Raw genomic sequence first — 56,301 nt, 5'->3', positions numbered from 1 at the left:
TCGGCTACGGAGGTATGTCCGAGGTCCACCACGGGCACGACGTGCGGCTGGGCCGGGAAGTCGCGATCAAGGTCCTGCGCGCGGACCTGGCCCGAGATCCGCAGTTCCTGGAGCGATTCCGGCGCGAGGCGCAGAACGCCGCCGCGCTGAACCACCCCGCGATCGTCGCCGTGTACGACACCGGCGAGGCCAGCACCGACGTCGGGCCGCTGCCGTACATCGTCATGGAGTACGTCGAAGGCCGGACGCTGCGCGACATCGTTAAGACCGAGGGCCCGCTGTCGCAGAAGCGCGCGATGGAGGTCATGGCCGACGTCTGCGCCGCGCTCGACTTCTCGCACCGGCACGGCATCGTGCACCGCGACGTGAAGCCGGCGAACGTGATGATCACGAAGAACGGCGCCGTCAAGGTGATGGACTTCGGCATCGCGCGCGCCATGCACGACGGCCAGTCGGCGATGACGCAGACCGCGGCCGTCATCGGCACCGCCCAGTACCTCTCGCCGGAGCAGGCGCGCGGCGAGTCCGTGGACGCCCGGTCGGACGTCTACGCGGCGGGCTGCGTGCTGTACGAACTGGTCACCGGCGAGCCGCCGTTCACCGGCGATTCCCCGGTCGCGGTGGCGTACCAGCACGTCCGGGAGGACCCGCACCCGCCGTCCTCGGTGAACCCGGCGGTGTCGCCGGAGCTGGACGCGGTGGTGCTGAAGGCGCTGTCGAAGGGCCCGGCGAACCGGTACCAGTCGGCCGCCGAGATGCGGTCGGACCTGGTCCGGACGCTGTCCGGGCAGCGGCCGTCGGCCCCGATGGTGATGTCGGACGACGAGCGCACCCAGGTGATGAACGCCGACCGCCGCCAGCCGCCGGCCTACGACGAGTACGCCGACGACCCGGAAGAGGACCCGCGGGCCAAGCGCCGCCGCCGGATCATCTTCGGGGTGATCGCCGCGCTGCTCGTGGCGGGCGTGGTGCTGCTGATCTTCTGGCTGAGCGGATCGTTCCGCGCCAAGAGCGAGAACGCGCAGGTCCCGCCGGTGGTCAACCAGCCGGTGGTGCAGGCGAAGTCGCAGCTGCAGCAGGCGGGCTTCTCGTCGTTCGGGCCGACCAAGAACGTGGTGTGCGGCCCCGAGGCGAACAACCCCGGCGGCCAGAGCTGCACCGAGGACCAGATCGACAAGGTCATCGCGATCGACCCGCAGGTCGGCGCGTCGGTGCCGACCTCGACCACGATCACCCTCACCATCGGGGTGAAGCCGGGCAGCACGACGGTGCCGGATCTGCAGGGCAAGTCGCCGGACGAGGCGAAGTCGGCGCTCGAGCAGGCCAAGCTGAAGCTGGGCAACACGACGTCGAAGAACGTCGACAACCCGAGCGACGTCGGCAAGGTCGTGTCGCAGAACCCGACCGCGAACTCCTCGGCCACCGAGGGCACGCCGGTGGACATCGTCGTCGGGGCGGGTGTCAATCAGAAGAAGGTGCCGAACACGGTCGGCCAGGACTACTCGACGGCGAAGCAGACGCTGGAGAACGCCGGTTTCCAGGTCCAGCGCACCGACCAGGCCTCGGACAAGCCGAAGGACCAGGTCATCGACCAGCAGCCGAACGGCGGCAACCTGCCCCCGAACAGCCCGGTGCGGCTGACCGTGTCGTCCGGGCCGAAGCAGATCCAGATGCCGGACCTGACCGGGATGACCCAGGACCAGGCGACGCAGCAGCTGCAGAGCCTGGGCTGGTCGGGCAGCATCCAGCCGCAGACGACGCACAGCGGCAGCGGCCAGCCGAACACCGTGGTGAAGCAGAACCCGCCGGCAGGCACCCAGATCAGCCCGAACCAGACGATCAACCTGACGATCAAGGCGGACGACGGCAGCGGCTCGACGACGTCGAGCTCCGGCGGCATCTTCCCGCCGGGCGGGATCCACAACCCCTGATCCGCTCGTAAAAGGAGGGCCCGCACGGTGCGCACCGTGCGGGCCCTTTTTCGCGCCGGCCGATCAGTCTTGGTCGAGGAAACTCCGCACGCTGGCGAGCACCTCGTCGACGTCGTGCCCGCCGCCGCAGTCGACGTCCAGCTCTTCGACGGCCCCGGAACGCTTCACGGTGAGCGACACCCGCCGCCCGTCCCGCTGCCCGCGCAACCAGCCGAAAAGCGACCGGCAGAACGTGCCCGCCGACCGGCTGCTCACCATCACGACGACGTCGCTGCCCGCCCCGGCGAGCCGCACCCGGCCGGCGAGTTCGTCCTCGGCGCCGAGCCAGGAAACCAGTTGCTGCAATTCGTCCGCGGAGCCGTCCACGCTGATCGCGGCGATCCCTGCCGTCACGGATGCTCCCCTCCCGGGCCGAACAGACGGCGCGAGGGTAACCGACTCGCTACCGAACCCGGAACCCCCAAATCGGCATTTGCTGAATGCAATTTGCGAACTACAGCGAGTGTTTCCGTCTGCGATGCTGCTTGACCAGCGCGGATACGCACATGACCGCGGCCAGGGAGAAAACTGACGGCATCGCAACATTCACGACCAGCGTGGAAGTCGTCGACCCGGGCTCAGGGGTTCGAGTGGGGGAGAATATTCCCATCGCGGCGGTCACGGCACAACACGTGAGCAGCACCCACAGGAACACCGAGCGCACTCTTTCCGCGTGCTCGCCGAGCCAGGGGAACGCTTCCGCGAAATCGATCCGTCGGCCTTGCCGCAGGCGGCGATACAGAAACGTCCCGGTCACTCCGGCAACCGCGACCATCACCAACCCCGTCGCGAGAGCGCCGAACCTGCTACTGGCGGAAACATCATTGGCCAGCGCGATAGCCAGACCGCCAACGGTGTAGCCAAGGCTGACGTAAAGGACAATCCACTGCAGGCCAACAAGCACCGACCGCCACAGCCACACTGCTTGTTGGCCACGTGGCGATACCGGACGCGGATCGTCCTGAGCCGCTGCCGGAGCGTTCGGGACCTTTTCGGCTTTAGGCCTGCTGGGTTTCGGTTTCACTATCGGCACAACCGGTTCCGCGGGCGTGATCACCGCGGTGTCCAGCTTGGTTCTGATCGGTTCCGGCGCGACCGGAGGATCCGGTTCAACCACCGGCGAAAGCTTCTCCGGCAACGGTTCCCGGCGCAGCAAAAGACTGCTGCTGGTGTCCATCGCCTGCATCTTCGGCCGGGGCATTCCACGGCGCGCGAGAGCCGCGTCGAGCGCGCCGTAGAGATTGTTGACGTCCAGCGGACGCGCGTGAGAACGGCTCGTGAGCAAGGTGAGCAACTCCGCGGTGAACGCGGTATTGCGGTCTCCCGGCGGCGAGAGCGACACCCGGTTCTTCGGCGAGGAAGCGATCACCGTCGTTCCGCGAACCTCGATCTCCCGGGAGTCCAGCCGGGAATCGGACATCGCCCCGATCGCCATTCCGGAGTAACAGCAGTCCAGGATGAGCAACTTGACCTGAGCCGGACTCGTCTCCACCGCGTCGCGCAGGGTGTCGAAGGCGACCGCCGTCGTCTCCGGTTCTTCGGGGTCGGTTTCGCGCGTCGTCAGATAGAGCCGGTCGCGGAGTTCGTGCCGGACCCCGTGGCCCGCGTAGTAGACGAAGAGGAAGTCTTCGGCTTCCCGGGAGTAGCGGCGCAAGCGCTTCGCCAGGCTGGTCGGCGAATCCGGATTGTCGACGACATAGCAGTGTTCCCAGCCGAGAATCCCGGTCCGCGGATCACTGAGCGCGGAACGCAAGTCCGACAGGTTGTTGTGGACTGCCGGCAGGTTCACGAACAGCTCGGACTCGAAGTCGCTCGTGCCGATGAGGATCGCTCGAGACAACTCCGGGTCGGGAAGCGCGCTCACTCCGATCAGGACTCCTGGTCGAGGAATTTCCGGACCGCGGCAAGCACTTGAGCGGAGTCGTCGCCCGAGCCGCACTCCAGTTCGAGCGTGTCCTCGCCCATCGTCAGCTTGAGCGAAACTTTGCGTGCTTCGCGGCGCCGAGCCAGCCAGTCGAATAACGAGCGGCAAAGCGCGGTCGCGGTCCCGCTGGTGGCGATGACGGTAATCGCCTCCAGCGCGCCGCCCATTTCGCCAGGATGCGCCGGTGCGTCTTGGGCCCGGACCCGGCCGCGCAAGTCGTCCTCGTCGCGAAACCATGCCGCGAGCTTCCGGAGCTCGTCATCCGCCGCTTCCGGCATAGTGATCAGGATCGTGCCAGACGCCATGAGACCTCCCCTGCCCATGGGGCTGGGAACCGCATTCGTCCCAGCTCAGGCCGAATATCCTAACTCGGTTCCCGGATTTGCAGAATGCGTCTCGCTCGAGGCTTTGATAAAGATTCAAGACCGGCGGGCCGAAACCGCGCCCACCACCGTCATGCTCGCCGCCAGCAACACCACCGACGTGCCGATCGCCAAGCCGAGCGGACCGCCGTACGGAGTGCCGCTCATCAGCGCTTCCAGCAGCGGATGCACCAGCGGGACCCACTTTCCCAGCAGCACCACGCCAAGCACGAGAACCGCGGCGAGCACTGTCCATCCGATACGCGACACCAGCAGTCGCGAGCACGGCAGCCCGATCGCGATGCCGACCAAAGCGCACGCCACATGGGTCGCCAGTCCAGTACTGACGATCTGCCAATGCAACTGATTCCGATGCGTCGCGGCCCACGCGACAGTCACCAGCGTGCACACCAAGGTGCAGCCGAAAACCGTAAGCACCGCGCCGCCAATAGTTTTCCGGTTGCCCCCAGCGTGATTGAGGGTGATCAACCGCTGCACCGGATCTTCGATGTCGAGCAACGCGATCGTGAGCCAGCAGCCAAGTACGAGAACCCCTGCCCCGCTAACGCCATACAGCGGAATCACCGGCGAACTCGGGTCTGCGTAAAGGATCGAGCACAACGCGAGGTACGCGAGCCCCGCAGGCAGGTACCGCTGCGAATGTCCCAGCAGCGCCAGGTAGTAGCGGCTCACTGCGAGCACGGCGCCACCTCCCGCACCGACCAGCCGCCGGACAGGGCGCGCAGCAGTACGGCGTCGGCGTGTTCGGCGTCGACCGTCAGGACCACGCCGCCTGCCTGGTCGGCGACCGTGTGCACGCCTGGTTCGGCGGACCAGTTGTCGACGCTGGAGGACACCGGCAGCAGCGTGATCCGCTTGCGCTCCGGATGCGTTTCCAGCGGCGCGAGCCGGCCGGCTTCGAGCCGGTACACCTCGTCGGCGTGGGCGCGCACGACGTCCGGCCGGTGGTCGGTGAACACGACGCTCGCGCCTCGCGCCCGGGTTTCCGCGACCAGTTCGCCGAGCACCGCGTGGGTGCCGACGTCGAGGCCGGACCAGGGTTCGTCGAGGATCAGCAGGTCCGGCCGCACCAGCACGGCTTGCGCGAGGCCGACCTTCTGCGCGTTGCCTTTCGACAGCGTCCGCAGCTGCGCGTCCGGGCTGCCGACCAGCGCCAGCCGCTTCAGCAGCGGGTCGATGCCGGACAGGTCGGCCAGCCCGCGGATCCGCGCGAGATGCCGCAGGTACGCCCGCGCGCTCAGCCGCTGGCCGCCGGGGAACCGGTCCGGCAGGTAGCCGACCGCCGGGCTTCCGATGAGGTCGCCGTACGACGCGCGCGACACCCCGGCCAGGATCCGCAGCAGCGTCGATTTGCCCGACCCGTTGGTGCCGAGGATGCCGACGACCCGTCCGGCGGGCACCTCGAAATCGACGTGCGTCAGGACGGGCTCACCGCTGCCGTAACGTTTTCCGACTCCGCTGAGCCGGATCAGCGGAGTCGGGGCGGTCACGCAGTCGCGGCCTTCTGCAGGGTGCGGGTGGCCCGCTCCAGGTCGTCGACGACGGACGGCGCGACCGGGTGTCCGGCCGAGGCCATCCAGTTCGCCAGCATCCGGTGCCCGCATTCGGTGAGCACGGATTCGGGGTGGAACTGCACGCCCTCCAGCGGCAGCTCGCGGTGCCGCATGCCCATCACGATGCCGCTCTCGGTGGTCCCGGTGACCTCGAAAACGGCCGGGTCGATGGTCTCCGGCAGCACAGTGAGCGAGTGATAGCGAGTGGCGGTGAACTCCTCCGGCAGCCCGGCGAGGATGCCGGCACCGGTGTGCCGCACCTGGCTGGTCTTGCCGTGCAGCAGCTCGTCCGCCCGGTCGACGGTGGCTCCGAAGTGCACGCCCAGGGCTTGGTGACCGAGGCAGACGCCCAGCATCGGCGTGCGCGTCTCGGCGCACTTCGCGATCACTTCAATGCTCTGACCTGCACGTTCCGGAGTCCCCGGGCCCGGTGAAACAAGCACGGCGTCAAACTCCGACACGCGATCTAGGTCGACGACGTCGTTGCGCCACACCGTGCAGTCGGCGCCGAGCTGCGCCAGGTACTGGACGAGGTTGTAGACGAAGCTGTCGTAGTTGTCGACGACGAGAACGCGCATGCCGCCAGCCTAGCGGCTCCCACCTGCTGGACCGTACGCCAGATCACAGTGATTGTTAGGATCACCTAACTTACCGTGGACCGGTGAGCCGAATCCTTCGTGTCGCCGTCGTGGGCGCCGGCCCCGCCGGCATTTACGCCGCCGACCTGCTGGACAAGTCCGACGCGGACGTCGAGATCGACCTGTTCGAGCGCATGCCCGCGCCGTTCGGGCTGATCCGCTACGGCGTCGCGCCCGACCACCCGCGCATCAAGGGCATCGTCAACGCCCTGCACAAGGTGCTCGACCGGCCGAACATCCGGCTGCTCGGCAACATCGACTACGGTGCCGACCTCAAGCTCGACGACCTGCGCGAGTTCTACGACGCGGTCATCTTCGCGACCGGCGCGATGGCCGACCGCGCGCTCGACCTCCCCGGCATCGACCTCGACGGCAGCCACGGCGCCGCCGACTTCGTGTCCTGGTACGACGGCCACCCGGACGTGCCGCGCACCTGGCCGCTGAACGCGTCGTCGGTCGCGGTGCTCGGCGTCGGCAACGTCGCGCTGGACGTGGCGCGCGTGCTCGCCAAGACCGCCGACGAGCTGCTGCCGACCGACATCCCGGCGAATGTCTACGAGGGCCTGAAGGCCAGCCCGGTCACCGACGTGCACGTCTTCGGCCGCCGCGGCCCGGCGCAGGCGAAGTTCTCGCCGCTGGAACTGCGCGAACTGGACCATTCGCCGAACGTCGAGGTGATCGTGCACCCCGAGGACATGGAGTTCGACGAGGCGAGCGTCGCGGAACTGCGGTCCTCCAAGCAGACCGACATGGTCGTGAAGACGCTGCAGGAATGGGCGATTCGCGACGAGGGCACCCGTCCGCGGCGGCTGCACCTGCACTTCTTCCACGCGCCGACCGAGGTGCTCGGCGAGGACGGCAAGGTCGTCGGGCTGCGCACCGAACGCACCGAGTACCGCGACGGCAAGGTCGTCGGCACCGGCGAGTTCCACGACTGGGACGTGCAGGCGGTGTACCGGGCGGTCGGGTACCTGTCGTCGCATTTGCCGGAAATCCCGTTCGACCACACCGCGGGCGTGATCCCGAACCAGGGCGGGCGCGTGCTGGACCTGGACGAGAACCAGGTCCCCGGCGTGTACGTGACCGGCTGGATCAAGCGCGGTCCGGTCGGCCTGATCGGGCACACGAAGGGCGACGCGGCCGAGACCGTCGCGAACCTGCTGGCGGACGCGGACACCCTCGCCGCGCCCCGGCATTCGTCGCCGGACGCGATCCTGGAATTCCTCGCCGCGCGCGGGATTTCGTTCACCACCTGGGAAGGGTGGGGCAAGCTCGACACGCACGAGAAGTCGCTCGGCGAGGCCGAGGGCCGCGAGCGGGTGAAGGTCGTGGAACGGGACGAGATGGTGCGGGTTTCGCGCGCCTGAGTCAGTTCACGTAGACGATCTTCCCGCGGGCGTGCCTGCCCTCGCTCAACTCGTGCGCGGCGGCGGCTTGGCTCAGCGGGAAGGTCGCCGCGACGGGGATCTTTAAGCGCCCTTCCTCGGCAAGCTTTATCGCGGCGGCGAGGCCGTGTACTGCCAACGGATCCGCTCCGGGGATCGCCGCGCTGTGGGAGAAATGCACGCCGTGCTGAGGTGCAGTGGCGTCGGTGATCGTCACGACCCTCGCTGGATCTCCGGCGATCTCGATCAGGTCCGGCAGTGCTCCCCCAGCGCAGTCGAACACCGCGTCGACGCTGCCGACCCGATCAACCAGTCCGGGTCCGTAGATCGTCGGCTCGGCACCGAGTGAACGCAGGAAATCGTGGTTGCGCGGGCTCGCGGTGCCGATAACAGTGGCACCGCGCGCCACTGCCAACTGGACCGCGACCGTGCCGACCCCGCCCGCCGCACCGTGCACCAGGAGCGTTTCGCCCGGCAACTGATCCAACACTCGAGTGGCGGTTTCGATCGCGCCCGCGGCACCGCCAGCCTCGGCCCAGCTCCACGCAGCCGGTTTGGCGGCCCAGTGAACGAGAACGGCGTACTCGGCGTTGGCCCCGCGACGATCCGCCGCCGTCATGCCGAAGACGTGCGCACCGGGCTCTATCCCAGTGACTCCATCGCCCACTTCGTCCACCACGCCAGCAGCGTCGTACCCCGTCCGGAATGGGAGCCTCGTACCGTTGCGCGCACCGGACCGGATGGCGGTCTCGCCCGCGGAAAAGCCGGACGCGCGCACGGAAATGCGAACCTCCCCAGGCCCGGCGTGCGGTTCGGCGACATCGGCGACGTGCACGACGCTGGGCGGGCCATACTGGGAAAACTGGACGGCTTTCATGCGTCCGACGGTATTCCGGCAGGTCAGCGGTTCGGGCGGAAGTGAGAGGGGTGAGGGCCGAAGTGAGACGGACCGACGCCGCGCACAACCGCGTGCGCATTCTCGCCACGGCCCGAGTGGCCTTCACCGTCCGCGGATACCGCGTGCCGATGCGGGAGATCGCGCGGCAAGCCGAGGTGAGCGTCGCGACGGTTTACCGGCATTTTCCGACCAAAGACGCGCTGGTCGCCGAAGCGTTCGCCGAGGAGTTGGCGCTGTGCTCGTCGATCGTCGAGGAGGGCCTCGCCGCGGCTGACCCGTGGCAGGGTTTCGTCCTGGCGGTGGAGAAACTCACCGAGGCGCACGCCCGCGAGCAGGGGTTCCGCGCATTTGTCGCGCAACTGCCGCGACGCCTCGACTTCGCCGCCGACCGCGCCCGGACGCTGCGACTGCTGCTCGAACTCATCCACCGAGCGAAGAAAAGCGGCGATCTGCGCGCGGATTTTGTGCTGGAAGACCTCGTGCTGGCGTTGGTCGCCAACGAAGGCATCCAGGTGGAACCGGCTTCCGCCCGAGTCGCGGCGGTGCGACGGTTCACGGCGTTGCTGCTCCAGTCTTTTCGGGCGCATCCGGCTACCGGACCGCTTCCGCCCGCGGTGCGAGTGCCTCTTAGTTAGAACCGAGGAACTTCAGCACGGCCAGCACGCGGCGATTCGTGTCGTCCGAGGCGGAAATGCCCAGCTTGGCGAAGATATTCGCGGTGTGTTTGCCGACCGCGCCTTCGCTGAAGTGCAACCGGCTGGCGATCGCGGCGTTCGAACAGCCTTCCGCCATCAAGCCGAGCACCTCGCGTTCCCGTGGCGTCAAGGCCGCCAGCGGATCGGAAGCATTGCCCGCCACCAGTTTCGCGATCACTTCCGGATCCATCGCGGTCCCGCCCGCGGCGACCCGGCGGACGGCGTCGATGAACTGTTCGGCGTTGAATACCCGGTCCTTCAACAGATAGCCGACCGCACCGGTGCCGTCCGCCAAGAGTTCGCGCGCGTATAGCTGCTCGACGTGTTGCGACAGCACGAGAATCGGCAGCCCGGGTGTCTCCCGCCGAGCGGCGAGGGCGACCTGCAGGCCCTCGTCAGTGTTGGTCGGCGGCATTCTTACGTCCACAATGGACACATCAGGCCGGTGTTCCCGGAGCGCGGCGGCGAGTTCCGGCCCGGAGCCGACGGCCGCGACGACGTCGAAACCGTGCGCGGCGAGCAGGTGGGTCAGGCCGTCTCGGAGGAGGTACTGGTCTTCGGCGACGACGGTCCGGGGTCGAATTGGCACGGCACCTCCACAATCGCCTCCGTCGGGCCGCCCGGCGGGCTGGTCAGCGCCAACCTACCGGCGAATCCGGACAGCCTCCGCTCGATCCCGCGCAAACCCGTGCCGCGCGCGGCGTCGGCACCGCCCTTGCCGTCGTCGGTGACGGTCGCGCGCAGCAACCCGTCGAGATACTCCAGCACCACGGTCGCGCGCCGGGCCTCGCCGTGTTTTGCCGCGTTGCCAAGCAATTCGCACACCGCGAAGTACGCGCAGGCCTCCGCCGGCTGCTCGAGCCGGCCCGGCACCGAGGCCGTGACCTCGACTTTCAACGGACTGTCCAACGCCGCCGCGCGCACCGCGTCGACCAGTCCACGCTCCGACAACACCGGCGGATGGATGCCCCGCACCAGCGACCGCAGCTCGGTGAGCGCCTCCGACGACGCTTCCCGCAACTCCGCGGCCAGCTGTTTCGCCTTGTCCGGATCGTGGTCGATCAAGGCTTCCACCGCGCCGAGCTTCATCCCCATCGCGACGAGCCGGGATTGGATGCCGTCGTGCAGGTCGCGTTCGATCCGCCGCAGCTCAGCGGCCTGCGCGACGTTGACCTCGACGCGGGTCTGGTCCAGCCGACGCACGCGCTGGGCAAGCCGGGACGCCTCGGTCGGGCCGAGCAGCCACCGGCCGATTTTTGCCTGGCACTTGGCGAGCCACGGTGTCGGCAGCAGCCCGACGAACACCGCCGCCAACGCCACCGGCGTCATCGCGAACGCGCCACCGGTGCTGGTCGCCGCGGGCAGCCCGACCATCTCGAACCAGCCGTACTGGTCAGTGATCCACAGCGCGACCAGGCCGTACATCCCCCAGAAAACCAACGCTGCCGACGGCACCCACAGCACCGGCGTCACGAACGACAGCACTACCGCCGCCGCCATGTCCCGCCAGGTCGCGCGGTCGTGGAGCACCCAGTGGATCCGGGCGCGCAGCATCGGCCACCACGGTTCCTCGTACAACTGCTTGCCGAATTGGTACAGCCCGTCGCCGCGCGGCACCGGCAGCGCGGGCGGCGGCACGTACGGCTGAGCGATCCGCACCCCTGTCCAGCGCTCCGCTTCGCGGCGGAAGGTGTCGGCGACCGCGCGGCTGGCCAGCGTGACCGTCGGAAACACCACCACCACGCTGGGCAGCACGATGATTTGGGCGGCTGACATGCCCAGCTGCGCCACGGAGATCGCCCACAGCCCGAGCTGATGCCCGAGCGTCTCGAAATGGCGACCAAGCCAGCTCTTCCCCCGCGGTGCGTGCGGACCGAGCCAGTACCCGGTCCACCGGGCGTACCCGCGCAGCGCGACCGGGCCCGCGACCAGCGAAAAAACCGCGAAACCGAGCGCGACCAGCGGATTCAGCAGCTGCCAGCCGAACTCCCGGGCGGTCGCCGGATCCTCCATGATCCACGTGAAACGTCGGTTCCAGCGGATCCACCACGCGCGCCGGTAGAGCTGGGTGCCGTCGCGGTACCAGCCGTCACGCTCGCGTTCCGGCTCCGGCGGCTCCGGCCGGTACGGACTCGGGATCTCCCGCCCGGCCCACCGGCCGACCAGCTCCCGGGTGCGCCGCGACCGAATCCGCGCGATTTCGACAACCGGGGAGAAGAAGAGCACGAGACCGACGCACAACAGTCCGAACGCGATCAGTTCAAGCAGGAGATCGACCCAGCTCACCACCGCGAGACCGGCGAGTGCCCACGCGCGCCGCACCGACGTCATGGCACCCCCTTTCGCGCCCCAGTCTCGCCGCTCCGGTCGTCCCGGGCCCTGGCCGCAGCTCCCGGATCGGGGTGGCCCCAGCCCCACCCCGGCCCCCGCAAAACCCCACCTCAACTGGGGTTTCCGGCTCATTCTGCCGGACCGCGGGCGCTTCTAGCGTCGTTCGCATGCGACTCATCGAAGTTTCCGAACTCCGCAAGGCCTACGCGGGCCGGGTCGTGGTCGACGGCGTCTCGTTCTCCGTCGAACGCGGCGAGATCTTCGGCGTACTCGGCACGAACGGAGCCGGGAAGACCACCACTGTCGAATGCCTGCAGGGCCTGCGTGCGCCCGATTCCGGCACGATTTCCGTACTGGGCCTGGACCCCGCGCGCGACACTGCCGAACTGCGCCGCCGCGTCGGCACCCAACTGCAGGACGCGCGCCTGCCGGAGAAACTGCGGGTCCGGGAAGCGCTTTCGCTGTTCGCGTCCTTCTACCCGAACCCGGCCGACATCGAGATGCTGCTGACCCAACTCGGCCTCGACGCCCACCGCGACATCGCCTTCGGCAAGCTCTCCGGCGGCCTCCGGCAACGGCTGTCCATCGCACTCGCCCTGGTCGGCCGCCCCGAGTTGGCGATCCTCGACGAACTGACCACCGGCCTCGACCCGCACGCCCGGCAGGAAACCTGGCAACTGGTCGAGGACGTGCGCGCTTCCGGCGTGACGATCGTGCTGGTCACCCACTTCATGGACGAGGCGCAACGGCTCTGCGATCGCCTGGTGCTGCTGGATCAGGGCCGCGTCGTCGCCACCGGCACCCCCGCCGAACTGCTCGCCACCACCGGCCAACCCACCCTGCACGAAGCGTTCGTCGCGCTCACTCGCGGCTGAAGGAGCTCTCCCGATGCGTACTTTGCTGATCACCGAAGCAAAACTGTTCCTGCGCACGCCGCTGTGGGCTCTCCTGGGCGTCTTCCTGCCGACGGCGGTCCTGCTGGGCGTCGGCTCGATCCCCGGAATGCGAGAACCGAGCCCAGTCACCGGCAGATATCGATTTGTCGACCTTTGGGTGCCTTCACTGGTCGTCATCGCACTGGCGATGATGGGTCTGCAGGTCATCCCCGCCGCCGTCGCCACCTACCGCGAGCACGGCATTCTCCGCCGTCTGGCCACCACTCCCGTGCCGCCCGCGTATCTCCTGCTCGCCCAGGTGCTGATCCACGCCGCCGTCGCGCTGGCCGGGGTGGCACTGATGCTCGCCGTCGCCAGAATCGGCTTCGCCGTGCCGATTCCCCGCCATCCCGGGCTGTTTCTGCTGGCCCTGCTGCTAGGCCTGGTCTCGGTGTTCGCACTGGGCCTGATCGCCGCGTCCCTCGCCCGCACCGGCAAAGCCGCGGGCGGACTGGCCATGATCGCGTTCTTCCCCATCATGTTCGTCGGCGGCGGCTACCTGCCGCGACCGTTGCTGCCAGCAGCGATCCAGAAAATCGGCGGCTACCTCCCGCCCGGCGCCCAACCGCTGCAAGACGCCTGGGTCGGCGACGGCGGGCAGCCGCTGCAGTTCGTCGCGTTGGCCGCCTTCGCGCTGGGCGGAACGGCGCTCGCCGTGCGGCTGTTCCGGTGGGAGTGATCCACCAAAGTGGTGATGAAACTCGTTTTCTCTTGTGGCCGGGTCCGGCTGGCCGGTAGCTCTGAGAGGTACCGCTGACCATGGAGGTTGTCTTGTCCTTGGACGTATCGCCCGCGCTGCTGGAAAAAGCCGAACGCGGAGAGGTCTCCGACGCCGAGTTCGTGGCCTGTGTGCGGGAATCGCTGCCGTACGCGTGGGAGGTCATCACCGGAGTGATCGCGGAAGCGGACACCGCCGCGGACGGATTCGCGGACAACGAAACCCCGCCGCCGAGCGAGGCCGCCCGCGGTCAGCTCCTGCGAGCCCTGGCCTCGGACGCGATCCGCGGCGGGCTGGAACGGCATTTCGGGGTGAAGCTGGCATTCCAGAACTGCCACCGGGTAGCGGTGTTCCGCGAGACGGACGGGGATCGGTACCGGGCGTTCGTCTCGCCTCGGGGGCAGTTGCTGAACCAGAGCCCGGAACTGCGGGACTGCTGAGTCGGTGCGGTCTGGTCAGGGGATTTCTCTGGCCAGACCGCTCTTAGCTGGTTCTGCATTCCACTGACGTCACTGACGCGGCGACCTTGTGGAGATTGTCGGCGGGGCTGTGACCGGCCGATTCCGAATTCGTTCGGATTTCGTTCGACCCAGGCTGGTTGAGACCGTGGTGCCCCCGGCGGGGCTCGAACCTGCGACCTAGAGATTAGAAGGCGCGAACCCCCAAACGCCCGGCTAATCCCGCAGCGCGGGCAACACCTCGGCACCGATCCGCGCGATATTCGCCATCGTGCCCTCCGGCGTGCCGGATGCTTCCACGAACATGATCACGTGGGACACCCCGGTGCGCCGGAGGCTCGTTCGCAGGGTCTCGACGCAATGCTCGACCGGACCGACCGGATGGATCGCGCACAGGTTTTCCGTGTACTCCCAAGGATCCCGCGCCGGACCGGGGCGGTCGTCCACCGGCACATGGGCGGCTAGGCCATCCGCCAGCCAGCCCGGTAAAGCACGGCGCACCACCGCGGAAGCATCGGCGCCGACCTGGCATAGCACCGTCGACACGTGGGCCGCAGGCGCACCGTAAGCAGCGACAGTTGCCGCCTTCTCGAAATCATCCGCGTGCAGGCCCAGCAACAACGGCAAGTCACGTTCAGCAGCCAGCCGGACAGCGGAAGAATCAGGTCCGCCGCAGGCCACTACGACTTGCGGAGACCGTTGCGGAGCAGGGCGCAGCGGCACCTCACGAAAAGAAAAGTGAGACCCCTGAGCCGAAACCCGGCCAGTAGCGGCAGTCAGCAGAAGATCCAGCGACTCGGCGAAACCCGTTTCATAGCGCGGCAACCCGGTTCCGAACACTTCCAGATCCTGCCAAGGCCCACCCCGGCCAACACCCAGCCGCAACCGGCCGTCGGAGATCGCGTCGAGCATGGACCACTGCTCAGCCAACGCGACCGGATGCGTCGTCGACAGCACGCTCACCGCGGTGCCGACGCTGATCCGCGAGGTCTGACCGAGCACGTGCGCGGCGAGCGTGATCGCCGACGGACAGACGCCATAAGGCATGAAGTGGTGCTCGGCCAGCCACACGTCGTCGAAACCGGCCGCCTCGGCCGCGCAGGCGGCACGGACGGTACGCCGCAGGACGGCGGCGTCGTCCTGGCCCGGGAAGCGGCCCGAGACCAGGAAGACGCCGAACCTCAGTTGTTCACCGACACGTTGTTGAACCACAGCAGCGGGTCCAGCCACGGGAACACCACGAACATCAACAGCGCCACGATTCCGAGCACCAGCACGAGCACGATCACGAACTTCACCGCGAACGGACCGGGCAGATGCCGCCAGAGCCAGCCGTACATCAGGAACCGACTCCGATCTTCTTCAGCAGCGTCGTGTAATCCGGCACCTGCGTCTTCGGCACCTGGCGGGTCAGCACGGAGGTGATGATCAGCCGCTCCTTCGCCGAGAACTGCGGGTGGCACGTGGTGAGCGTGAGCAGCGAAGCCTGCTGCGCCTTCGGCAACGCGTCAGCCGGCTTGTACGGCACCGCGTTCACCGCGTCGCCCTGGCTCGGCTGGACGACCTTGCGGCCGAACGTCTCGTCGTACGGTCCGCCGCCGGGGATGCTCGAGTTGCGCAGCGTCGAGACGCCCTTGCATTCCGGCTGCGCGCCCTTGCCGCTGCTCCAGCCCTTGATCTCGTCGTCGTAGGGCAGCACCTGGTAGATGAAGAAATCGCTGTGCGTTTCGATGACGATCTGGTCGCAGGAGCTCAGGTTGTCCAGGTCGTTGAACGGCGCGCCCTTGCCGACGCGGTGTCCGGCGATGCCGAAGTTGCCCGGTTCGCCCGGCAGCGCGGTGCCCTTGTAGTGGCCGGGGCCGACCGCCAGCGAGTCCTCGCCGGTGCCTTCCTGGATGGTGAAGTTGAAGTCCGCGCCGAACGACGGGATGTGGATCCGCGCGAACGCCTTGCCGTCGATCAGCTCGGGGTGCAGCGTGCGGTCCTGCTGCCAGTCGCCGTCGAGCTGGTCGCTCGCGGTGTGCTGCTTCTCCGCCGAGAACAGGTCGGTGACCCACACCTCGTACACCATGAACAGCAGCACGACGACGCCGAGCGTGATGAAGATTTCGCCCGCGGTGCGGATCGCGATCCCGCCCTTGCCCAGCGGCGGCGGGGTCTTCTTGGCCTTCTTCTTGTCGTCCTCGTCGGCGACGGCCACCGCGGAGAACACCTCGGTCGGCTGCTCGGCGAACTCCGGGCCGGTCATCCGCCGCCGGGACGGATCCGGGGCCGCGGCGCCAACCCGGCGAGGCATCTGACGGCCTTCTTCCGGCTGACGGCGGGGATCTCCGCCGCGGGGACGGCGGCTGGGGTCCCCGGGTTCGGGACGGCCCGCACGCGGGTCGGCCGGGCGTCGTTCGCCGCGTGGGTTGCCTTCGGCGCGGAACTCGGCGGTACGACGGGGTGCGGCACCGCGAGGGCCGCCGAAATCACCGCCGCGGGGGTCACCCTCGCGGGGCCTGCCATCGCCTGCCCGCCCTTGCCCGGGCCGGCTTTCGCCGCCGCCCTGAGCCGGTCCGCCCCGGTCGATCGGCGTGCGCTGTTCGGGTGATCTCCGGCCCGGATCGCCGGCCACTCTTCGCCGCGGCGGCGTCTCCCCGGACTGCCTTCTCGGCGGCGGGGGCTGTCGGCGGACCGGGCGGTCAGGTCCCGTGCCGGGGCGGCGGTCGTCCTCGCCCGGCCAATCTTGCGGCGTCACGCAAGCTCCTCCCGCGCCCGGCCGGAGTCCTCCTCGGCACTCCAGGTGGCGCTATTGTCACAGTCTGAGAAACCCGACCGCTCCCGCCCGGTGCTGCGGAGCCGTCCTTTACGTTAACGTGTGCACGTGGCGCTGGTTGCGCACCCCGACAGCGGGACCTCGTCCAGGATGCCGCCACCAGGAATGCCCGAGAGCACGCGAGGAAACGATGCCGAAGTCGAAGGTCCGCAAGAAGACCGCGTACACCCCGCCTGTCGACCGCCGCACCCCGGTGAAGGTCCAGGCCGCGGGACCGTCGAACCTGTTCTACAAGATCGTCATGTTCGGCCTCATGCTCCTCGGGCTGATCTGGCTGGTCGTGAACTACATCGCGGGCGACAAGGTTTCGTTCCTCAGCCAGCTCGGAAACTGGAATTTCGCGATCGGATTCGCCGCGATGATCGCCGGCCTGCTGATGACGATGCGGTGGCGCTGACCATCCGCCGGATCAGCTTTGCTCCGGACGGCCGATTGACACCGAATCACACCGGTGTGACTCATCCCCAGTGTGGATAACCCCTGTGGATAACCACCCGGCCTCGTGGGCTCCGCGCCGAAACCTCGTGGTAGTGGCGTGGGGCCTGACCACGCTGTTGCTGGTCGGAACCGTGCTGGACGCGACCTTCGGCGACGGCAAGGGCGCGGTGCTCACCGGCCTCGCCACGCTGGCCGTCGGCGCGTTCGCGGTCCATTGGACGCTCGTACGGCCGCGTCTGGCCGCCGACGACGACGGTTTGCGCGCTCGCACGCTCAACGGCACGCACCGGCTCCCCTGGACCGGCACGACGGTCCGGCTGCGCAGCACGCGCCGCCTCGGCCGCGACGGCGTGACGCTTGAGCTGGAGCACGGCGATCAGCTGTTCATCTTCGGGCAGACCGACCTCGGCGAGGATCCTCGCGACGTGCTGGACGTGCTTACCGAGCTACGTACTCGCTCCACCGGAGCCTGACGACACGCAGACGTACTGGGACTGGCCCTGGTACTGCACGTACAGGCACGTCTGCGGCGGTATCTCGGTGGCTCGCCAGCCGATCAGCCCGACGAGCGCGACCGCGACGATAGCCGTGCCGATCGCCTGCCAGCGGGCCAGGTTCCGCGCCGGTGCGTAGAGCATCGCGGCCGTCACCAATGCCCCGGTGACCAGCCCGCCCGCGTGCGCGAAGAGCGAGATGCCGGAGATGGAGAAGGTGATGTAGGCGTTGATCACCAGGTTGATCAGCAGCGCGGTGGGGTTGAGCCGGAGCTTGAGAACGATCACCGCGTAACTGCCGAGCAAGCCGAAGATCGCGCCGGAGGCACCGGCGGTGCCAAGGCGGGTGTCCTCGAAGAGCAGCACCGCGGTGGAGGCGCCGAGCATGGACACGAAGTAAAGCGCCAGGTACCGAACCTTTCCGAAGACCTGCTCCAGCGCCCGGCCCATCATCCAGAGCGAGAACGCGTTCGCGGCGATGTGAATGGGCCCGTAGTGCAGGAAACCCGAGGTGATGATCCGCCACCACTCGCCGTTGCCCAGCGCGGCCCGGGTCTGCAGGACGCCCATCTGCTCAAGCGGGGCGAAACCGTTGTTGAACAGGCTCTTCGCCTGGATCGCGGTGACCAGGAAGATCACCACGTTCACCGCGATCAATGTGGCGGTGACGACGTAAGAATTGGACAGCCGGGCCCCCGCGATCGTGCGGGAGCCCATCCCGGCGTTGCGGTACTGCCGTTGCTGCTGTTTCTGCTGCTGCGCCCCGGTCTGCACGCAGTCGGTGCACTGGAAGCCCACCGGGGCTTCGCGCAGGCAGTCCGGGCAGGCCGGACGCCCGCAGCGGGCGCAGCTGAGTCCGGTCTGGCGGTTCGGATGCCACCAGCAACCGGGCATGGACGGCGCGGACGGGTTCGGCGGTTGGCTCACGATGACTCCAACCTACCGAAACCCCGTCCCTGCCTGCGGCTCGTCAGTCTTCGACGGTGATCTTCTCGATGACCACGTCGGACAGCGGGCGGTCCGCCGGGCCGGTCGCGGCGGTCGCGATGGCGTCGACGACGGTCCGGGAGTCCTGGTCCGCGACCTCGCCGAAGATCGTGTGCCGGAAGTTCAGGTGCGAGGTCGGCGCGACGGTGATGAAGAACTGCGAGCCGTTGGTGCCCGGCCCGGCGTTCGCCATGGCCAGCAGGTACGGCTTGGAGAACTGCAGCTCGGGGTGGAACTCGTCGCCGAACTTGTAGCCGGGGCCGCCGCGGCCGGTGCCCGTGGGGTCACCGCCCTGGATCATGAAGCCGTCGATGACGCGGTGGAAGATCGAGCCGTCGTAGAACGGACCGGAGTTGCCGCCCTTCGCGTTCGGCTGGGTGTACTCCTTGGAGCCGGTGGCCAGCCCCACGAAGTTCGCCACGGTCTTCGGCGCGTGGTCGGGCAGCAGGTTCACGTGGATGTCACCCTGGTTGGTGTGCAGGGTGGCCTTGCGGGCGCTTTCAGTCACGCCGCCATCGTGCCACCCCTTCGCACAAATGGGGGGTTCAGGGGGCGGTCCCGGCCCGTCGCGCTGGACATCAGCCCAGGAAGAGACCACTTTCTTAAGGTTTCCGATCCGCCTCGAACGGGAAGCCGCAGCGGTGCGGGCGGAAAAAGGGCAGGATAGATGTCAAGCAACAGATCTGTTTCACAACGATTGATGAGGTGAAGACCATGACCCGGGCCGTGGAATCGGTCGGTGAGTCGGCCAAGTCCGGCTCGGCGGACCTGCGGAAGCTGGTCGTCGAGGCGGGCAAGGCGGGCGCGAAGGCCGCCGAGGCCGGCGCGGAGGAGCTGGGGAAGCGGAGCCGCCGGGCCCGCCGCAAGCTGGCGAAGAAGACGGAGCTGACTCGCAAGGAGCTGAAGAAGAGCTCCGCCGCGGCGCGCAAGGAAGCGCTCGCCCGCATCGCCGAGCTGAAGAAGCCGGGCCGCAAGGCCAAGAAGGCCGCGATCAAGGCCGCCTCGTCCGCCGGCGAGTCCAAGCGCCGCGGCAAGAAGGACTTCAAGGCGGCGAAGAAGGAGTTCCGCGTCGCGCTGGAAGAGGCGAAGAGCGCGGCCAAGGGCACTCGCAAGCGTCGCCGCTGGCCGTGGATCCTCGGTCTCGGCGCGGTCGCTGTCGGCACCGCCGTCGCGCTGAAGTCGCGTCAGCAGGAGCCGCCGGTCGCCCCGGCGCCGCCGAAGGCCACCCCGCCCGCTCCGCCCGCGAAGCCGGCTCCGGAAGCCAAGGACGCGAAGGACGCCAAGCCGGGCGAGCCGAAGACGAACGGCAAGGCGCCGAGCACGTCGGCTGCGGAGAAGAAGAACTGAACGCGCGAAAAGGGCCCCGGGAAGTGCGTCCCGGGGCCCTTTTTCGTGTTGTCGCTCAGTCGGTTCAGACCGTGGCGGCGTGCTTGTCGATCAGCTGGCCGAGCCGCGGCAGCGCCTCCGCGACGTTCTTCTTGCCGTTCGGGCGCAGCTTCGAGTAGACCTTCTTGATGCTGTCGCGGCTGCTGCGGTCCGCACGGCTGTCGGTAACCCCGAGCAGCGCGTCCGAAGCCTCGTCCGAGCGGCCGGTCAGGTACGCGCCGAAGTCGTTGCCGCCCTGTGCGCGGTAGTCGCCGTAGAACGGCTCGAGGGCACCGGCGAAGTCGTCCAGCAGGCTGTCGACCGCGGACGGGATGATGCCCGGCTTGATCTTCTTGACGGCGGCGAAGCCGGTCTTCACGACCGCGCCCGAGACCCCGCCCTTGTCGGAGACCTCGGCGTCCACGAGCTCTCCGAGGTCGGTGACCACACTGGGGCGACGGCTCGAGTCGAGCAGGATTTCCTTGAGGGTGTCAGCCACGAATCTGTCCTTGTCGTCAAAAGGGGTAACCAAGTATTCGGTGCCGGACGGGCACCCGCCGCGCGAGTGTTGGGGGGACTGCGCGTGCTGCTTAGAGTAATACAAGATCAACTTCACTCACCCGTGCGGAGCCCGTTACTCAGAGCTTCAGGGCAGCGATAGCCTTTTTCGCCACTGTGCGTGCTTTGATGCTCTGCTTCTGATTGCTCGTCACGATGACGGCTGCCTCGCCCTTCGCGACGGCGTAGACCACCCCGTCGCCGGCCGGCTGGTAGCCGCCCTTCCACCCCGCCGGATCCGAGGCCGGGTTCGACGTGTCGACCGGCGCGGCCTTGTTGACCAGCGCGGTCGCGACGTCGCTCTTGCCCACGTACACGCGCACGGACAGCTGAAGGCTGCCGTCCGGGCGGTAGAAGAAGCACGTCGGATGCGGCTCGTCGTCGGACACGCTGACCTTGGTGACGTGCTGTCCGTTCGCGTCCTGCACCGTCTCGTTCGACAGGTACGGGCACTCCGCGGTGCGCGCGGGCTGCGGATCGGGCGGCAGCCCCGCGGAAGCCGACGCGGAACTCGCCGGCGCCGAAGACGGAGTCTCCTTCGCCGGGCTCGACGGGTTGCAGCCGGCGAGCAGGACCAGGGCTGGGGCGAGAACGAGAAGTCGGCGCATGGCGGGCACAGTCAACCATGCCCGGTGAAGTCCGCGCGAAGGCGGCGCGTGCGACGATGACCGCGGATTCCGCTCAGCCCGGGAGGTCGCGGACGTGCTCACGCCCGAGCAGTACCTGCAGGTGGTCGCCGAACGCGTGGTGCGCAGCGGCGGCAGGCTCAACACCGTCCAGATCGGACCGGTGACCGCCGCCGTCGGCCTGTTCACCGAGTCGATCATGTTGTCCACGATGAACTACTGCGTCGTGGCCGGTGCTTATCCCGAGGTCGACGCGGCGACGCTGCACCAGTTCACCGGCATGGCCACCCAGCACGCCCGCGCCAACGTGCAGGGCACGATCGGCTGGACCGCCGCTTCCGTGGTGATCTGCGGGCTCGTCGGGCGCGTGCATCCGGACGCCGCGCAGCTGGCGAGCGCGAAGACGAGCAACCAGTTCGGCGGCGAAACCCGGATGGTCGCGGTGGATCCGTACGCGGGCGCGACGTACGCGTTCACCGGCGGGAAGCTCTGGGGCGCGGCGATGCACGGCGCGATCAACGCGAAGCTGACGTTCTGTTTCCCGCAGCCCGCCGAGGCTTTCCAGCAGGTGCAGTGGCAGGCGCAGCAGGCCGCTTACCAGCAGCCCCCGCAATCGGGTCCCGGCGGTTTCCCCGGGCAGATTCCGCAGGGGCCGATGCCGCAGACCTCTCCCCCGCCCGCCGCGGGTCCGGCCGGGCCGCAGCCGCCGCATTACCCGCCGCCGGGGCAACCGCCGTACGGTCGGTGACATGGTTTCGTTGCGCGGCTGGCAGTCGTTCCCCGAACAGCTTCCGGACTTCGACCCGGACCGCACCCCGGAAACGCCCGAGGAGCTGTTCCTCGCCTGGCTGACCGAAGCCGGCGAGCACGTGCTGGCCCCGCACTCGGTCACTCTGTCCACAGTGGACGCTGACGGCGCGCCGGACGCCCGCGTGGTCATCCTGAAGAACGTCGACGAGGACGGCTGGGCGGTCGCGACCAGTTCGAAAAGCCCGAAGGGCCAGCAGCTGACGGCGAACCCCCGGGCGGCGTTGACGTTCTTCTGGCCCGGTCGCGGACGCCAGGTGCGCGTGCGCGGTCTGGTGGTCCCGGCCGCGGCCGAGGTGTCCGCCGACGACTTCCTCGCTCGACCGCCCGCCTCGCGGGCCGAGGCGTACGTCGGGCATCAGTCGGAGGTGCTGTCCGACCCGGCGAAGCTGGTCGAAGCGGCCGAGGCAGCCGCGGAGTGGGTGGCGGAAAACCCGGACGCGGCACCGGAAACGTGGACGCGCTACCTGATCCAACCGGAATCGGTCGAGTTCTGGCAGGCCTCGCACGACCGGCGGCACATCCGGGTCCGCTACCGCCGCGAACCCGCTGGCTGGGTCCGCGAACGCCTCTGGCCCTGAGCCGCACCGTCCCAATGTGGCATTGGGTGCGTCGCATGCACCCAATGTGGCATTCGGTGCGTCAGATGCACCCAATGCCACATTGGGGTGCGCTTAGCCGAGCCGGGAGTTGGCGCGCAGCTTGGAGATCGCGCCGACGGTGGCGTAGCCGCGCCACTCCAGCGCGGCCATCGGGGAGAAGCTGGCGAAGTCGACCGTCCAGCCGCCGTCGGGCTGCTGGCCCTGTTCCAGCCGCGTCAGGTCCGCTTCGACCGCTTCCGGGGCGAACAGCCGCCGGGACGGGCCGGGCACCGGGCTGAAGTCCAGCGGACGCAGCACTTCGCCCTCGGAGCCGCCCTGTACCGGGACGATTCCGCTCTCCGGCAGGAACTTCCCCAGCTTCGTCAGGAGTTCGTCGGCCTCCGGGTACCGGTCGTACGCGGCGTCCAGCAGGTGGATCGCGAAGCTCAACTCGATGACGTGCGGCATCTCGTCGAGGTCCCGGATCGCCCGCAGGCAGGTCTCGGTCGCCCGCGCGAGCCACGGATGCACCGCGACCGCCTCGTCGTGTTCGGCGACCCGCCACGCTGCCGACGTGACGAACGCGGTGCTCTGCAACGAGAACGCCGTCGGGTCGGCTCCGGTCCAAAAGGGAGCGCACGCGGTCGGATCGGCGACCGGGAACGCGAACGGCAGCCCGCCGTCGGCGAACGACACCGACTCCAGCCAATCGCACAACCGCACCGCGTGCGGCGTGGTCACCGGCGCGATGTCGGCGAACATCTCGAACGCGTGCAGCGCGCCGCCCGGCTGGCTTTCCGGTGCGCGCAGATCCGGCTCCAGTCCCCAGCCGTAGCCGCCGTCCGGATTCCGGTAGGCCGCGACCGCCGCGAGCACCTCTTCGGCTCGCCCGTTTCCTTCCAGCAGCTCGAACCGCCGCTGGTCCAGCAATCGGCCGTGCCCGGCGAGGAACGGGGCGACGGCCTCCCATTTCACAGTCACCCGGACACCGTCGCACGGGCGCCGCGCGAGGATCTTGAACGAATCGGCCACCAGCCCGAAAGAGCGGATTGCTGGGACCGCGGCGATCGTCGTGGCACGATTTCGGGGTGACCAGCAAACCGGACGACGCGCAGCGATTGGCCGATCTCGCACGGTTGCGCCGGGTGCGCGACCGGATCGACCGCGAGTACGCGCGTCCCCTGGACGTCGAGGCGCTCGCGCGGAGCATCAACGTGTCCGCCGGGCACCTCAGCCGGCAATTCCGCGCCGCTTACGGAGAGTCGCCGTATTCGTATCTGATGACCCGTCGCATCGAGCGCGCCATGGCGTTGCTGCGCCGAGGCGATCTGAGCGTCACCGAGGTGTGTTTCGAGGTCGGCTTTTCGTCGCTGGGGACGTTCAGTACACGGTTTACCGAGCTGGTCGGGAAGCCGCCAAGCGTTTACCGCCAGGAGGAGACCGGAGCGACCGAGGGCATGGCGCCGTGCGTCGCGAAACAGGTCACGCGACCGATCAGGAATCGAGAAGCACCCCGTTCGGCGCGAACCTAGTGTGATCGGCATGGAGATGACCATTCACGCGAGCTTCCTCCCGCACACCGATCCGGAAGCGACGCTGACCTTCTACCGCGACGTCCTCGGCTTCGAGGTGCGCAACAATGTCAAGTACGGGGACCTGGCCTGGATCACCGTCGGCCCGCCCGGACAGCCGGACACCTCGGTCGTGCTGCAGCCGGTCGCCGCGTTCCCCGGCCTCACCGACGACGAGCGCCGGATGATCGCCGACATGATGGCCAAGGGCACCTACGCCGCGCTGAACCTGGCGACCAAGGACGTCGACGCGACCTTCAACCGGTTGCAGGCCAGCGACGCCGAGGTCGTGCAGGAGCCGACGGACCAGCCCTACGGCGTCCGCGACTGCTCCTTCCGCGACCCGGCCGGAAACCTGATCCGCATCCAGCAAGCGAGCTGAAGAAGTCCGAGCCGGACCTCTGGGGAAGAAACAGGGAGAGACGATGACCAAGGCCAAGGGGAAGCCCACGCCCTCGGCAGAGCACGCCGCTGACAGCCACGATCTGATCCGCGTGCAGGGCGCCCGCGTGAACAACCTCAAGGACGTCAGCGTCGAACTCCCGAAGCGCCGGTTGACGGTGTTCACCGGGGTGTCCGGCTCGGGCAAGAGCTCGCTGGTGTTCAGCACGATCGCGGCGGAATCGCAGCGGCTGATCAACGAGACCTACAGCAGTTTCGTGCAGGGCTTCATGCCCACGCTGGCCCGGCCCGAGGTCGACGTGCTCGACGGGCTGACCACCGCGATCATCGTCGACCAGCAGCGGATGGGGGCCGATCCGCGCTCGACGGTCGGCACCGCCACCGACGCCAACGCGATGCTGCGGATCCTGTTCAGCAGGCTCGCCGTGCCGCACATCGGGTCGTCGCAGGCGTTCTCGTTCAACGTCGCGTCGGTCAGCGGCGCGGGCGCGGTCACCGTGCGGCGCGCCGGGAAGGAGATCAAGGAACGGCGCAGCTTCAGCATCACCGGCGGCATGTGCGCCCGCTGCGAGGGTCGCGGTTCGATCAACGACATCGACCTTTCCCAGCTGTACGACGACACGAAATCGCTCGACGACGGCGCGCTCACCATCCCCGGCTACACCCCGGGCGGCTGGAACTACCGGCTCTACAGCGGTTCCGGCCTGGTCGATCCGGGCAAGCCGATCCGCAAGTACACCAAGCGCGAGCTGCAGGACTTCCTGTACAAGGAACCGACGCGGATGAAGATCGAAGGCATCAACATGACCTACGAGGGTCTGGTGCCGAGGATCCAGAAGTCGTATCTGTCCAAGGATGTCGAGGCGATGCAGCCGCACATCCGCGCGTTCGTGGACCGGGCGGTCACCTTCGCGACGTGCCCGGAATGCGACGGGACGCGGCTGAGCGAGCTGGCGCGGTCGGCCAAGATCGACGGGATGAGCATCGCCGACGTGTGCGCGATGCAGATCAGCGACCTCGCCGACTGGGTCGGGAAGCTGTCCGAACCGTCGGTCGCGCCGCTGCTGAAGTCACTGCACGAGACGCTCGAATCGTTCGTGGAGATCGGGCTCGGCTACCTGTCGCTGGACCGGCCGGCGGGCACGCTGTCCGGCGGCGAGGCGCAGCGGGTGAAGATGATCCGGCATCTCGGATCGTCGCTCACTGACGTCACGTATGTTTTCGACGAACCCACCATCGGCCTGCACCCGCACGACATCCAGCGGATGAACGACCTGCTGCTCCGGTTGCGGGACAAGGGAAACACCGTCCTCGTTGTGGAGCACAAGCCGGAGGCCATCGCGATCGCCGACCACGTGGTCGACCTCGGTCCGGGCGCGGGCACGAACGGCGGCACGGTGTGTTTCGAGGGCACTGTGGACGGTCTGCGCGCGAGCAAGACGTTGACCGGCAAGCACTTGGACGACCGTGCCTCGCTCAAGCCGTCGGTGCGGGAACGCACGGGCGTGCTGGAAATCCGCGGCGCGAACACGCACAACCTGCAGGACGTCGACGTCGACATCCCGCTCGGCGTGCTGTGCGTGATCACCGGGGTCGCCGGATCGGGCAAGAGCTCGCTGATCCACGGGTCCATTCGGGAATCCGATGACGTCGTATCGGTGGACCAGGCCCCGATCCGCGGTTCGCGGCGGAGCAACCCGGCGACGTACACCGGGCTGCTCGAACCGATCCGCAAGGCTTTCGCCAAGGCCAACAACGTGAAGCCCGCGCTGTTCAGCGCCAACTCCGAGGGCGCGTGCCCGAACTGCAACGGCAACGGCGTCATCTACACCGACCTCGGGATGATGGCCGGGGTGGCCACCACCTGCGAGGTCTGCGAGGGCAAGCGGTTCGACGCCTCGGTGCTGGAGTACCGCTTCGGCGGCCGGGACATCAGCGAGGTGCTCGCGATGTCGGTCGCCCAGGCCACCGCTTTCTTCGCCGAAGGCGACGCGAAAACCCCGGCCGCGCACCGGATTCTCGAGCGGATGGAGCAGGTCGGGCTCGGCTACCTGACGCTCGGCCAGCCGCTGACCACGCTGTCCGGCGGCGAGCGGCAGCGGCTGAAACTGGCGACGCACATGGGATCGAACGGCGGTGTGTACATCCTCGACGAGCCGACCACCGGCCTGCACCTCGCCGACGTGGAACAGCTGCTCGGGCTGCTGGACCACCTCGTCGAATCGGGCAAGTCGGTGATCGTCATCGAGCACCACCAGGCCGTGATGGCGCACGCCGACTGGATCATCGACCTCGGTCCCGGCGCCGGGCACGACGGCGGCCAGGTGGTCTTCGAGGGGACGCCCGCCGAGCTGGTGAAGAAGAAGCAGACGCTCACCGGGAAGCACCTGGCCGCCTACGTCGGCTAGCTCACCGGCGGCCGCCGGTCGGTCCAGGGCAGTGCCTGCTCCAGCGTGCGGGAGACCTGCAACAACAGGTCTTCCCGCCATGGCGCGGCGACCAACTGGACGCCGACCGGCAGGCCGCTGGCCTCGTCGTGGTGCAGCGGGAGGGAGATCGCCGGCTGGCCGGTCACGTTGAACAGCGACGTGAAGACGCCCATCGGATACGCGGCCACCACCGGGTTTCCGCTCGCCCGCCACGCGCCGACCTTCGGCGGCAGGCAGGCCATGGTCGGCGTGACCAGCAGGTCGAAGCTGTCGGTGAAGGCCTCGACAATGCGTCGCGACAGCACCTGGGTCTTGTGCACGCTCTCTGCGTAGGTCCAGGAATCGACCGACTTCGCGGCTTCGCGCTGGGCTCGGTTGTGCGGTTCGACGCGGTCCGGGTCGACCAGCGGGATGCCTGCGCTGGCGACATTCCAAACCTTCATGAACGTCGAGATCAGCTCCGCTGAGGTCGGCAGCGGAAGCGGTTTGTCGACGATCTGGTGTCCGGCTTCTTCGAGCGCGCGGAGGGTTTTGTCGACCGCGGTCAGGCAAGCCGGGTCGACGGTGATGCCGTCGATCAGGGAGGTCGTGAGGACGCCGATCCGCAGGCCAGTCGGCGGTTCTTTAGTCAGCGCTTGAGCAAGGGACCGCGTGGGCGTCGGCTGCGACCACCACGCGCCGGGGTCATGCCGCGCGATGACGTCCAGCACCGCGGCGGTGTCGACGAGCGTCCGGCTCACGACGCCGCTGGTCGCGAAGCCTTCGACTTCCACCACGGCGTTCGTGATCAGACCGCGGGTCGGCTTCAATCCGACGAGGCCGGTGCACGACGCCGGGATCCGGATCGAGCCGCCGCCGTCCTCCGCGTGCGCGACCGGAGCCATTCCCGCGATAACGGAGATCCCGGCGCCGCTGGACGAACCGCCGGGCGTGCGGTCCGGGTCCCACGGGTTGCGCGAGATGCCCTGCGCCTCGCTTTCGGTGAACGGCACCGCGCCGAATTCCGACGTCGTGGTCTTGCCGAGCGGGAGGAAACCGGCGTCGGCGAAGCGCTGCACGAGCGGATCCGACTTCGGCTGCGGAGCCCGGTCGGTGGCCAGCGAGCCGTAGGTGGTCGGCCAGCCTTTGACATTGGCGAGATCCTTGATCGGCAACGGGATCCCGTGGAACGGCGGCAGGTCCTCCGGCGGGCACTGGACCACGGCGTCGGCGGCGGCTTTCGCGGCGGCGCGGACCTCGTCGTCCGCGCGGAAGCAGAAGGCGTTGAACTTCGGGTCCAGCGCGGCGATGCGGTCGAGGTAGCAGTCGGCGATCTCGACCGGGCTCACCTCCTTCGCACGGACGGCGGCAGCGAGTTCGACGGCGGAGCTGAACGGATTGACCATGACGGATCCCCTTTCCGATACCTCGTTCAGCCTGGTCGGGGCGGTGGTGGCCGGTCTTGGAGAAATGTCGCGCCGCTGGTTTTGTCTACGATGGCGGCATGCGACCAGCCGAGTGGGCTCGCGACGGGGCGGCGGTGTGGGGCATCGCCGTGCCGCGCCGGGCGAGTCGGCTGCCCGGGGTGCAGATGGCCGGGTTCGTCGGCGACACCGTCGACTTGGTCGACTTGACGGTGGTCCCATATCCGGCCGTCACGCTGTTCGTCAATCTGCGCGAACGGCTGCTCGTCAACGACGTCGCTCGTGGCAGTGTCGTCGCCGGGCTCGCTCCGCAGGGGATGCGTGTGCGCGGGCAGGACATCGAATGCATGCAGATCCGGCTGTCCCCCGGGGTCGCGCACGCGGTGCTCGGGACGGATCTCAGCGGCGAGGTCGTGTCCCTTGAGGACGTCTGGCCTACTGAGCTGCCCGACCGGCTCCGCGCCCTCAACTCCTGGAACGACCGGTTTGCGCTGGTAGAAGCCTCGCTGGGGAAGCGGTACGAGTCCGGTCGCACGGTCGACCCGGAAGTCGCCTTCGCCTGGCAGCGGATGGACGTGCGCCACGGTCAGGTGCGGATCGAGCAACTGGCCGACGAGACCGGCTGGAGCCGGAAACGGCTGTGGTCCCGCTTCCGCAGCCAGCTCGGGTTGAGCCCGAAACGCGCCGCGCAACTGGTCCGTTTCGACCACGCGGTACACCGGCTAGCCGCTGGCGAAAGCCCCGCCTCAGTGGCTGCGGACAGCGGATATGTCGACCAGTCGCACCTGCACCACGAGGTCAAAGCCTTCGCCGGAATCACCCCCGCAGCCGCCGCGAACGCCCCGTGGCTCGCAGTCGACGAAGTGGCCTGGTCCCGCCCCCACTGCGCGAACGGGTGATCGCACCGGCATGATCGCGGAGTGACTTCCCTCCGGCCCCCCGCTGTCGCGCTGCGCCGGTGGCTAGACGACGTCGGCGGCCGTCGGCGGACGGTGTTCGCGCTGGTCATCGCCTCGGTGGCGGTGGCGGCGGCGATACTCTGGCTCGTCTGCACGATGTGGCCGCTCGACCTGGAGATCTACCGGTCCGGCGCGCGGGCGCTGGCCCAGGGCGAAGACGTCTACGGCCCGCTCCCGCCCACCCGCGCCGGGCTGATCCTGCCGTTCATCTACCCGCCGTTCGCGGCCGTCGTGTTCTTGGTGTTCGCCGCGATGCCGCTGCCGCTGGGCGCGATCTTGATGCTCGCAGTCTCGCTCGCGGCGCTCTGCGGGACCGTCTACGTCGTGGTCCGCCCGCATGCCCGGCGGCGGACCGCGTTGCTGGCCGCGCTGCTGGTCGGTGCCGGGTCGCTGGCCTTCGAACCGGTCCGCGAAACGTTGTGGTTCGGGCAAATCAACCTGATCCTGATGGCGCTCGTGGTGATCGACTGCCTCGGCCCGCGGACCCGGCTGCCGCGCGGCGTCCTGCTCGGCCTCGCCGCCGCCATGAAGATCACCCCGGCCGGTTTCCTGCTGTTCTTCCTGCTGAAGAAGGACTTCCGCGCGGTCGTGACCACAGTGGTCACCTTCGTGCTCGCCGGCGTGGCCGGATTCGTGATCGCGCCGGAAGCGTCGATGAAGTACTGGTTCGGCGGCGGGCTGACCGGCGCGTCCGGCATGAGCGGGTCGATTTTCGCGACGAACCAGACCATCCAGGGCGCGGTGCACCGGTTCGGACTTCCGGACACTCCGACGCTGATCCTGGTCGCAGTGCTGACTTTGGCCGCGCTCGCGCTGACCGTTCCCGCGATGCTGCGCGCCGACCCGCCGATGGCGTTCCTGCTCAACACGGCGGCGATCCTGGTGTGTTCGCCGATTTCGTGGTCGCACCACTGGGTGTGGATCGTGCCCGCGATCGTCCTGTTCGCCGCTCGCGCCCACACCCGGATCGCGGTCGCCGGTTTGGCTGCCGTGGCCGCGATTTTCGTGATCGCACCGCACTCGTGGCTGCCGAAGAACGGGTACCTGGAGCTGTCTTGGGGCCCCGTCGAGCACCTGATCGGCAACAGCTATTTGCTGCTAGCGCTGGGATTCCTCGGCTGGCAGTTCTCCTCGACGCGCCGTCAAACCGCCGCGGTCCGAGCCAGCAACGGCTCCGGCAACTGATCGGTGTGGAGGACGTGCAACGTGCTGACCGCGCGGGTGAGCGCGACGTACAACCGTTGCAGCCCACGCTCTTCCGCCGCCACAATGCGCGCCGGTTCGACCACCAGGACCGTGTCGTACTCCAGCCCTTTCGCCAAACTCACCGGCGCCACCGTGATCCGCGCGGTTCCCTCGGTGCCCAGCACCGCGTGGTCCAACCCGCGCTCGGCAAGAGCCTGGCTTAACTCCGGAACATCCGCGTCCGCAGCCAACAATCCGATCGATCCCTCTTGGATCAGCGCCTTCGCACAAGCGTCGACCGCGGCGGCGACTGTCTCGTCCGTTTCGGTCAGGTGCAAGGCATCCGCGGAATGCCGGAACGACGTGGGACTGCGCAGCTCCGGCGCGATGTGCGGAAGCAGCCGAGCCGCGAAGTCGAGGACATCCGCCGGAACGCGGTAGCCGTGCGTGAGTTCTTCGATCCGCCCGCCGGGCCGGTCGAGATGGGTGAGCACGGTGGTCCACTCGCGGACCGCGGACGGACTGGTCGCCTGCGCGACATCGCCGAGAACCGTGCACGCCCCCGCCAATCTGCGCGCGATCGCCCGCAGATGCATCGGGCTGAGGTCTTGCGCCTCGTCCACGACGACATGCCCGAGCTTCGCCGGACGCTCGACCAGCGCCGCGACCTCGTCCAGCAACGCCAGATCGAGCGTGGACCAGGTCATCGCCTTACGACTGCGCGGCCTTGGCCGTAGTAAAGCTTCCTGTTCCTCATTGGTCAGGATCCCTTCGGCCGCTTGAGCAAGCGTCGTTCGGTCCGTAAGCAGGTCGTAGACCAACCGCGCAGGCTCAACCGCAGGCCACATGTCGCGGACCGCCTTGTTGATCGCGGCATTGCGGCGGAGCTGATGGAGTGTCGCGCTCGTGCCGCCGGACCGCTCCATCTCGCGCAAGACCCGATGCGCGAGCCGCTGGGCCAGCAATTCGCGCCCCGCGCTGTAATCCGCGCCGCGACTGAGGATTTCCCTCAATTCCTCGGCGATGTCCTCGGGATACAACCGCCAAGTCCGGTGTTGGTACTTGACTTCGAGCGTCCGATCGACCGGCTGGATCCGCGCCCACAGATGCCTCCGGACGACCTCCGCCATCCGGACGTCACCCTTGATCCGAGCCGTCCACGGATCGTCAATGTGCTCGGCCGGCTGCCCCGCCCCGGTCAATTCGTCAATCGTGGCCTGGGAAACCGCCACCTCGCCGAGCGCCGGAAGCACGCCCGCGATGTAAGCGAGAAACGACCGGTTCGGCCCGATCACCGCGACCCCGCCGGCCTTCTGCAGCCGCACCCGCTCGGTGTAGAGCAGATACGCGAGCCGATGCAGACCCACCGCGGTCTTGCCCGTCCCCGGCGCGCCTTGAATGCAGAGCGTCCGATCGACCGGCGCACGAACCAACCGCATCTGATCCGGCTGGATCGTGGCGACGATGTCCCGCATCGGCCCCTGCCGCGGCCGCTCGATCTCCGCGGTGAGCAGCCGATTCGCTGCGGAACCGGGCTGATCGAGCGGCTCGTCCTCGAACGCGCTGAGCACCCCGGCCTGGTCGAACCCGTACCGGCGCCGAACCCGCACCCCCATCGGATGGTCGTGATCGGCTTCGTAAAACGCCCTGGCGAGCGGCGCCCGCCAATCGATCACCAGCGGTTCGCCGTCGTCGTCGCGGATTCCTCTGCGCCCCAGGTAAACCAGGTCATGCTGCGGCGACCGAATATGCGGCCCGCGCGCCGCCTCGTAAACCTCGCCCGGCGGGTAGTCGAGGCGACCGAAGAAGAGCGGCGCCTCGTCGATATCCGCTAGCTCCTCGGCGATCTCGATGCGAAACTGCCTGAGGACGTGGTTGAAGTACTTGTCGTCGACCGCGTCGCCCTCGCCCGTCCCCGTCGCGATGGCGGTCTTGATCTCCTCCCGCATGCGGTCCAGTTCCGCGTGACAGGCCTGGAGATACTCGCGCTCCGCCCGGATCTCTGGTTCCACTCCCCGCCCCCTGTTTCTTAACTAAGTTAAATATACAACCGAGTCAAGTTTTTATCCGGGTTCGAGTTCCGGCTAGGCTGACGCCCGTGTCAGGACTGCGCGAGCGCAAACGCCGCCGCACGAGGGAAACCATCGCCTCGGCGGCGCTGCGACTGTTCCGGGAATCCGGCTTCGACGGCGTCTCGGTGGCCGACATAGCCGCCGAAGCCGAGATCTCGAAGCCGACGCTGTTCGCGTACTTCCCGACGAAGGAAGACCTGGTCATCCACCAGTTCGCCGACGACAACGGCCCCGCGGAGATCGTCCGTGCCCGACCGGACGGAGTGTCGGCGCTGTCCGCTTTGGAACGGTCTTTCCTGGACCGCCTGGCCGAACACGACCCGCTGACCGGCCTGAACGATTCGCCGGACGCGATCACGTGCCACACCCTGCTGTACTCAACGCCAGCACTGTTGGCTCGGCTTGCGACTTACCTGCTGGCGAAGGAACAGGAGTTGGTGGAGGAGCTGCAGGCCTCGTGCGGCATCGAGGACGAGTTCACCGCGCGGTTGGTGGCAGCGCAGATTTTCGGGGCGCAGCGGATTTTGGGGTTTCACAACGCCCGCGAGATTCGTGCTGGTCGGAGCGCTGATGAGACTTACCCAGACGCAGTTGCGCGAGCGGAGGCGGCTTATCGGGTGTTGAGGGATGGGCTGTCTTCGGTGCTGGGTCAGTCCGCGGGCCATTCGTAAGAGAGCCGGTAGCTGTCAGCGGCGAGGACCATGTCGTTGACCTCCAGGGGTCGGCATCCGCGCGCCGACCTGCTCGGCAACCGATCCGAGCGGATGACCAGCCTCTTCGAGCCGGAGCTGAACCGGCCGCCGGTCCGCTCGCATGACCCGATCTCGCACCGTGATTTCGGCGCCTTCGTCGATGGCGAGATGCTGCGCCACGCGGGCATCCGCCTGCTCGAACCGGACTTCCACGGACGCGGACGGAACGAATCCGCTGGCCTCGGCGTCCGCGAGAAACGCGCCCCGGTTCTCCGCCCGGGCCGCGCGCGACAGTCTGGCCTGGCAGCTGCGGTGGATGGCGTCGACGGGCTGGACGAAAACCCATCTTCGCCTTGCTACCCGCCGCACGAAAAGGGCCAGGCCCCGGAAGGCCTGGCCCTGCTTCCTCAGCGGCGCAACTCAGTTCTGGTCCGGATTGTCTGTCGGCGCGCCGTTGTACCCGGTCCCCTGGTCCTGCGCGTTCGGCGGGTCAACCGGAACCCCGTGGTAGCCGGTCCCCTGGTCCTGCGCCGTGGGCGGGTCGATCGGCACCCCGTGGTATCCCGTGCCCTGCTCCTGCGGGTCCGGCGTGTTCTCGTCCTTCGGCGGAGTCGTGTGCATCTTGAGACCGTCCTTCGCGCAACGGATCTCGTGCGTGCCCTCCGCGCCGGTGTCGGTCAGGCATTGCCAGCCCTGGACCGTCAGCATGTAGTTGGATCCGACGGCCTGGTCGATTTTGTCGAAGTATTCAGTCATAACATTGAACGCCTCAGTGCACCCAACGGTGCCGGCTTTGGTTGCGTCCGCGATCAAATCAACCTTGCGCGGCCCGACAGTTCCGCCAAGCGCACTGCAATTAACGTCCTCCGAACTGGCCCCGCCGCCACCGCTGCCGCCCTTCTTGACCGGCGTATTCGGCTGCTGGACCTGGCTTTTCGCCGCGACGTTGACCGGGGCGGACTGGTTGCTCGCCGGGGCTGCCGAATTCTGGCCAGAGCACGCGGAAAGCAGCGCGACCGCGCCGAGCGCCGCTCCGACGGTGGCCAATTTGACAGTCTTCATGAGCATTTCAATTCTCCCCTGACCAGCTCTTGGCTTTCCCTTTGCCTATAGAGACGCACACCGCCGGAGGGGGTTGCGAAGAAATTCCGCGGACTTTTCCAGCGGCGGCTTTCAGCCCCAAAACCGCACTTCAGGGAACCGCGGCGACGGGCCGTCCAGCAGCCGCTGGTGCACGCCGCGCAGGTGCTCGTCGAGGAACGCGGTCAGATACGCCTCGCCGACCCGGATCCCCCGCAACGGATCGATCTCGACTCCCGGCAACTGCCTCCCAGCCTGCTGGAAGAGCAGCAATTCATCGGTGAACATGCTGTGGTCGCCACGGTCGACGGTGATCCACCGCTTCCATCCGGTCATCTCGCGCCACGCCGCGTCCCAGGACGGATCGACCGTCCCGCCCGGCTGATGCACCGGAGCCCCGAACTGCAGAAACGGCCGATCCAGCCCGGTCACCGGGAAGTAGTACATGCCGTCCAGCATCGCCCCGGCGCGGATCCGCCGGTCGGCCAGCATCGCCGGCGCGGTGCTGGCTCCGCCGATCGAATGCCCGATCATCGCGATCCGCCGCTCGTCGATCAGCCGTCCGCCGCCCCACACCGGACGCGGTCCGACGAACTGATCGAGCACGAACGACACGTCCGCCGCCCGGGTTTTGGCGAGCTTCTTCCAGTCCTTGATGTCATTTGCCACGCATTCCGTCGTGTGCCCGTCCGGGAAGGTGGTAGCGACCGCCTCGTAGTTGTGGCCGATCCCCGCCACGACGTACCCGCGACTGGCCAACTCCTCCGCCAGCGACGACAACGTCGCGCGCGGCAACGTAAACCCAGGAGAGAGCACCACCAGCGGCATCCGCCGGAACTGCGGCAGAGCGTCCACAGTGGAATGAGTACGAACCTTCGTCAGCAGGTCCTTGGGCAGCGACTTCACGCCCGTCTCCTCCACCATCAGCTCCGATTCCCGCTGCGTGAGGTACTGCGTGGCCCGCCATCCCGGAAACTGCGCCGGGTACCACAGCGTGACCATCATTTCCCGCCGCTGCGAAGGAACCCATGGATCCGCGCGAGAAGTGTCAGTGAAGTGAAAGGTCCTGGTCCCGATCGGACTGGCCCCGCCAGGCTGTGGCAACGCCAATCTCGGCGCCGCCTGCGCGGTCCCCGCCCCGACGACGACAAGCATCGCCGCGATGATCGCTATTACGCGTAGTCTCATGACTTCAGCTTGGAGCCGCCCGGCACCGGGAACATCGGTGATGTCCCGGATGAGCCCCCGATGTCGGAGTCATCTTCCTGGACGATGGTCAGCTGACGACGTCCGCCAGCCGAGCGACCTCGTCCACCTCGTCAGTCACCGGCACGAAGATCAACTCATCCACGCCTAGCTCGGCGAAATCCGCAATGGACTTCCGCACCAGCTCCGGAGACGAGCACGGCACCACACTGTCCGCCACTTCCTTCGGAGCCAACCGATAGAAGTCCCGCACATTCGCCAACCCAGCGTCGACGTCCCCCAAAACGAAGTAGGCCAACGAAACCAACCGCGGTGCCCCGTCTCGACCGCCCTCGCTCCAGGCACGTTTCGCCGCTTCGAACCGAGGCGCGCTAGCCGCCACCGAGCCCGAACCGGCGATGTAACCCGTGCCCCACCGCACCATTCGCTGCAACGCCTGCTCGGTATAGCCGCCGAACAACATCGGCACCTGCCGCGTCCCGCTCGGCACCGCCGCGTTCTCCCCGGCCGGTTCGCCGTCCCACACCTCGCGGTAAATCTCCAGGTCAGCATCGAACCGCGCCCCGCGCCCACGCGCCCCAAGCCCAGGCACGGTGAACTCCTCCTCCCGAAGCCCCACCCCGACACCGAACGTCAGCCGATGCCCGAAAACGCCGTCGATACTCGCGATTTCCTTGGCCAGCAACGCAGCCGGCCACGTCGGCGCGAGCAACACGCCGCTGAGCAGCCCGATCCGCTCCGTCGCCCCAGCCGCGGCCGCCAGCGCAACCGTGTCGCTCACGCCCGGATACGCATACCGGCCGATCGTCGCCAGCGAGGAAAACCCCGCCTCCTCCGCCCGCGCCGCCCACCGCGGCACGACCGTGGGGTCGACGTCGCGCACTTGATTCGGAAGTCCTATGCCGATCCGCACCAGATGATCCTCTCGAGCTGTTGCATTGCCCCGCAGTAAATGACAGCATGCTGTCATGTCCGACAAGCTAGCGATACGACAGCATGCTGTCAAGAAGGCCTGCGACGCCTACAACGACCTGATGGACGAGGTCATCCGGCTCTCCGACGTCCTGGAAGCAGTCGGCAACGGCATCGCCCGCCCCACCGGCCTGAGTGTCGCGCGGTACCAAGTGCTGGCCGCGGTCGAAGCGGAACCCGCCCCGGTCGGGACCATCGCCACGCAGCTGGGCCACACGAGACAAAGCGTCCAACGAGTCGCCGACCTGCTCGTCGACGACGACCTGGCCAGCTACCGCCCGAATCCCGCGCACCAACGCGCCAAACTGCTCGAGGTCACCCCGACCGGCCGCGCCGCTTTGCACCGAATGCAAGCGGCGTACGACGATCTGGCCCTGCGCACCACCGACGGCCTAGACCTGGCACGGCTGGAATTGGCCCGGCAGACGCTCATCGAACTGCAGCACCGATTGAAGACCGAACTGCCCTCGGTCAACTGAAGTCGGCGATATGGACGACCCAGAACGACGCCACGAAACCCTGGGCAAAAAGTTGAAGTGGGCGACCTTTTCGCGGCTGGCCGCCCACTTCACATTAACAGCTCATCTCGTGACAAACCTGCCCGCAGCGGACGTCACGTCAGATGACCCTTGACACTAGTTTTCCATTGGTAGATGTCGCTGCACGGTGCGCACCTGCCGGCGGTGTCGGGGACCGCAAGAGTGAGCAGCTTGAGTCATCCTGAGCAACATGGATCAAGCTGGAGAAATTTCCACTGGCAGTCACACCGGAACCTCAACCGAGCCGAAAATAATTAACTATCATGCTAGAAGAACTTTAAAATCGTGACTTCGTCATCATCAGGGTTATTGCGAACAAGTACTTGACCGTTATTTGCCCAGACTTCCTCCAAGTATGCGTACACCTGGAGAGCCCTGTTAATTGTGTCGGTCTTGGAATCGCCGGTAATATTGACCGCCTTCTCCAGCGCACGAGAAGCGCGAGGCGCCAGATTGACCGTCACTCGTTCGAGGCCGCCGCCACCACCGCTCTTGCCTTCTGGCGGTTGCTTACCTGGCCCAGCCTTCGACCTCAAGGTCTCTTCTTGAACATCTTCGTCGACCGTTCCAGCCATCACGTTGTCACCCTTCATTCTGCGGAATCGACTCCCCTGCAAACAGGAGCGAACCGTCATCGCCTTTGCCGGAAATTCCCTCGATTTCCGACAGGCGGAATTGTCGCCGCACAAGCGACTATCTCTGCAGCATGCTGCACCAGCCCTCGCTCGGGCGCAGCTCGACCGCAGCACGCCGCACAACCCCGCCCAACCGGGGTCGCGAACGCTCATAGTTCTCCTCAGCTGCAGCTATCCACTGTTACTCTTCCGTTACCACTTGCGCCCCTGATCGCCCCTATCGGGGCGTTCCAGCAGGATTCTCACTCCACAAGATCTGCCAGTCATCTTGCGTTCCCTGACACTGAGTTGTCAACCCAAGATACATACAAGAGCTGCATATGAGACGTAGGAACCGACCTTCGTCTCTTCCATGCTAGAGCTCGACCTTCCGCTGCCCGCATGGGGCCTGAACGACGCGGAGAGCGCGTCCGAGCGCCTCGGGCAAGCCGATCGGAGACCCCCAAAAGAGTGACTTTGAGTAATTAGTGAATACAGCAAGTGTTGACAATCTGTTGACAAATTGTGCCAAATAGGGCCCGTTATTGATCATCTAATTGTACCGGTCAGTAGCTTATCGAATTTGGTCTAGTCCACTGAGAACCAGCTGAAGCTGGCACATCTTGCCAGGTAGAGGCAACGACGAACGGCGACAACGTTGACATCTACAGCCGTCGAAAATTGCTTTCGGCACGCCGCCTACCCGATTTGATACTTGTCCGCCAGGCATGGCACGATCGGGTAGCCCGCAATCTCCACTGCCGGGCACTCTGGGCAGGCGGCAGTCGTTACGACTGCAGAGACAAGGCGGGGCGGAGATCTTGATGGCTGGCTGCATGACGCGTCCGACGAACCCTGGTACAGCCTTTGACCTGACGTAAACCGTCAGTTATGCAGGCATGACCATGACATCACCCACACGACTGGTAGCCTCGATCGTCGGAAGCTCGGGTCGGCTGCCGCATGGCCCTCGCGCTGCACCAAGTTCCATCCGGGCACCAAGCGCCCGGACATGCTCACCGAGACGCAGAAAGGCGAACGCCTGTGGCTGAAGAGGTAGTGCGCAAGACGGAGCTGAAGCAGCTCCCCACCGACCGCGGGCAACACGCTGTCCCGCACGAAGGCGAGCGAATCCCCCTGCGACTCAGCGCGGAGGCCGGCTTCAGCAAGGGTGCGAACGGTACGGCTGCGTACGCGCGGGCGTCTGCCGAGGCGCTGGACGATGGGAAATTTGGCAGGCACCTCGGCTTGACGGTGCCGGTCCTGCTCGGAGCCGCCGTACCCGGTATCGCCGTCGCAGGGATCCTGGCGATCGCCTCGGCGGCTGCCTGGTTGATCGTCGCTGGTGGGATCGGAGTGATGGTGGTTCTGGCTCTCGTGCTGGTGATGGTGCGGAAGCCACACGACAACTGAGGCCCCAGGCAGTTGCGGTCGAGAAGTCTGACCGAACCAGCCTTCCTGAACAACTGCGAGCGGGCCGCTCGGGGCCCGCTTGCAGTTGCCGTTCCCGACCAAGCGGGAGCGGGCACGGCTGAGACTGGACCAGCCGCAGGCAGCACGCAATACTAAGAACCCGGTGCCTGAGAAAACGAAGGTACCAGCGAGAATGGTGGACCTGAGGGGAATCGAACCCCTGACCCCCGCCTTGCAAAGGCGGTGCTCTACCAATTGAGCTACAGGCCCAGTGCGGACCGGGGTCCGCGAGTGTGGGTCAGTTGCGGGACGCGTCCGCGGCCTTGGCCGGCGCGCTGCCGTTCGCCGACGGGGCGGCAGGCGTGGTGGCCTCACGCCACAGGTCAGCCTCGGCCTTGGCGGCCTTGTTCCGCTTGACGACGAACAGGACGCCGCCCGCGACGACCGCGAGTGCCAACAGCTTCTTCACCTGAAGCCCCCTTCTGAGTGCTTGCGCTACCCCTCGATGCTACCGGACCCGCCGTGCGTCCCGTCCGGCGGTTCCGTCTCTCGTTCCACGTGGAACACCGGGAATATCCGGAGTGATCGATCCGTTGAACCAGACGGTCCCAGTGACCGCGCATCACTCAGCCCTGCCGGTCCTTCTCTTCCCGGCAGGGCTGACTCGTCTCCCCGAGCCGCGCACGGGTGCCGGCGAGACCCGATTCGACCAGGTCAGGCCGGTCGTTCTCCAGTCCGTACGTCACCTCGTACCACGGGCCCAGCTGGTTCCACGCCCCCGCGCGCCGACGCAGTTCGGGCGTGACCTCGTACTCCGCGGAGAACGCCGCCACGCACTCTGCCGACGTCCAGAACAGCAGCCACGCCAGATCCCGGGCAGGGTCGCCGATCGACACGTCGGACCAGTCGATCACTCCGCTCAACTGGCCGTCCTGCTTGAGCAGGTGCTCGGGCCCGAGATCTCCGTGCACCACGGTGTTTGCTGGATAATCCTCGGCCTCTGCCAGCAAAGCGCGAGCGCGATCTGCCAGCGGACCGAGCAACGGCGGAACGGCGTCGAGGGCCAGATCTTCCGGCCCCGCACCAAGTTCGCGTGCCTTGGATACGTCCGCGTTGTGCAACGCGCGGAGGAATCGGCCGAGCGCGCGGCCGTCGTCAGCGGTCAGTTCGCCCGGCTCGCCTGGCACCAGTTCGTGCCGCACGACCAGCGGATTTTCCTGCCACACAACGGGAACCGGCACCGCCAACGGCAGCTGCGGAGCCAGCCACGGCAGCACCGTTGTCTCCCGAAGCAGCCAAGCACGCACCTCGGCCCGCTTGGGCCGCCGCTCTACCCACCGTCCGTCGACAAGCGTCGCGACGCTGTCCCAACCCTCGCCCAAATCCTCGCCGGTCATGCCACACTGAACCAGGTCTTCCCGGCATCGGCCCAGGGAGTTTTCCGTGCCGCCACCCCGTTTGGCACCGCTGCTCGACCAGTTCGACTTCGCCCGCACCCGCCTCGCGAACCGCCTCACCGGTCCGTTCCTGGACAGCGGCGACGGCTCCGAAACACCGGTCAGCCCGATGACCGACGCCGAGTACCACTGGCCGCCGGTCCCCGGGCACTGGTCGGTGCGCCGCCGCGCCGACGGACCCGGACCGCGCGCGACGCACCTGGCCGGCACCGGCGAGTGGGGCCGCGACGCCGCGCCGTACCCGCAACCGGTGCCACCGCCGTTCACCACCATCGCCTGGCGGCTCAGCCATCTCAGCGAAATGCTCGCCCTCCGCGCCGACCACACCTCGGGCACGCACACCAAAACCCGCGACGACTACCCGATCGCCGGCGACGTCACGACCGCCGTCGCCGCTTTCGACGCCGGTGCGACAGCCTGGCGCGAAGCCTTGCTGACCGTCGACGACGCCGCGCTGGACACCGTCGGCTACTGCACCTACCCGCACGGCAGCGACGCCGAAAGCCCCTTCCTCGAGATCGTCTGGTGGGTCAACCAGGAAGTCCTGCACCACGGCGCGGAAATCGCCCTGCTGCGCGACCTGTACCGGCAGACCCGCTGATCACCCCGGAATCCCGGCGGCGAACGCGATCTCCGAAACCTTGTGGCGGTCAAGGGAAAGCGTGCTGAGCAGGTCCACGATCCGTTGCCGCTGCACGTCAGTCGGCTGGAAATACATCGGCAGCGCAAGCCTGCCCCGGACCTCCCCGAACTCCAGGTCGGCGATCACCGCCTCCCATCCGCCGCGACCGCGGTGCAGCCACCATCCCCGACGCCGAAGCACTGTCTCCGGAGAACCCTTCAACACAGCCAAATCCGTCGGCGACCACAGTTGCGGACTGCTGCTGAGCACTTCCCCCGCCAACCGGGCCACGCGCGAGTGATCGCCGGTCATTTCCCGCAGCAGCCACGGCACTTCCGAAGCCATCGCCTTGCCCCGGAGCAACGCCAACCCGATCTTCTTCAACGGCAAGTCCGCGCTCCGAGCGAGACCGACGATCTCCGAACGGTCCAGCTCAGTCCCAGTCTCCGCGAGCCCGACGTAAGCCCGAGCCCGCACCACCGGCTTGGCGGCGGAACGAGCGACCGCCGTATAAACCTCGACCGGGTCCCGCCCCATTTCCCGCCAGCGCAGCCGCGCCCACAACCGCACCAGCACCGACCGGTCGATCAGAAGTCGTTCCACCTCAACGGGATCGAGCTGCGCCGCGGTCAGCTTCACCAATCCCAGCACCCGGCTCTCCGCGGACCGCCCGCGAAGCAGCAACTCGGCGATGACGTCCGGCGTCGCCAATTCCGCGACGACACCGATCAACTGCCGCCGGACGACCTGGTCCCGTTCCCGAGGCAGCAACCGGACCGCGTCCGGCAAGCCGAGCAATCCGGACTCGAAGCTGTGCCGGAACGCTGCCCGCCGGACCTCGAAGCCCTCGGAGTTTCGCAAGCACGCCCACACTGTCGCCTCGCCGTGCACGGCGACCAGCGCATGCAGATAGCGCGCGAAAACTTCCGAACCCCGCCAGCGCTGCGAAATCCGCTGCAGCAGCGGCATGATCCGCGCCGCCTGCGCCAACGTCGTCCGCCGCAGCACCTCTTGTTCGGCCAGTTCCCGGACCGCCTCGACGTAGTCGGCAACCCGGACCGCCAGCGCCCGGTCGCTCAACGCACTGTCCGAAGAGCACAACAGCCGAACCGCCCGCTCCCGCAGGCGCCCGTCGCGATGCATCGAAGCCAGCACCAGCGCGACCAGCGGAGCGCGCTTCAGCTTCCGGTCCGTCACCCGGCCCATCACCGGTTCCTCGGAGCGCGACTGGCGGGAGTAGTAGTCGATCCGCAGCATCTCGCGCGCGGTCGCCGACTCGAGCCAGGCCGAGGTTTCGGCCAAGCCTTCGTAGTCGTCCCACTGCGCGGCGACCACGCCGAGGCTCAGCCGATAAAGGATCTCCGCCGGGGTCTGCATGCGGCTGATTCTGGCGACCGCACCGCCGGTCAGTCATCCGAAATACCAGAAGGCCGGTCCGCAGGAGCTGCGAACCGGCCTTCCGAGAAATGTGGGCCCACCAGGACTTGAACCTGGGACCTCTTCGTTATCAGCGAAGCGCTCTAACCGCCTGAGCTATGGGCCCGTCGAACGAGGAGTACTTTACCGGACTCCCCATCCGCACTTGCAACCGGGTTACTCCCGCTCGGACAGGGTGACTTCCAGCCCGCCCGCGAGGTCCGCCGACACGTTGTAGATGAACGCGCTCACCGTGGCCAGCGCGGACACCAGCACGATGTTGATCGCCCCGAGGATGGCCGCGATGCCGAACACGCGACCGGCGCTGATCAGCGGTTCCGGGGACGCGTTCGCGCCCTCGCCGCCGACCAGGGACGAGTACGTGCCGTTCAGCTTGTCCCACACGCCCATGCCGTCGAGCACCGTGTAGAGCACGCCGACCGCGACCAGCCAGACGAAGAACATCGCGACACCGAGCACCAGTGCCAGCTTCAGCACCGACCACGGGTCGAACCGCTTGATCTGCAGGCTCGCCCGTCGCGGGCCCCGGCCGGGACGGCGCAGCGCGCTCGGCGTCGGCCGGGTGCGGCCCGCGGGCGGCACGTCGTCCGCCGGCGGCGGTGCCTCGCCTCCGAAGAGCCGGGGCGCCGCCGAGCCGGTCACCGGGTAGTCGTTCTCGGCCGCGGCCGGTTCCGGAGCCGCGGTGGGCACGTCCTCGGTCGCGATCCGCGCCGTGGCCATGGCCTCGGAGTCGCCGCCGCCGTCCTTGGCGGTGCGCTGCCAGGGCGGGTTGGCCGACGCGTCGTCGGCCTTGTCGGATGGTGCCACGTTGAGTCAGTCCTTACCCGTGCGTGGGGCGCCGATCACTGCTCCGGCGCCGTGCCGTCTTCTGCTGTGGGCTCCTCTGGCGTAGCCTCGGCCGCTTCCTCCGAAACCGTTTCAGAAGCCACAACTTCCGAAACCTCGGAACCGTCCTCGGCGGAGTCCTCGCCACCATTGGCGACGTCCGACCCCTCGTCCGCGTTGCGTGCGACCGCGAGAAGAGTGGTTCCGTCACCCAGGTTCATCAGCCGAACGCCCTTGGTCTGCCTGCCCGCCTTGCGCACGTCCCGCGCCGGCGTGCGGATGACCCCGCCGCTGGACGTGATGGCGAACAGCTCGTCGTCCTCGTCGACGATGAGTGCCCCCACCAGCCTGCCACGTTTGCTGTCGTGCTGAATGGTGAGCACGCCCTTGCCGCCGCGGCCCTGTACCGGATAGTCCTCGATCGGCGTCCGCTTCGCATACGCGCCGTCCGTGGCGACCAGCAGGAACTTGTCCGGTTTGACCACGCTGATGCCGAGCAGTTCGTCACCCTCGTTGAACCGCATGCCCAGCACGCCCGAGGTCGGCCGGCCCATCGGGCGCAGCGCCTCGTCGGTCGCGTGGAAGCGGATCGACTGGCCGCCCGCGGACACCAGCAGCAGGTCGTCCTCGGCCGCCGCCAGCACCGCGCCCATCAGCTCGTCGCCCTCGCGCAGGTTGATCGCGATGAGGCCGCCCGCGCGGTTGGAGTCGAAGTCGGTGAGCTTCGTCTTCTTCACCAGGCCGCGCTGCGTGGCGAGCACCAGGTACGGCGCGACCTCGTAGTTCGGGATCTCGATGACCTGGGCGATCTGCTCGTCCGGCTGGAACGCGAGCAGGTTCGCCACGTGCTGGCCGCGCGCGTTGCGGTTGGCCTCGGGCAGGTCGTAGGCCTTCGCCCGGTACACCCGGCCCTTGTTCGTGAAGAACAGGATCCAGTCGTGCGTGGAGCACACGAAGAAGTGCTGGACGATGTCGTCCTGCTTCAGCGTCGCGCCCTGCACGCCCTTGCCGCCGCGCTTCTGCGACCGGTACAGATCGGTTTTCGTCCGCTTGGCGTAGCCCGTGCGGGTGATGGTGACGACGACGTCTTCCTGCGCGATCAGGTCCTCGACCGACACGTCGCCGTCGAACGGGATGATCTGCGTGCGCCGCTCGTCGCCGTACTTGTCGACGATCTCCATCAGCTCGTCGCGGATGATCGACCGCTGCCGCTCCGGCTTCGCGAGGATGTCCTTGAGGTCGGCGATCTCCAGCTCGATCTCGGCCAGGGTGTCGATGATCCGCTGGCGCTCCAGTGCGGCCAGCCGGCGCAGCTGCATGTCCAGGATCGCGGTGGCCTGGATCTCGTCGATCTCGAGCAGCGACATCAGGCCCGGCCGGGCCTCGTCCGCCGAGGGCGACCGCCGGATCAGGGCGATCACCTCGTCCAGCATGTCGAGCGCCTTGACCAGACCGCGCAGGATGTGGGCCCGTTCCTCGGCCTTGCGCAGCCGGTACCGGGTGCGCCGCACGATCACGTCGACCTGGTGCTTCACGTAGTGCCGGATGATCTGGTCGAGCCGCAGCGTGCGCGGCACGTCGTCGACCAGCGCCAGCATGTTCACGCCGAAGTTCTGCTGCAGCTGGGTGTGCTTGAACAGGTTGTTCAGCACCACCTTCGCCACCGCGTCGCGCTTGATCGTGACGACGATCCGCATGCCGGAGCGGCTGTTGGACTCGTCCGCGATGTCCGAGATCCCGGTGATCTTGCCGTCGCGCACCAGGTGCGCGATGTTCTCCACCAGGTTGTCCGGGTTGACCTGGTACGGCAGCTCGGACACGACCAGGATGGTGCGGCCCTTGGCGTCCTCTTCGACCTCGACGACCGCGCGCATCCGGATCGAACCGCGGCCGGTGCGGTAGGCGTCCTCGATGCCCGAGGTGCCGAGGATCATCGCCTTGGTCGGGAAGTCCGGGCCCTTGACCCGCACGAGCAGCGCGGCGAGCAGCTCGTCGTCGGTCGCCTCGGGGTTCTCCAGCGCCCACACGACGCCTTCGGACACCTCGCGCAGGTTGTGCGGCGGGATGTTCGTCGCCATCCCGACCGCGATCCCGGAACCGCCGTTGACCAGCAGGTTCGGGAACCGCGACGGCAGCACGTCGGGCTCTTGCGTGCGCCCGTCGTAGTTGTCGCGGAAATCGACGGTGTCCTCTTCGATGTCCGCGAGCATCTGCATCGCGAGCGGCGCGAGCCGGGACTCGGTGTACCGCATCGCGGCGGCGGGGTCGTTGCCCGACGAGCCGAAGTTGCCCTGGCCGTCGATCAGCGGGTAGCGCAGCGACCACGGCTGGGCGAGCCGCACGAGCGCGTCGTAGATCGCCGAGTCGCCGTGCGGGTGGTAGTTGCCCATGACGTCGCCGACGACGCGGGAGCACTTGTTGTACCCGCGGTCCGGGCGGAACCCGGAGTCGAACATCGAGTACAGGATCCGGCGCGCCACCGGCTTGAGGCCGTCGCGCACGTCCGGCAGCGCCCGCGACACGATGACGCTCATCGCGTAGTCGATGTAGGAGCGCTGCATCTCCTGCTGGATGTCGACCGGTTCGATCCGGTCGTGTTCCGGCGGCAAGGTTTCCGTCATGGGGTCCTTCTCGGTGAGCAGTCCTGGGGAAGTGAGTTACGGGGGACGCCTACACGTCCAGGAAGCGCACGTCCTTGGCGTTGCGCGTGATGAACGAGCGGCGGGCTTCCACGTCCTCGCCCATCAGCACGGAGAACAGTTCGTCGGCCTGTGCCGCGTCGTCGAGGGTGACCTGCCCGAGCAGCCGGTTGCTCGGGTCCATCGTGGTCTCCCACAGCTCGTCGGCGTTCATCTCGCCGAGACCCTTGTACCGCTGGATCGCGTCGTCCTTCGGGAGACGGCGGCCGGACTCGACGCCCGCCTGGATGACCGCGTCGCGTTCCTTGTCCGAGTACGCGTACTCCGGCTCCGCCCGCGGCCACTTGATCTTGTACAGCGGCGGCCGCGACAGGAACACGTGGCCGTGCTCGATCAGCGGCGTCATGAAGCGGAACAGCAGGGTGAGCAGCAACGTGGTGATGTGCTGGCCGTCGACGTCGGCGTCGGCCATCAGCACGATCTTGTGATAGCGCAGCTTCGAGATGTCGAAGTCGTCGTGGATGCCGGTGCCGAGCGCGGTGATCAGCGACTGGACCTCGGTGTTCTTGAGGACGCGGTCGATGCGTGCCTTCTCGACGTTGATGATCTTGCCCCGGATCGGCAGGATCGCCTGGTACATCGAGTCGCGGCCCTCCTTGGCCGAACCGCCCGCCGAGTCGCCCTCCACGATGTAGAGCTCGCACTCGCCGGGGTCGTTCGACCGGCAGTCCTTGAGCTTGCCCGGAAGACCGCCGATCTCCAGCGCGCCCTTGCGCCGCACCAGGTCGCGCGCCTTGCGGGCGGCGAGGCGGGCCTGCGCCGACGAGATCGACTTGTTGATGATCGTCTTGGCTTCGCTCGGGTTGCGCTCGAACCAGTCGCCGAGCCATTCGTTCGACTGCTGCTGCACGAACGTCTTGGCCTCGCTGTTGCCCAGCTTGGTCTTGGTCTGGCCCTCGAACTGCGGTTCGGACAGCTTGATCGACACGATCGCGGCGAGCCCCTCGCGCACGTCGTCGCCGGTCAGGTTCGCGTCCTTCTCCTTGAGCAGCTTCTTCTCGCGCGCGTACGCGTTGACCACGCGGGTGAGCGCGGCGCGGAAGCCCTCTTCGTGCGTGCCGCCCTCGTGCGTGTTGATCGTGTTGGCGAAGGTGTACACCGACGGCGTGAACCCGGTGTTCCACTGCATCGCGACCTCGACCTCGAGGCCGGCTCCCTTGGCGTCGAAGGAGATGACGCTCTCGTGGATCGGGTCCTTGGGGCCGTTGATGTGCTTGACGAAGTCCTCGAGCCCGCCCGGGTAGCAGTAGACCTTTTCCTTGACCCTGGCCTGCTTGCCCTCGGCGTCCGCTTCGGTCTCCTCGTCGGCGACGCGCTCGTCGCGCAGCGACAGGGTGAGGCCCTTGTTGAGGAACGCCATCTCCTGCAGCCGGCGCGAGATGGTCTCGAAGTTGTAGGTGGTGGTCTCGAAGATGCCGCCGTCGGCCCAGAACGTGATGGTGGTGCCGGTGTCGGTGGCCGGGCCGAGGTCCTCGAGCGGGCCGGGCACCTGGTTCGTGTACTCCTGGCGCCAGCTGCGGCCGCCGACCTTGATCTCCGCGAGCAGCTTCGTGGAGAGCGCGTTCACCACGGAGACGCCGACGCCGTGCAGACCGCCGGACACCGCGTAGGAGTCGCTGTCGAACTTGCCGCCCGCGTGCAGGATGGTGAGCACGACCTCGAGGGTCGGCTTCTGCTCCTTGGGGTGGATGTCGACCGGGATGCCGCGGCCGTCGTCGACTACCCGCACCCCGCCGTCGGCGAGGAGAGTAACCTCTACCTTGGTGGCGTACCCCGCCATCGCCTCGTCCACGGAGTTGTCCACCACCTCCTGGACCAGGTGGTGGAGACCGCGCTCACCGGTGGAACCGATGTACATGCCGGGGCGCTTGCGAACCGCTTCGAGGCCTTCGAGCACGGTGATGGACGACGCGTTGTACTCGCTCTTGTTCTCGGTCACCGGCGTTGTTTCTCCTCGTCTCGCCCGAGCGGACGCCCGCTACTACAACAGTGTACTTGGCCGCGCGCGCTCACATGCGGCAAGGACACCTCTCAGTCTGTCGCAGAGGCACGAAATCACCCTCAGGCGAGTCAGGTCGTATCCGAACCGGCGCGACCCGGTTCTCGGGGCAATGACCCGCCCGACCGCAACCCCCGTCAGCCGTACGTGTCACGCGGTCCGCGGCCAGGCACGTGCCGGGGTCCTTTCCGCCAGCTCGGAGCGGTCGGACCCTGGATCCGCATCCGCTTCACGACGCCGTTGCCGACGCCCGCGGCGATCTTCGCCAGCAACTTGCCCTGCAGCAACCGCAACTGCGTCGCCCACGCGGTGGAACTCGCGCGAACGGTCAGCTCGCCGTCTTTGAGCGCGATCGGCTGGGCGTGTTCGGCGACGTCCTCGCCCACGAGCCGGGCCCACTGCCCGAACACGCGCGCGTTGGTCACGGTGCCCTGCCAGCCGCTGTCGGAGACCAGCCTCGACACGAGCCGGCCGAGCGGCTGGGGGTCGCGCGGATCCGCGCCGGGACCGGACCACCGCCTGCGTGCTCGGTTCTGTCCGCCACCCCCGGTGATCCGGCCGCGGCGGAGGTTCGGCGGGGCACCGCGCTCGCGGGCTTTCGCCTTCGCCGCTTCGAGCGCGGCGTGCGCGAGGTCGCGACCGCTCGGAGCGTCCGCAGCGGGCGTCTCGTTCGGCCCAGTGGAACTGTCACGCTCAGTCGCGCCACGCGCGGGATTCCGGGGGGCGTCGTCCGCTTTCGAGGTGTCAAGACGGCCATCCGGCCGGTTCGTCACGCGCGGCGATAACGCGGCTCCGGGTTTATCCACACTGTCCACAGGTTTGTCCCCAGATCGGTGGGCAACTCGCGTGACCCCGGTCACCCGGCGTGGTCGTTGTGGCTGTTCAGGCACGGTTCACCTCCCCGTCGGCCACCGTGAACCTCGCACCGGCGAGCTCAGCGGGCACGTCCTCGGCCACCGCCGCGGTGATGAGCACCTGCTCGGCGCACGCGGAGACCTCGGCCAGCCGGGCCCGGCGCTTGCGGTCGAGTTCGGCAAAGACATCGTCCAGCAACAACACCGGTTCGCCCGCTTCGGCACGCAGAAGCTCGTAACTTCCGAGCCGCAAAGCGAGCGCGAACGACCACGACTCGCCGTGGCTCGCGTACCCCTTCGCCGGGAGTTCGCCGAGGATCAGCTCCAGTTCGTCCCGATGCGGGCCGACGAGACTGATGCCTCGCTCCAGTTCCTGCCGCCGTGAGTCGGCCAACGCCTTCAGCAATAGCTCGCGCAGTACCTCTGCGTCCGCACGCTCTCCGTCGGGCACGCCGTACGACGGCGGAAGCGCGTCGCCGAGCGAAGACTTGTACGCGATCTTCGCCGGGCGAGAGTCCGGTGCGACGCCCATATAAGCGTCAGCCGTGTACGGCGCGAGGTCCGCGATGAGGTTCAACCGTGCGGCCAGCAGCTGCGCGCCAGCCACCGAGAGATGGTCGTCCCACACGTCGAGCGTCGACAGTGCGTACGGATCTTCGCGACCAGTACGGCGTTTGCCCGCAGTCTTAAGAAGCGCGTTGCGCTGCTTAAGCACCTTCTCGTAGTCCGCGCGCACGCCTGCGTACCGAGGCGCGCGAAGCACGAGTAACTCGTCCATGAACCGACGGCGTTCGCTCGGATCGCCGCGCACGAGCGAGAGGTCCTCGGGAGAGAACAGCACCGTACGCAGAATGCCGAGCACGTCGCGCGGCTTGCCGACCGCGCCCCGATTCACGCGGGCACGGTTGGCGCGGCCAGGCGTGATCTCGAGTTCGACCGTCAGCTCGCGGTCTTCGTTGACGACCGCGACCCGGACGAGCGCGCGTTCACAGCCATGGCGGACGAGCGGGGCGTCCGTGGCGACCCGGTGCGAACCGAGGGTCGCCACGTAGCCGATCGCTTCGAGCAGGTTCGTCTTCCCCCGGCCGTTCTGGCCGACGAGCACGACCGGCCCCGGTTCGAGGGCGAGGTCGGCCAGCGGCCAGGACCGGAAGTCGGTGACCTGGAGATGTCGCAGATACACGGGCGGGGACCGCGGGAGCTAGCTCCCGGCCTTCTTCACCGCGTGGCCGCCGAACTGGTTGCGCAGCGCGGCGACGGCGCGCATCGCGGCGGAGTCCTTCTGCCGCGAGGAGAACCGGGCGAACAGCGCCGCCGACAGCACCGGGGCCGGAACCGCGTTGTTGACCGCTTCCTCCAGCGTCCAGCGGCCTTCGCCGGAGTCCTCGACGTAGCCTTCGAGGTCGTCCAGCTCCGGGTCCTCGTCCAGGGCGCGCACCAGCAGGTCGAGCAGCCAGGAGCGGACCACGGTGCCGCGCTGCCAGCCCTTGATCACGGCGGGCACGTCGTCGACGGTCTTCGCGGCTTCGAGCAGTTCGAAGCCCTCGGCGTAGGCCTGCATGATGCCGTACTCGATGCCGTTGTGGATCATCTTCGCGTAGTGCCCGGCGCCGACCGAGCCGGCGTGCGAGAAGCCTTCCTCGCGCGGGCCCTCCGGACGCAGCGCGTCGAAGATCGGCATCGCGCGCTGGACGTCCGACGCCGCGCCGCCGACCATCAGGCCGTAGCCGTTGTCCTTGCCCCACACGCCGCCGGAGACGCCGCAGTCGAGGTAGCCGACCCCGTGCGAGGCCAGCAGATCAGCGTTCAGCTTGTCGTCGGTGAACTTCGAGTTGCCGCCGTCGATCACCAGATCGCCCTCGGACAGCAGCTGCCCGAGCTCGGTGACGGTCTGCCGGGTCGGCTCCCCGGCCGGGACCATGATCCACACGATCCGGGGACCGGACAGCTTGGAGACCAGGTCTTCGAGCGAGGTCGAGTCGCTGACGTCCTGGTTGCGGTCGTAGCCGACCACCTCGTGCCCGGCGGCGCGCAGCCGCTCGCGCATGTTGAAGCCCATCTTGCCCAGGCCGACGAGACCCAGCTGAACCATGAGATCCCCTTTGGATTGGATCGGTTTTCCTCGGTTGGACGCGCCCGCTCAGCCCGGCAGCCGGACCGGCATGAGCAGGTAGAGATATCCGGGGACGACGTTGCCCTCGGCGTCGGCGGGCTTGATCAGCGCCGGCCGGTTGGGCGTGGTGAAGGTCAGCTCGGCCCGGTCGCTGTGCAGCGCGCCGAGCCCGTCGACGAGGTAGCCGGGGTTGAACGCGATGGTGACCGGCTCGCCCTCGTAGTCGACCTGCAGTTCCTCTTCGGCGCTGCCCTCGTCGTCGCCGCCCGCGGACAGCCGCAGGGAGCCGTCGCCGAACTCGAGCCGCACCTGGGTGCCGCGCTCGGCGACCAGCGACACGCGCTTGATCGACTCGGTGAGCGCGCTGACCTCGATGACCGCGCGCGAGGTGTGGTTCGCGGGCAGCAGCTGGCGGTACGGCGGGAACTCGGCGTCGAGCAGCCGGGTGGTCGTGTAGCGGCCCGCGCCGGACAGGCCGAGCAGGCCGTCGCCGGAAGCGAGCGCGAGCTGCACGGTGGTGCCCGCGCCGCCGAGCGTCTTGGCGGCCTCGGCGAGCGTGCGCGCCGGGACGAGCACCGCGGCGTCGGACAGGCCCTCGGCCGGCTTCCAGGTGAACTCGCGCATGGCGAGCCGGAACCGGTCGGTGGCGACGAGGGTGAGCGTCTCGCCGGAGATCTCCAGCCGCATGCCGGTGAGCATGGGGAGCGTGTCGTCCTTGCCGGCCGCGGTGGCGACCTGGGTGACCGCCTGGCCGAAGACGTCGCCGGTGAGCTCGCCCGCGTGGGCGGGCTGGGACGGCAGCTGCGGGTAGTCCTCGACCGGCATGGTCGGGAGGCTGAACCGGGCGCTGCCGCACGTGATGGTGGCGCGGGCGCCGTCGACGGAGATCTCCACCGGCTGCGCGGGCAGCGCCTTGGTGATGTCGGCGAGGAGGCGGCCGGAGACGAGCAGCCGTCCGCCGTCGGCGATGGTCGCGGGAACGCCGACCGTGGCCGAGACCTCGTAGTCGAAGCCGGAGACCGTGAGCGCGTCGGACTCCCCGTCCGCGCCCGCGTCGAGGAGGACGCCGCCCAGGACCGGCACCGGAGGCCGGGAGGGGAGGCTTCTGGCCACCCACGCGACGGCGTCGGCGAGCCCGTCGCGCTCGACGCGGATCTTCATGCGCGCTTCCTTTCGACAGCCGAGCCCCTCGGCTCGTGAAGGGGTCGCCGGGTACCGGTCGTGAGCACCGCGTGCGACCGGGTCCCCGCCGGTCCGGTCCGCCCCGCGCGGGAACGGACCAGCTGCAGACATCCACGTTAGGCCGTCGCCGGGGTCGCCGTCACCTCGGCCTCCCCTTCAGTTTGTCGACAAGACGACACGAATCTCGGCTTGTCCCCAGTTTCGTCCTCCGCCTGTTTTTGTTCTGTTCTTTCTTAGAAGAGATGAAAAACCAGTAGCAGTAATAGGGGCTGTGGATTGTGTGGACAGGGCTCGTTCGCGCTGGTCGTGGCGGGCGCGGGCCTGTGGGCAGCCCTGGTGGCGGATCGGTGGATGGTTCGGCCGATCCGTGGATGGTTTCGGGCGGTCCCCGATTCATCCACAGTCGGGCCCAGTTGTCCCCAGGGTTGTCCCCAGGTTGAGGGCGAGTTGTACCCAGGCTCTGGGGGTGGTCTGAGCGCTCGGGATCGCCCTGGTGAGTGACGAACCACAGCTGTGGATGACCTGTGGGCAACCTGGGGAATCAGCGTGGACAACCCTGGGGACAACCTGTGGATTCGGTGTGAGTGGGATGTGGATCAAATCCGGGTCGTCGCAGCTCCGGGATCTGTTGGCACTGTGGGCAAACTGCCCACACCCTGGGGAAAACCCCTTGTGTATCAATGAGTTTGAGAAATTTTGTGTACACAGGCTGTGGACGTCTGTGGATGCGTACGCGTGCTTCGCTCCTACGCCGCTCCGTACACACGCTTCAGCTGCGTACGGACGAGAACCGTCAGGGCAACAAAAAGGCCACCACGGGGGTCCGTGGTGGCCTCGAGCGTCGAAACAGGACTGTCTACAAGCGAGTGTCCAAACGCGGCAGTCGGCTACTGACGCGCGCGCTGCTTGATCCGCGACGTCAGCTCTTGCACCTGGTCGTAAATCCGCCTGCGCTCGGCCATCTCCTTGCGGATCTTCTTGTCCGCGTGCATGACGGTCGTGTGGTCGCGGCCGCCGAACGTCTGCCCGATCTTCGGCAGCGACATCTCGGTCAGCTCGCGGCAGAGGTACATCGCGATCTGGCGGGCGGTGGCGAGCGCCTTCGTCTTGCCGGGCCCGCACAGCTCGTCGAGCGTCACGTCGAAGAACTCGGCGGTGACGCCCATGATGGTCGGCGCGGTGATCTCCGGCGTGTGCGAGTCCGGGATCAGATCGCGCAGCACGATCTCGGCGAGCCCGGCTTCCACCGGCTGCTGGTTCAGCGACGCGAACGCGGTGACGCGGATCAGCGCACCCTCCAGCTCGCGGATGTTCGCCTCGACCCGCGACGCGATGAACTCCAGCACGTCGCCGGGCACCGCGAGCCGGTCCTGCGCCGCCTTCTTGCGGAGGATCGCGATCCGGGTTTCCAGCTCAGGCGGCTGGATGTCGGTGATCAGGCCCCATTCGAACCGCGTCCGCAGCCGGTCTTCCAGGGTTTCCAGCCGCTTGGGCGGCCGGTCGGAGCTGACCACGATCTGCTTGTTCTGGTTGTGCAGCGTGTTGAAGGTGTGGAAGAACTCCTCCTGGGTGCCTTCCTTGCCCTCCAGGAACTGGATGTCGTCCACCAGCAGGATGTCGACGTCGCGGTAGCGCCGCTGGAAGGCGACCTTGCGGTCGTCGCGCAGCGAGTTGATGAAGTCGTTCGTGAACTCTTCGGTCGAGACGTACCGCACGCGCATGCCGGGGAACAGCCGCTGCGCGTAGTGCCCGACGGCGTGCAGCAGGTGCGTCTTGCCGAGGCCGGACTCGCCCCAGATGAACAGCGGGTTGTACGCGCGGGCCGGAGCCTCGGCCACGGCGACCGCGGCGGCGTGCGCGAAGCGGTTGGACGCGCCGATGACGAAGGTGTCGAAGTTGTACTTCTCGTTCAGCTTCGTCTTGGACGTCTGCGGCTGCGCGGGCGCGGTGTAGGGCTGGCCCGCGATCGGCTGCCCGGCGAACCGGGGCCAGATCTCGTTGGCGGTCGCCAGCGCTTCGCCCTCTTCGTCGACTTCTTCGTCCGGGTCCTCGATGTCGTCAAGGCCGGGGTGGGACGGGTGCAGCGGCTGCTGCTGAGGCGGGGGCGGCGGCGGGTCGACCCGCGCCGGCGGAAGACCGGCGGCTTCGACCTGCGGCCGTCGCGGCGGCGGTTTCGGCTTCGGGCGCTCCGGGCGCACGTGGTCGGCCTGGCCGTTCCCCGTGTGCGGGCTCGCGGGCTGTGCCGGCATCGGCGCCGGCATCGGCTCCGGATGCGGGACATCGTTTTCCACCCGGGCGGGTGACGCCGCATAACGGGGTACCGGCGCCACCGGTTCGGTGCTGTCGACCTTCACCGCGAGCGACACGGGACGGCCGAGCCGGCGGGACAGCGCTTCGGTGATCGAGGTGCGCAGCGCGCGTTCGATGGCTTCCTTCGCGAAGTCGCTCGGCGCGGCGAGCAGCGCGGTGCCGTCGAGGAGACCGATCGGGCGGGTCACCCGCATCCAGGCTCGCTGCTGCGGGGAGAGGGTGCCGTCGGACAGCTCCCGCACCACCTGCTCCCAGATGACGCCCAGATTGTGCTGGTGCTCCGACACCGGTCTGACTCCCCTCCCCTCGTCGGCGCGCACGCCTCGGACCCACCCCGAGCACGTCCTGGAAGCTCGCCTCGAAGCACGCGGTCCGGACTCACCCGCGCGACGGCACAGCGATATCCACAAAGTTGTCCACAGCTGTGCACTAATGTACGGCCGTCCGCAGCCACGCCACCTGCGGGCTCGGCGTACTCCCCGGGCGCCTCCACACCCCCCGGCGCCGGCGAAGCGGCATCAGTCCTGCCCGGAGGCCGAGAGAGGCACGCTAACAAGCCCTGCCCGATGCCACAAGGCGTGGTGCTGCGCAAGCATTTCACGGTGTACGGCGTGTTGCCATTCGGTGCCGCGCCGTGCCGGGAGGCAGTCTCGCGGGCCGGTCGCCGAGGGTGGCGGAGGGGCGCCTGCGGCGTTCACGACCGGGGTGCGTACCCTCGTAAGGTCTCCCGTATGCGACGGGTGCGTTTCGCGTGCCTACGTATGTCGTCGCTCGTCGTGACGAGACCACCCGGTGGTAGGAGACAGCACGAACTTCCGTGCGACCCGCACGACACGCCGGGCGCCGGGGAATCCGCCGTCGCCCGACGGCCGAGACACAGGAGAAGCAGTGAGCAAGGGCAAGCGCACCTTCCAGCCGAACAACCGTCGTCGCGCGAAGACCCACGGTTTCCGCCTGCGCATGCGGACCCGCGCGGGTCGCGGCATCCTCGCGGCGCGCCGTCGCAAGGGCCGCGCCGAGCTGTCCGCCTGATCCGGCTCCGCGCAACCGCGTCGTGCTGCCCGCTGGCGCACGTCTGCGGCGGAGCGAGGACTTCCGGGTCGTCCTCCGCCGGGGGTCCCGAGCCGGCAGGCGCCGCCTCGTCGTTCATGCGTTGACCACGGACCCGTCCGTGGCCGCCTCGTTCGCGGCCAGGGCGGGTTTTGTGGTGAGCAAGGCCGTCGGCAACTCGGTGGTGCGCCACCGGGTGACCCGCCGGTTGCGCCACCTTGTTTCCGCGCGTCTCGGAACACTGCCCGCGGGCACTTCGTTGGTGGTACGGGCATTGCCTCCGGCGGCGTCCGCGTCGAGCGCGGAGCTTGACTCCGACCTCGACGCCGCGCTGCGCCGGCTCGGCCTCGCGCCGTCCGGCCGCCCGGCCGGGGCCGATGCTCCCCGGCAGCCGCGTCAGCAGGGCGCGGCACCCGACCACGGATCAGCGGTGTAAACGGCCATGGACGCCACCTCCGAGCACAGCACCACCGAAGCACCCGAGGAAGGCAAGCCGCCCCGGCCGGGACCGGTCGCGTGGGTGCTGCTCCTTCCCGTGCGGTTCTACCGCAAGGCGATCTCGCCCTTCCTTCCCCCGGCCTGCCGGTTCTACCCGAGCTGCAGCGCGTACGCAGTCGAAGCCCTGACCCGCCACGGCGCGGCCAAAGGCTCCTA

The 56,301-nt window shown here is 68.0% G+C and carries 58 protein-coding genes and 2 tRNA genes (2 of these 60 only partly in view); 23 read left to right on the top strand and 37 right to left on the bottom strand.

Going from position 1 to position 56,301, the window contains the following annotated elements:
* Window positions 1-1,931, top strand: partial view of a Stk1 family PASTA domain-containing Ser/Thr kinase gene (pknB, locus tag ABZX37_RS04700; RefSeq protein WP_354735986.1) — the 3' portion only. Its footprint begins 49 nt before the window's first position; the window shows 1,931 of its 1,980 coding nt (coding positions 50-1,980); the start codon falls outside the window, past its left edge; it ends in the stop codon at window positions 1,929-1,931.
* Between the two features lie 63 nt (window positions 1,932-1,994).
* Here pknB and ABZX37_RS04695 read toward each other — a convergent pair whose 3' ends face one another.
* The 6 genes from ABZX37_RS04695 to ABZX37_RS04670 all read right to left on the bottom strand — a co-directional run bounded on the left by ABZX37_RS04695 (window position 1,995) and on the right by ABZX37_RS04670 (window position 6,408).
* Window positions 1,995-2,324, bottom strand: a complete 330-nt coding sequence (locus ABZX37_RS04695; protein WP_354735984.1) for a hypothetical protein — start codon at window positions 2,322-2,324, stop codon at window positions 1,995-1,997.
* Window positions 2,325-2,424: 100 nt separating this feature from the next.
* Window positions 2,425-3,834, bottom strand: a complete 1,410-nt coding sequence (locus ABZX37_RS04690) for a caspase family protein (RefSeq protein ID WP_354735982.1) — start codon at window positions 3,832-3,834, stop codon at window positions 2,425-2,427.
* Window positions 3,835-3,839: 5 nt separating this feature from the next.
* Window positions 3,840-4,199, bottom strand: coding sequence for a hypothetical protein (locus tag ABZX37_RS04685; protein ID WP_354735980.1), 360 nt, complete (start codon window positions 4,197-4,199; stop codon window positions 3,840-3,842).
* Window positions 4,200-4,313: 114 nt separating this feature from the next.
* Window positions 4,314-4,958, bottom strand: a complete 645-nt coding sequence (locus ABZX37_RS04680) for a hypothetical protein (protein WP_354735978.1) — start codon at window positions 4,956-4,958, stop codon at window positions 4,314-4,316.
* A complete protein-coding gene (locus ABZX37_RS04675) occupies window positions 4,946-5,749 on the bottom strand; it encodes an ATP-binding cassette domain-containing protein (RefSeq protein WP_354736209.1) in 804 nt (267 codons plus the stop codon). The genes ABZX37_RS04680 and ABZX37_RS04675 overlap by 13 nt, the downstream gene beginning before the upstream one ends.
* A gap of 14 nt (window positions 5,750-5,763) precedes the next feature.
* Window positions 5,764-6,408, bottom strand: a complete 645-nt coding sequence (locus ABZX37_RS04670; RefSeq protein WP_354735976.1) for an aminodeoxychorismate/anthranilate synthase component II — start codon at window positions 6,406-6,408, stop codon at window positions 5,764-5,766.
* 110 nt (window positions 6,409-6,518) lie between these two features.
* Here ABZX37_RS04670 and ABZX37_RS04665 point away from each other — a divergent pair, with 110 nt between their 5' ends.
* Window positions 6,519-7,835, top strand: a complete 1,317-nt coding sequence (locus tag ABZX37_RS04665; RefSeq protein WP_354736207.1) for an FAD-dependent oxidoreductase — start codon at window positions 6,519-6,521, stop codon at window positions 7,833-7,835.
* A gap of 1 nt (window position 7,836) precedes the next feature.
* On the opposite strand, the gene ABZX37_RS04660 is transcribed toward ABZX37_RS04665, so the two are convergent.
* Entirely contained in the window at window positions 7,837-8,730 is an 894-nt protein-coding gene (locus ABZX37_RS04660) for an NADP-dependent oxidoreductase (protein WP_354735974.1), read from the bottom strand.
* Window positions 8,731-8,792: 62 nt separating this feature from the next.
* On the opposite strand from ABZX37_RS04660, the gene ABZX37_RS04655 reads away from it, so the two are divergent.
* Complete coding sequence (locus tag ABZX37_RS04655) at window positions 8,793-9,386, top strand: helix-turn-helix domain-containing protein (RefSeq protein ID WP_354735972.1); 594 nt, start codon at window positions 8,793-8,795, stop codon at window positions 9,384-9,386.
* Here ABZX37_RS04655 and ABZX37_RS04650 read toward each other — a convergent pair.
* Both ABZX37_RS04650 and ABZX37_RS04645 read right to left on the bottom strand, forming a co-directional pair.
* Window positions 9,379-10,035, bottom strand: a complete 657-nt coding sequence (locus tag ABZX37_RS04650) for a response regulator transcription factor (RefSeq protein WP_354735970.1) — start codon at window positions 10,033-10,035, stop codon at window positions 9,379-9,381. The two genes, ABZX37_RS04655 and ABZX37_RS04650, sit on opposite strands and share 8 nt — an antisense overlap.
* The gene (locus ABZX37_RS04645) at window positions 9,975-11,777 is read right to left on the bottom strand and encodes a histidine kinase (protein ID WP_354735968.1); all 1,803 of its coding nucleotides are present in this window, start codon (window positions 11,775-11,777) and stop codon (window positions 9,975-9,977) included. Before ABZX37_RS04645 ends, ABZX37_RS04650 begins: the two co-directional genes overlap by 61 nt.
* A gap of 167 nt (window positions 11,778-11,944) precedes the next feature.
* Here ABZX37_RS04645 and ABZX37_RS04640 point away from each other — a divergent pair, with 167 nt between their 5' ends.
* The 3 genes from ABZX37_RS04640 (at window position 11,945) to ABZX37_RS04630 (ending at window position 13,870) form a co-directional block, all read left to right on the top strand.
* On the top strand, window positions 11,945-12,652 hold the full coding sequence (locus tag ABZX37_RS04640; protein WP_354735966.1) for an ABC transporter ATP-binding protein: 708 nt from the start codon (window positions 11,945-11,947) through the stop codon (window positions 12,650-12,652).
* A 13-nt stretch (window positions 12,653-12,665) separates the two neighbouring features.
* Window positions 12,666-13,391, top strand: coding sequence for an ABC transporter permease (locus ABZX37_RS04635; RefSeq protein ID WP_354735964.1), 726 nt, complete (start codon window positions 12,666-12,668; stop codon window positions 13,389-13,391).
* Window positions 13,392-13,483: 92 nt separating this feature from the next.
* Window positions 13,484-13,870, top strand: a complete 387-nt coding sequence (locus ABZX37_RS04630) for an SCO5389 family protein (protein ID WP_344282305.1) — start codon at window positions 13,484-13,486, stop codon at window positions 13,868-13,870.
* 234 nt (window positions 13,871-14,104) lie between these two features.
* On the opposite strand, the gene ABZX37_RS04625 is transcribed toward ABZX37_RS04630, so the two are convergent.
* From ABZX37_RS04625 to ABZX37_RS04615, 3 genes are read right to left on the bottom strand one after another with little or no spacing between them, the layout of a single operon-like run.
* A complete protein-coding gene (locus tag ABZX37_RS04625) occupies window positions 14,105-15,100 on the bottom strand; it encodes an LLM class flavin-dependent oxidoreductase (protein WP_354735962.1) in 996 nt (331 codons plus the stop codon).
* Window positions 15,070-15,228 (bottom strand): hypothetical protein, encoded by a 159-nt coding sequence (locus ABZX37_RS04620; protein WP_354735960.1) that lies wholly within the window; start codon window positions 15,226-15,228, stop codon window positions 15,070-15,072. The genes ABZX37_RS04625 and ABZX37_RS04620 overlap by 31 nt, the downstream gene beginning before the upstream one ends.
* Window positions 15,228-16,184 carry a class E sortase gene (locus ABZX37_RS04615; protein WP_354735958.1) on the bottom strand — a complete coding sequence of 319 codons (957 nt, stop codon included), beginning with the start codon at window positions 16,182-16,184 and terminating at the stop codon, window positions 15,228-15,230. The genes ABZX37_RS04620 and ABZX37_RS04615 overlap by 1 nt, the downstream gene beginning before the upstream one ends.
* A gap of 652 nt (window positions 16,185-16,836) precedes the next feature.
* Between ABZX37_RS04615 and crgA the strand changes: the two genes are divergently transcribed.
* Window positions 16,837-17,103, top strand: a complete 267-nt coding sequence (crgA, locus tag ABZX37_RS04610) for a cell division protein CrgA (RefSeq protein ID WP_354735956.1) — start codon at window positions 16,837-16,839, stop codon at window positions 17,101-17,103.
* 85 nt (window positions 17,104-17,188) lie between these two features.
* Complete coding sequence (locus ABZX37_RS04605) at window positions 17,189-17,617, top strand: PH domain-containing protein (RefSeq protein WP_354735954.1); 429 nt, start codon at window positions 17,189-17,191, stop codon at window positions 17,615-17,617.
* On the opposite strand, the gene ABZX37_RS04600 is transcribed toward ABZX37_RS04605, so the two are convergent.
* Both ABZX37_RS04600 and ABZX37_RS04595 read right to left on the bottom strand, forming a co-directional pair.
* A complete protein-coding gene (locus tag ABZX37_RS04600; protein ID WP_354735952.1) occupies window positions 17,591-18,565 on the bottom strand; it encodes a rhomboid family intramembrane serine protease in 975 nt (324 codons plus the stop codon). The two genes, ABZX37_RS04605 and ABZX37_RS04600, sit on opposite strands and share 27 nt — an antisense overlap.
* A gap of 43 nt (window positions 18,566-18,608) precedes the next feature.
* Complete coding sequence (locus tag ABZX37_RS04595; protein ID WP_354735950.1) at window positions 18,609-19,133, bottom strand: peptidylprolyl isomerase; 525 nt, start codon at window positions 19,131-19,133, stop codon at window positions 18,609-18,611.
* A 206-nt stretch (window positions 19,134-19,339) separates the two neighbouring features.
* Between ABZX37_RS04595 and ABZX37_RS04590 the strand changes: the two genes are divergently transcribed.
* The gene (locus ABZX37_RS04590) at window positions 19,340-19,972 is read left to right on the top strand and encodes a hypothetical protein (RefSeq protein ID WP_354735948.1); all 633 of its coding nucleotides are present in this window, start codon (window positions 19,340-19,342) and stop codon (window positions 19,970-19,972) included.
* A 64-nt stretch (window positions 19,973-20,036) separates the two neighbouring features.
* Here ABZX37_RS04590 and ABZX37_RS04585 read toward each other — a convergent pair whose 3' ends face one another.
* Both ABZX37_RS04585 and ABZX37_RS04580 read right to left on the bottom strand, forming a co-directional pair.
* Window positions 20,037-20,489 (bottom strand): hypothetical protein, encoded by a 453-nt coding sequence (locus ABZX37_RS04585; RefSeq protein ID WP_354735946.1) that lies wholly within the window; start codon window positions 20,487-20,489, stop codon window positions 20,037-20,039.
* A gap of 139 nt (window positions 20,490-20,628) precedes the next feature.
* Window positions 20,629-21,156: a DUF2020 domain-containing protein gene (locus ABZX37_RS04580; protein WP_354735944.1), complete on the bottom strand. Its 528-nt coding sequence runs from the start codon at window positions 21,154-21,156 to the stop codon at window positions 20,629-20,631.
* Window positions 21,157-21,250: 94 nt separating this feature from the next.
* On the opposite strand from ABZX37_RS04580, the gene ABZX37_RS04575 reads away from it, so the two are divergent.
* Together ABZX37_RS04575 and ABZX37_RS04570 are read left to right on the top strand one after the other, a co-directional pair.
* Entirely contained in the window at window positions 21,251-21,922 is a 672-nt protein-coding gene (locus tag ABZX37_RS04575) for a hypothetical protein (protein WP_354735942.1), read from the top strand.
* Window position 21,923: 1 nt separating this feature from the next.
* Entirely contained in the window at window positions 21,924-22,562 is a 639-nt protein-coding gene (locus ABZX37_RS04570; protein ID WP_354735940.1) for a pyridoxal 5'-phosphate synthase, read from the top strand.
* Between the two features lie 93 nt (window positions 22,563-22,655).
* Here ABZX37_RS04570 and ABZX37_RS04565 read toward each other — a convergent pair whose 3' ends face one another.
* Window positions 22,656-23,543, bottom strand: a complete 888-nt coding sequence (locus ABZX37_RS04565) for a hypothetical protein (RefSeq protein ID WP_354735938.1) — start codon at window positions 23,541-23,543, stop codon at window positions 22,656-22,658.
* Between the two features lie 107 nt (window positions 23,544-23,650).
* On the opposite strand from ABZX37_RS04565, the gene ABZX37_RS04560 reads away from it, so the two are divergent.
* Genes ABZX37_RS04560 through ABZX37_RS04550 form a run of 3 tightly spaced genes read left to right on the top strand, consistent with a single transcriptional unit; the run spans window position 23,651 to window position 26,943 of the window.
* Entirely contained in the window at window positions 23,651-24,094 is a 444-nt protein-coding gene (locus tag ABZX37_RS04560) for a helix-turn-helix transcriptional regulator (RefSeq protein ID WP_043831515.1), read from the top strand.
* Window positions 24,095-24,104: 10 nt separating this feature from the next.
* A complete protein-coding gene (locus ABZX37_RS04555) occupies window positions 24,105-24,515 on the top strand; it encodes a VOC family protein (RefSeq protein WP_354735936.1) in 411 nt (136 codons plus the stop codon).
* 43 nt (window positions 24,516-24,558) lie between these two features.
* Complete coding sequence (locus tag ABZX37_RS04550) at window positions 24,559-26,943, top strand: excinuclease ABC subunit UvrA (RefSeq protein ID WP_354735934.1); 2,385 nt, start codon at window positions 24,559-24,561, stop codon at window positions 26,941-26,943.
* Here ABZX37_RS04550 and ABZX37_RS04545 read toward each other — a convergent pair.
* A complete protein-coding gene (locus ABZX37_RS04545) occupies window positions 26,940-28,349 on the bottom strand; it encodes an amidase (RefSeq protein WP_354735932.1) in 1,410 nt (469 codons plus the stop codon). The genes ABZX37_RS04550 and ABZX37_RS04545 overlap by 4 nt on opposite strands.
* A 98-nt stretch (window positions 28,350-28,447) precedes the next feature.
* Here ABZX37_RS04545 and ABZX37_RS04540 point away from each other — a divergent pair, with 98 nt between their 5' ends.
* Entirely contained in the window at window positions 28,448-29,266 is an 819-nt protein-coding gene (locus ABZX37_RS04540; protein ID WP_354735930.1) for a helix-turn-helix domain-containing protein, read from the top strand.
* Window positions 29,267-29,287: 21 nt separating this feature from the next.
* Window positions 29,288-30,511, top strand: coding sequence for a glycosyltransferase 87 family protein (locus tag ABZX37_RS04535; protein ID WP_354735928.1), 1,224 nt, complete (start codon window positions 29,288-29,290; stop codon window positions 30,509-30,511).
* On the opposite strand, the gene ABZX37_RS04530 is transcribed toward ABZX37_RS04535, so the two are convergent.
* Window positions 30,469-32,523 (bottom strand): AAA family ATPase, encoded by a 2,055-nt coding sequence (locus ABZX37_RS04530; protein WP_354735926.1) that lies wholly within the window; start codon window positions 32,521-32,523, stop codon window positions 30,469-30,471. The genes ABZX37_RS04535 and ABZX37_RS04530 overlap by 43 nt on opposite strands.
* Window positions 32,524-32,609: 86 nt before the next feature.
* On the opposite strand from ABZX37_RS04530, the gene ABZX37_RS04525 reads away from it, so the two are divergent.
* Window positions 32,610-33,254: a helix-turn-helix domain-containing protein gene (locus ABZX37_RS04525; RefSeq protein ID WP_354735924.1), complete on the top strand. Its 645-nt coding sequence runs from the start codon at window positions 32,610-32,612 to the stop codon at window positions 33,252-33,254.
* 15 nt (window positions 33,255-33,269) lie between these two features.
* On the opposite strand, the gene ABZX37_RS04520 is transcribed toward ABZX37_RS04525, so the two are convergent.
* The 4 genes from ABZX37_RS04520 to ABZX37_RS04505 form a co-directional block, all read right to left on the bottom strand.
* On the bottom strand, window positions 33,270-33,488 hold the full coding sequence (locus tag ABZX37_RS04520) for a hypothetical protein (protein WP_354735922.1): 219 nt from the start codon (window positions 33,486-33,488) through the stop codon (window positions 33,270-33,272).
* A gap of 207 nt (window positions 33,489-33,695) precedes the next feature.
* Entirely contained in the window at window positions 33,696-34,343 is a 648-nt protein-coding gene (locus ABZX37_RS04515; protein ID WP_354735920.1) for a hypothetical protein, read from the bottom strand.
* Window positions 34,344-34,448: 105 nt separating this feature from the next.
* Window positions 34,449-35,360, bottom strand: coding sequence for an alpha/beta hydrolase (locus ABZX37_RS04510; protein WP_354735918.1), 912 nt, complete (start codon window positions 35,358-35,360; stop codon window positions 34,449-34,451).
* Window positions 35,361-35,631: 271 nt separating this feature from the next.
* Entirely contained in the window at window positions 35,632-36,474 is an 843-nt protein-coding gene (locus ABZX37_RS04505) for an LLM class flavin-dependent oxidoreductase (protein ID WP_354735916.1), read from the bottom strand.
* A 55-nt stretch (window positions 36,475-36,529) separates the two neighbouring features.
* Here ABZX37_RS04505 and ABZX37_RS04500 point away from each other — a divergent pair, with 55 nt between their 5' ends.
* Window positions 36,530-37,012: a MarR family transcriptional regulator gene (locus ABZX37_RS04500; RefSeq protein ID WP_354735914.1), complete on the top strand. Its 483-nt coding sequence runs from the start codon at window positions 36,530-36,532 to the stop codon at window positions 37,010-37,012.
* A gap of 326 nt (window positions 37,013-37,338) precedes the next feature.
* On the opposite strand, the gene ABZX37_RS04495 is transcribed toward ABZX37_RS04500, so the two are convergent.
* Complete coding sequence (locus tag ABZX37_RS04495) at window positions 37,339-37,665, bottom strand: hypothetical protein (protein ID WP_354735912.1); 327 nt, start codon at window positions 37,663-37,665, stop codon at window positions 37,339-37,341.
* A 1,080-nt stretch (window positions 37,666-38,745) separates the two neighbouring features.
* On the opposite strand from ABZX37_RS04495, the gene ABZX37_RS04490 reads away from it, so the two are divergent.
* On the top strand, window positions 38,746-39,099 hold the full coding sequence (locus tag ABZX37_RS04490; RefSeq protein ID WP_354735910.1) for a hypothetical protein: 354 nt from the start codon (window positions 38,746-38,748) through the stop codon (window positions 39,097-39,099).
* A 194-nt stretch (window positions 39,100-39,293) separates the two neighbouring features.
* Here the strand turns inward: ABZX37_RS04490 and ABZX37_RS04485 are convergent.
* From ABZX37_RS04485 to ABZX37_RS04475, 3 genes are all read right to left on the bottom strand, one after another.
* Window positions 39,294-39,369 (bottom strand) — tRNA-Ala (locus ABZX37_RS04485).
* Window positions 39,370-39,397: 28 nt separating this feature from the next.
* Window positions 39,398-39,568 carry a DLW-39 family protein gene (locus tag ABZX37_RS04480; RefSeq protein WP_020663676.1) on the bottom strand — a complete coding sequence of 57 codons (171 nt, stop codon included), beginning with the start codon at window positions 39,566-39,568 and terminating at the stop codon, window positions 39,398-39,400.
* A 157-nt stretch (window positions 39,569-39,725) separates the two neighbouring features.
* Complete coding sequence (locus tag ABZX37_RS04475) at window positions 39,726-40,496, bottom strand: phosphotransferase (RefSeq protein WP_354735908.1); 771 nt, start codon at window positions 40,494-40,496, stop codon at window positions 39,726-39,728.
* Between the two features lie 46 nt (window positions 40,497-40,542).
* Here ABZX37_RS04475 and ABZX37_RS04470 point away from each other — a divergent pair, with 46 nt between their 5' ends.
* Window positions 40,543-41,157 carry a DinB family protein gene (locus tag ABZX37_RS04470; RefSeq protein ID WP_354735906.1) on the top strand — a complete coding sequence of 205 codons (615 nt, stop codon included), beginning with the start codon at window positions 40,543-40,545 and terminating at the stop codon, window positions 41,155-41,157.
* Here the strand turns inward: ABZX37_RS04470 and ABZX37_RS04465 are convergent, their stop codons facing one another.
* The 10 genes from ABZX37_RS04465 to dnaA form a co-directional block, all read right to left on the bottom strand.
* Window positions 41,158-42,555, bottom strand: a complete 1,398-nt coding sequence (locus tag ABZX37_RS04465) for a hypothetical protein (protein WP_354735904.1) — start codon at window positions 42,553-42,555, stop codon at window positions 41,158-41,160.
* Window positions 42,556-42,647: 92 nt separating this feature from the next.
* Window positions 42,648-42,721 (bottom strand) — tRNA-Ile (locus ABZX37_RS04460).
* Window positions 42,722-42,771: 50 nt separating this feature from the next.
* The gene (locus ABZX37_RS04455; protein ID WP_344282393.1) at window positions 42,772-43,422 is read right to left on the bottom strand and encodes a DUF3566 domain-containing protein; all 651 of its coding nucleotides are present in this window, start codon (window positions 43,420-43,422) and stop codon (window positions 42,772-42,774) included.
* Between the two features lie 35 nt (window positions 43,423-43,457).
* Window positions 43,458-46,061 carry a DNA gyrase subunit A gene (gyrA, locus tag ABZX37_RS04450; protein ID WP_354735902.1) on the bottom strand — a complete coding sequence of 868 codons (2,604 nt, stop codon included), beginning with the start codon at window positions 46,059-46,061 and terminating at the stop codon, window positions 43,458-43,460.
* Between the two features lie 49 nt (window positions 46,062-46,110).
* Window positions 46,111-48,078: a DNA topoisomerase (ATP-hydrolyzing) subunit B gene (gyrB, locus tag ABZX37_RS04445; protein WP_354735900.1), complete on the bottom strand. Its 1,968-nt coding sequence runs from the start codon at window positions 48,076-48,078 to the stop codon at window positions 46,111-46,113.
* 197 nt (window positions 48,079-48,275) lie between these two features.
* A complete protein-coding gene (locus ABZX37_RS04440; protein ID WP_354736205.1) occupies window positions 48,276-48,911 on the bottom strand; it encodes a DciA family protein in 636 nt (211 codons plus the stop codon).
* 109 nt (window positions 48,912-49,020) lie between these two features.
* A complete protein-coding gene (recF, locus tag ABZX37_RS04435; protein WP_354735898.1) occupies window positions 49,021-50,175 on the bottom strand; it encodes a DNA replication/repair protein RecF in 1,155 nt (384 codons plus the stop codon).
* Window positions 50,176-50,193: 18 nt separating this feature from the next.
* Window positions 50,194-51,084 carry a phosphogluconate dehydrogenase (NAD(+)-dependent, decarboxylating) gene (gene gnd, locus ABZX37_RS04430; protein ID WP_354735896.1) on the bottom strand — a complete coding sequence of 297 codons (891 nt, stop codon included), beginning with the start codon at window positions 51,082-51,084 and terminating at the stop codon, window positions 50,194-50,196.
* 48 nt (window positions 51,085-51,132) lie between these two features.
* Window positions 51,133-52,266: a DNA polymerase III subunit beta gene (dnaN, locus tag ABZX37_RS04425; RefSeq protein ID WP_037809143.1), complete on the bottom strand. Its 1,134-nt coding sequence runs from the start codon at window positions 52,264-52,266 to the stop codon at window positions 51,133-51,135.
* Between the two features lie 908 nt (window positions 52,267-53,174).
* Window positions 53,175-54,884: a chromosomal replication initiator protein DnaA gene (gene dnaA, locus ABZX37_RS04420; RefSeq protein WP_354735893.1), complete on the bottom strand. Its 1,710-nt coding sequence runs from the start codon at window positions 54,882-54,884 to the stop codon at window positions 53,175-53,177.
* A 601-nt stretch (window positions 54,885-55,485) separates the two neighbouring features.
* Here dnaA and rpmH point away from each other — a divergent pair.
* The 3 genes in view from rpmH to yidD are tightly spaced (at most 22 nt apart) and all read left to right on the top strand, a layout consistent with a single transcriptional unit that may run on beyond the window.
* Window positions 55,486-55,629 (top strand): 50S ribosomal protein L34, encoded by a 144-nt coding sequence (gene rpmH, locus ABZX37_RS04415; protein WP_116205226.1) that lies wholly within the window; start codon window positions 55,486-55,488, stop codon window positions 55,627-55,629.
* 22 nt (window positions 55,630-55,651) lie between these two features.
* Window positions 55,652-56,083 (top strand): ribonuclease P protein component, encoded by a 432-nt coding sequence (gene rnpA / locus ABZX37_RS04410; RefSeq protein WP_354735891.1) that lies wholly within the window; start codon window positions 55,652-55,654, stop codon window positions 56,081-56,083.
* Between the two features lie 6 nt (window positions 56,084-56,089).
* Window positions 56,090-56,301, top strand: the 5' portion of a protein-coding gene (gene yidD / locus ABZX37_RS04405) for a membrane protein insertion efficiency factor YidD (RefSeq protein ID WP_116205228.1). 115 nt of this gene lie beyond the right edge of the window; 212 of the gene's 327 nt are visible here — the first part of the coding sequence; it begins with the start codon at window positions 56,090-56,092; its stop codon lies off the right edge, out of view.

This window comes from Amycolatopsis sp. NPDC004079, from assembly GCF_040610415.1.
Lineage (GTDB): Bacteria > Actinomycetota > Actinomycetes > Mycobacteriales > Pseudonocardiaceae > Amycolatopsis > Amycolatopsis halotolerans.
Note: the sequence above shows the minus strand (reverse complement) of the source record. Positions and strands in the feature narration are given on the sequence as shown.

What these genes read in the sequence shown, in the direction of transcription:
- ABZX37_RS04685 (WP_354735980.1), bottom strand. Translation starts at nt 4,199, where the DNA reads ATGGCGTCTGGCACGATCCTGATCACTATGCCGGAAGCGGCGGATGAC.
- ABZX37_RS04670 (WP_354735976.1), bottom strand. Translation starts at nt 6,408, where the DNA reads ATGCGCGTTCTCGTCGTCGACAACTACGACAGCTTCGTCTACAACCTC.
- ABZX37_RS04660 (WP_354735974.1), bottom strand. Translation starts at nt 8,730, where the DNA reads ATGAAAGCCGTCCAGTTTTCCCAGTATGGCCCGCCCAGCGTCGTGCAC.
- ABZX37_RS04645 (WP_354735968.1), bottom strand. Translation starts at nt 11,777, where the DNA reads ATGACGTCGGTGCGGCGCGCGTGGGCACTCGCCGGTCTCGCGGTGGTG.
- ABZX37_RS04640 (WP_354735966.1), top strand. Translation starts at nt 11,945, where the DNA reads ATGCGACTCATCGAAGTTTCCGAACTCCGCAAGGCCTACGCGGGCCGG.
- ABZX37_RS04635 (WP_354735964.1), top strand. Translation starts at nt 12,666, where the DNA reads ATGCGTACTTTGCTGATCACCGAAGCAAAACTGTTCCTGCGCACGCCG.
- ABZX37_RS04620 (WP_354735960.1), bottom strand. Translation starts at nt 15,228, where the DNA reads ATGTACGGCTGGCTCTGGCGGCATCTGCCCGGTCCGTTCGCGGTGAAG.
- ABZX37_RS04615 (WP_354735958.1), bottom strand. Translation starts at nt 16,184, where the DNA reads ATGCCTCGCCGGGTTGGCGCCGCGGCCCCGGATCCGTCCCGGCGGCGG.
- crgA (WP_354735956.1), top strand. Translation starts at nt 16,837, where the DNA reads ATGCCGAAGTCGAAGGTCCGCAAGAAGACCGCGTACACCCCGCCTGTC.
- ABZX37_RS04590 (WP_354735948.1), top strand. Translation starts at nt 19,340, where the DNA reads ATGACCCGGGCCGTGGAATCGGTCGGTGAGTCGGCCAAGTCCGGCTCG.
- ABZX37_RS04580 (WP_354735944.1), bottom strand. Translation starts at nt 21,156, where the DNA reads ATGCGCCGACTTCTCGTTCTCGCCCCAGCCCTGGTCCTGCTCGCCGGC.
- ABZX37_RS04570 (WP_354735940.1), top strand. Translation starts at nt 21,924, where the DNA reads ATGGTTTCGTTGCGCGGCTGGCAGTCGTTCCCCGAACAGCTTCCGGAC.
- ABZX37_RS04555 (WP_354735936.1), top strand. Translation starts at nt 24,105, where the DNA reads ATGGAGATGACCATTCACGCGAGCTTCCTCCCGCACACCGATCCGGAA.
- ABZX37_RS04550 (WP_354735934.1), top strand. Translation starts at nt 24,559, where the DNA reads ATGACCAAGGCCAAGGGGAAGCCCACGCCCTCGGCAGAGCACGCCGCT.
- ABZX37_RS04545 (WP_354735932.1), bottom strand. Translation starts at nt 28,349, where the DNA reads ATGGTCAATCCGTTCAGCTCCGCCGTCGAACTCGCTGCCGCCGTCCGT.
- ABZX37_RS04540 (WP_354735930.1), top strand. Translation starts at nt 28,448, where the DNA reads ATGCGACCAGCCGAGTGGGCTCGCGACGGGGCGGCGGTGTGGGGCATC.
- ABZX37_RS04515 (WP_354735920.1), bottom strand. Translation starts at nt 34,343, where the DNA reads ATGCTCATGAAGACTGTCAAATTGGCCACCGTCGGAGCGGCGCTCGGC.
- ABZX37_RS04510 (WP_354735918.1), bottom strand. Translation starts at nt 35,360, where the DNA reads ATGATGGTCACGCTGTGGTACCCGGCGCAGTTTCCGGGATGGCGGGCC.
- ABZX37_RS04500 (WP_354735914.1), top strand. Translation starts at nt 36,530, where the DNA reads ATGTCCGACAAGCTAGCGATACGACAGCATGCTGTCAAGAAGGCCTGC.
- ABZX37_RS04495 (WP_354735912.1), bottom strand. Translation starts at nt 37,665, where the DNA reads ATGAAGGGTGACAACGTGATGGCTGGAACGGTCGACGAAGATGTTCAA.
- ABZX37_RS04475 (WP_354735908.1), bottom strand. Translation starts at nt 40,496, where the DNA reads ATGACCGGCGAGGATTTGGGCGAGGGTTGGGACAGCGTCGCGACGCTT.
- ABZX37_RS04465 (WP_354735904.1), bottom strand. Translation starts at nt 42,555, where the DNA reads ATGCAGACCCCGGCGGAGATCCTTTATCGGCTGAGCCTCGGCGTGGTC.
- gyrA (WP_354735902.1), bottom strand. Translation starts at nt 46,061, where the DNA reads ATGACGGAAACCTTGCCGCCGGAACACGACCGGATCGAACCGGTCGAC.
- gnd (WP_354735896.1), bottom strand. Translation starts at nt 51,084, where the DNA reads ATGGTTCAGCTGGGTCTCGTCGGCCTGGGCAAGATGGGCTTCAACATG.
- dnaN (WP_037809143.1), bottom strand. Translation starts at nt 52,266, where the DNA reads ATGAAGATCCGCGTCGAGCGCGACGGGCTCGCCGACGCCGTCGCGTGG.